Source organism: Herminiimonas contaminans (assembly GCF_015645465.1).
Lineage (GTDB): Bacteria > Pseudomonadota > Gammaproteobacteria > Burkholderiales > Burkholderiaceae_D > Oxalicibacterium > Oxalicibacterium contaminans.
The window spans coordinates 1-56,973 of record NZ_JADOEL010000006.1 but is presented as its reverse complement, the minus strand read 5'-3'; the positions used below and the strand labels follow the sequence as shown (position 1 = coordinate 56,973).

Annotated in this window: 59 protein-coding genes; 10 read left to right on the top strand and 49 right to left on the bottom strand. The window is 52.6% G+C overall.

Annotation, left to right across the window (positions count from 1 at the left end; translation table 11 throughout):
• Positions 1-106 precede the first annotated feature (106 nt).
• Together IXC47_RS09450 and IXC47_RS09445 are read right to left on the bottom strand one after the other, a co-directional pair.
• Positions 107-439: a hypothetical protein gene (locus tag IXC47_RS09450; protein ID WP_195875459.1), complete on the bottom strand. Its 333-nt coding sequence runs from the start codon at positions 437-439 to the stop codon at positions 107-109.
• Positions 440-596: 157 nt separating this feature from the next.
• The gene (locus IXC47_RS09445; RefSeq protein WP_195875458.1) at positions 597-935 is read right to left on the bottom strand and encodes a hypothetical protein; all 339 of its coding nucleotides are present in this window, start codon (positions 933-935) and stop codon (positions 597-599) included.
• Between the two features lie 196 nt (positions 936-1,131).
• On the opposite strand from IXC47_RS09445, the gene IXC47_RS09440 reads away from it, so the two are divergent.
• The gene (locus tag IXC47_RS09440) at positions 1,132-1,842 is read left to right on the top strand and encodes a hypothetical protein (protein ID WP_195875457.1); all 711 of its coding nucleotides are present in this window, start codon (positions 1,132-1,134) and stop codon (positions 1,840-1,842) included.
• Positions 1,843-1,870: 28 nt separating this feature from the next.
• Here IXC47_RS09440 and IXC47_RS09435 read toward each other — a convergent pair whose 3' ends face one another.
• The 7 genes from IXC47_RS09435 to IXC47_RS09405 form a co-directional block, all read right to left on the bottom strand.
• On the bottom strand, positions 1,871-2,077 hold the full coding sequence (locus IXC47_RS09435; protein WP_195875456.1) for a VF530 family protein: 207 nt from the start codon (positions 2,075-2,077) through the stop codon (positions 1,871-1,873).
• The gene (locus IXC47_RS09430; protein ID WP_195875455.1) at positions 2,074-2,388 is read right to left on the bottom strand and encodes a DUF2288 domain-containing protein; all 315 of its coding nucleotides are present in this window, start codon (positions 2,386-2,388) and stop codon (positions 2,074-2,076) included. The genes IXC47_RS09435 and IXC47_RS09430 overlap by 4 nt, the downstream gene beginning before the upstream one ends.
• A gap of 38 nt (positions 2,389-2,426) precedes the next feature.
• A complete protein-coding gene (locus IXC47_RS09425; protein ID WP_195875454.1) occupies positions 2,427-2,633 on the bottom strand; it encodes a SlyX family protein in 207 nt (68 codons plus the stop codon).
• A 33-nt stretch (positions 2,634-2,666) separates the two neighbouring features.
• On the bottom strand, positions 2,667-4,034 hold the full coding sequence (locus tag IXC47_RS09420; RefSeq protein WP_195875453.1) for a chloride channel protein: 1,368 nt from the start codon (positions 4,032-4,034) through the stop codon (positions 2,667-2,669).
• 87 nt (positions 4,035-4,121) lie between these two features.
• Positions 4,122-6,182, bottom strand: coding sequence for a UvrD-helicase domain-containing protein (locus IXC47_RS09415; RefSeq protein WP_195875452.1), 2,061 nt, complete (start codon positions 6,180-6,182; stop codon positions 4,122-4,124).
• Between the two features lie 97 nt (positions 6,183-6,279).
• Complete coding sequence (locus IXC47_RS09410; protein ID WP_230089481.1) at positions 6,280-7,641, bottom strand: TrkH family potassium uptake protein; 1,362 nt, start codon at positions 7,639-7,641, stop codon at positions 6,280-6,282.
• On the bottom strand, positions 7,638-8,288 hold the full coding sequence (locus IXC47_RS09405) for a potassium channel family protein (protein ID WP_195875451.1): 651 nt from the start codon (positions 8,286-8,288) through the stop codon (positions 7,638-7,640). The genes IXC47_RS09410 and IXC47_RS09405 overlap by 4 nt, the downstream gene beginning before the upstream one ends.
• A 196-nt stretch (positions 8,289-8,484) precedes the next feature.
• On the opposite strand from IXC47_RS09405, the gene IXC47_RS09400 reads away from it, so the two are divergent.
• Positions 8,485-8,958 (top strand): SRPBCC family protein, encoded by a 474-nt coding sequence (locus IXC47_RS09400; RefSeq protein ID WP_195875450.1) that lies wholly within the window; start codon positions 8,485-8,487, stop codon positions 8,956-8,958.
• A gap of 73 nt (positions 8,959-9,031) precedes the next feature.
• Here the strand turns inward: IXC47_RS09400 and IXC47_RS09395 are convergent, their stop codons facing one another.
• From IXC47_RS09395 to IXC47_RS09330, 14 genes are all read right to left on the bottom strand, one after another.
• A complete protein-coding gene (locus IXC47_RS09395) occupies positions 9,032-9,400 on the bottom strand; it encodes a BON domain-containing protein (RefSeq protein ID WP_195875449.1) in 369 nt (122 codons plus the stop codon).
• A 255-nt stretch (positions 9,401-9,655) separates the two neighbouring features.
• A complete protein-coding gene (locus tag IXC47_RS09390; protein ID WP_195875448.1) occupies positions 9,656-10,273 on the bottom strand; it encodes a MarC family protein in 618 nt (205 codons plus the stop codon).
• Positions 10,274-10,302: 29 nt separating this feature from the next.
• Complete coding sequence (gene thpD, locus IXC47_RS09385) at positions 10,303-11,223, bottom strand: ectoine hydroxylase (RefSeq protein ID WP_230089480.1); 921 nt, start codon at positions 11,221-11,223, stop codon at positions 10,303-10,305.
• A gap of 7 nt (positions 11,224-11,230) precedes the next feature.
• Positions 11,231-11,671, bottom strand: a complete 441-nt coding sequence (locus tag IXC47_RS09380; protein WP_175624491.1) for an ectoine synthase — start codon at positions 11,669-11,671, stop codon at positions 11,231-11,233.
• Positions 11,668-12,963: a diaminobutyrate--2-oxoglutarate transaminase gene (ectB, locus tag IXC47_RS09375; RefSeq protein ID WP_195875446.1), complete on the bottom strand. Its 1,296-nt coding sequence runs from the start codon at positions 12,961-12,963 to the stop codon at positions 11,668-11,670. The genes IXC47_RS09380 and ectB overlap by 4 nt, the downstream gene beginning before the upstream one ends.
• Positions 12,964-13,010: 47 nt before the next feature.
• A complete protein-coding gene (gene ectA, locus IXC47_RS09370; RefSeq protein WP_195875445.1) occupies positions 13,011-13,532 on the bottom strand; it encodes a diaminobutyrate acetyltransferase in 522 nt (173 codons plus the stop codon).
• Between the two features lie 113 nt (positions 13,533-13,645).
• Positions 13,646-14,116: a MarR family winged helix-turn-helix transcriptional regulator gene (locus tag IXC47_RS09365; protein WP_195875444.1), complete on the bottom strand. Its 471-nt coding sequence runs from the start codon at positions 14,114-14,116 to the stop codon at positions 13,646-13,648.
• Between the two features lie 170 nt (positions 14,117-14,286).
• Complete coding sequence (locus IXC47_RS09360) at positions 14,287-14,745, bottom strand: GNAT family N-acetyltransferase (protein ID WP_195875443.1); 459 nt, start codon at positions 14,743-14,745, stop codon at positions 14,287-14,289.
• Complete coding sequence (locus IXC47_RS09355; RefSeq protein ID WP_195875442.1) at positions 14,745-15,149, bottom strand: lysozyme inhibitor LprI family protein; 405 nt, start codon at positions 15,147-15,149, stop codon at positions 14,745-14,747. Before IXC47_RS09355 ends, IXC47_RS09360 begins: the two co-directional genes overlap by 1 nt.
• Positions 15,146-15,397 carry a DUF2164 domain-containing protein gene (locus IXC47_RS09350; protein ID WP_195875441.1) on the bottom strand — a complete coding sequence of 84 codons (252 nt, stop codon included), beginning with the start codon at positions 15,395-15,397 and terminating at the stop codon, positions 15,146-15,148. Before IXC47_RS09350 ends, IXC47_RS09355 begins: the two co-directional genes overlap by 4 nt.
• Positions 15,398-15,432: 35 nt before the next feature.
• Positions 15,433-17,481, bottom strand: a complete 2,049-nt coding sequence (locus tag IXC47_RS09345; protein WP_195875440.1) for a primosomal protein N' — start codon at positions 17,479-17,481, stop codon at positions 15,433-15,435.
• 783 nt (positions 17,482-18,264) lie between these two features.
• Positions 18,265-18,411: a hypothetical protein gene (locus IXC47_RS09340; RefSeq protein ID WP_195875439.1), complete on the bottom strand. Its 147-nt coding sequence runs from the start codon at positions 18,409-18,411 to the stop codon at positions 18,265-18,267.
• A 244-nt stretch (positions 18,412-18,655) separates the two neighbouring features.
• Entirely contained in the window at positions 18,656-19,738 is a 1,083-nt protein-coding gene (hemE, locus tag IXC47_RS09335; RefSeq protein WP_195875438.1) for a uroporphyrinogen decarboxylase, read from the bottom strand.
• Positions 19,739-19,838: 100 nt separating this feature from the next.
• On the bottom strand, positions 19,839-20,348 hold the full coding sequence (locus IXC47_RS09330; protein WP_195875437.1) for a hypothetical protein: 510 nt from the start codon (positions 20,346-20,348) through the stop codon (positions 19,839-19,841).
• A 104-nt stretch (positions 20,349-20,452) separates the two neighbouring features.
• On the opposite strand from IXC47_RS09330, the gene glpD reads away from it, so the two are divergent.
• The 3 genes from glpD to IXC47_RS09315 all read left to right on the top strand — a co-directional run bounded on the left by glpD (position 20,453) and on the right by IXC47_RS09315 (position 23,263).
• Entirely contained in the window at positions 20,453-21,994 is a 1,542-nt protein-coding gene (gene glpD / locus IXC47_RS09325) for a glycerol-3-phosphate dehydrogenase (RefSeq protein WP_195875436.1), read from the top strand.
• Positions 21,995-22,167: 173 nt separating this feature from the next.
• The gene (locus IXC47_RS09320; RefSeq protein WP_195875435.1) at positions 22,168-22,752 is read left to right on the top strand and encodes an HD-GYP domain-containing protein; all 585 of its coding nucleotides are present in this window, start codon (positions 22,168-22,170) and stop codon (positions 22,750-22,752) included.
• 175 nt (positions 22,753-22,927) lie between these two features.
• On the top strand, positions 22,928-23,263 hold the full coding sequence (locus IXC47_RS09315; protein ID WP_195875434.1) for a YegP family protein: 336 nt from the start codon (positions 22,928-22,930) through the stop codon (positions 23,261-23,263).
• A 91-nt stretch (positions 23,264-23,354) separates the two neighbouring features.
• On the opposite strand, the gene IXC47_RS09310 is transcribed toward IXC47_RS09315, so the two are convergent.
• Positions 23,355-23,807, bottom strand: a complete 453-nt coding sequence (locus tag IXC47_RS09310) for an Hsp20 family protein (RefSeq protein WP_195875433.1) — start codon at positions 23,805-23,807, stop codon at positions 23,355-23,357.
• Between the two features lie 317 nt (positions 23,808-24,124).
• Here IXC47_RS09310 and IXC47_RS09305 point away from each other — a divergent pair, with 317 nt between their 5' ends.
• From IXC47_RS09305 to IXC47_RS09285, 5 genes are all read left to right on the top strand, one after another.
• A complete protein-coding gene (locus IXC47_RS09305; RefSeq protein WP_195875432.1) occupies positions 24,125-24,763 on the top strand; it encodes a PepSY-associated TM helix domain-containing protein in 639 nt (212 codons plus the stop codon).
• Between the two features lie 39 nt (positions 24,764-24,802).
• Positions 24,803-25,315 carry a DUF2271 domain-containing protein gene (locus tag IXC47_RS09300; RefSeq protein ID WP_195875431.1) on the top strand — a complete coding sequence of 171 codons (513 nt, stop codon included), beginning with the start codon at positions 24,803-24,805 and terminating at the stop codon, positions 25,313-25,315.
• A gap of 17 nt (positions 25,316-25,332) precedes the next feature.
• Positions 25,333-26,184, top strand: coding sequence for a DUF4198 domain-containing protein (locus IXC47_RS09295; protein ID WP_195875430.1), 852 nt, complete (start codon positions 25,333-25,335; stop codon positions 26,182-26,184).
• A gap of 79 nt (positions 26,185-26,263) precedes the next feature.
• Positions 26,264-27,301 (top strand): FAD:protein FMN transferase, encoded by a 1,038-nt coding sequence (locus IXC47_RS09290; RefSeq protein WP_195875429.1) that lies wholly within the window; start codon positions 26,264-26,266, stop codon positions 27,299-27,301.
• Entirely contained in the window at positions 27,298-28,668 is a 1,371-nt protein-coding gene (locus IXC47_RS09285; RefSeq protein ID WP_195875428.1) for a sulfite reductase subunit alpha, read from the top strand. The genes IXC47_RS09290 and IXC47_RS09285 overlap by 4 nt, the downstream gene beginning before the upstream one ends.
• Before the next feature lie 12 nt (positions 28,669-28,680).
• On the opposite strand, the gene IXC47_RS09280 is transcribed toward IXC47_RS09285, so the two are convergent.
• The 25 genes from IXC47_RS09280 to IXC47_RS09160 all read right to left on the bottom strand — a co-directional run bounded on the left by IXC47_RS09280 (position 28,681) and on the right by IXC47_RS09160 (position 56,697).
• A complete protein-coding gene (locus tag IXC47_RS09280) occupies positions 28,681-29,361 on the bottom strand; it encodes a Fe2+-dependent dioxygenase (RefSeq protein WP_195875427.1) in 681 nt (226 codons plus the stop codon).
• Between the two features lie 78 nt (positions 29,362-29,439).
• Positions 29,440-31,698, bottom strand: coding sequence for a catecholate siderophore receptor Fiu (locus IXC47_RS09275; protein WP_195875426.1), 2,259 nt, complete (start codon positions 31,696-31,698; stop codon positions 29,440-29,442).
• Positions 31,699-31,956: 258 nt separating this feature from the next.
• Positions 31,957-32,637, bottom strand: a complete 681-nt coding sequence (locus IXC47_RS09270; protein WP_195875425.1) for a Fe2+-dependent dioxygenase — start codon at positions 32,635-32,637, stop codon at positions 31,957-31,959.
• Positions 32,638-32,718: 81 nt separating this feature from the next.
• Entirely contained in the window at positions 32,719-34,995 is a 2,277-nt protein-coding gene (locus tag IXC47_RS09265; protein WP_195875424.1) for a catecholate siderophore receptor Fiu, read from the bottom strand.
• Positions 34,996-35,219: 224 nt separating this feature from the next.
• Positions 35,220-36,302, bottom strand: a complete 1,083-nt coding sequence (locus tag IXC47_RS09260; protein ID WP_230089479.1) for a PepSY-associated TM helix domain-containing protein — start codon at positions 36,300-36,302, stop codon at positions 35,220-35,222.
• A 114-nt stretch (positions 36,303-36,416) separates the two neighbouring features.
• Entirely contained in the window at positions 36,417-38,534 is a 2,118-nt protein-coding gene (locus IXC47_RS09255) for a TonB-dependent receptor family protein (RefSeq protein ID WP_195875422.1), read from the bottom strand.
• Positions 38,535-38,746: 212 nt separating this feature from the next.
• Entirely contained in the window at positions 38,747-39,556 is an 810-nt protein-coding gene (locus IXC47_RS09250; protein WP_195875421.1) for a polyphosphate kinase 2 family protein, read from the bottom strand.
• Between the two features lie 2 nt (positions 39,557-39,558).
• A complete protein-coding gene (locus tag IXC47_RS09245) occupies positions 39,559-40,011 on the bottom strand; it encodes a CoA-binding protein (RefSeq protein WP_195875420.1) in 453 nt (150 codons plus the stop codon).
• Between the two features lie 66 nt (positions 40,012-40,077).
• A complete protein-coding gene (locus tag IXC47_RS09240) occupies positions 40,078-40,500 on the bottom strand; it encodes a F0F1 ATP synthase subunit epsilon (protein WP_012081462.1) in 423 nt (140 codons plus the stop codon).
• A gap of 97 nt (positions 40,501-40,597) precedes the next feature.
• Positions 40,598-41,998: a F0F1 ATP synthase subunit beta gene (gene atpD, locus IXC47_RS09235; RefSeq protein WP_195875419.1), complete on the bottom strand. Its 1,401-nt coding sequence runs from the start codon at positions 41,996-41,998 to the stop codon at positions 40,598-40,600.
• Positions 41,999-42,073: 75 nt separating this feature from the next.
• Positions 42,074-42,943, bottom strand: coding sequence for a F0F1 ATP synthase subunit gamma (atpG, locus tag IXC47_RS09230; protein WP_195875418.1), 870 nt, complete (start codon positions 42,941-42,943; stop codon positions 42,074-42,076).
• A 27-nt stretch (positions 42,944-42,970) separates the two neighbouring features.
• Positions 42,971-44,506, bottom strand: coding sequence for a F0F1 ATP synthase subunit alpha (gene atpA / locus IXC47_RS09225; protein ID WP_195875417.1), 1,536 nt, complete (start codon positions 44,504-44,506; stop codon positions 42,971-42,973).
• Positions 44,507-44,557: 51 nt separating this feature from the next.
• Positions 44,558-45,091, bottom strand: a complete 534-nt coding sequence (locus IXC47_RS09220; RefSeq protein WP_195875416.1) for a F0F1 ATP synthase subunit delta — start codon at positions 45,089-45,091, stop codon at positions 44,558-44,560.
• 2 nt (positions 45,092-45,093) lie between these two features.
• Positions 45,094-45,564 (bottom strand): F0F1 ATP synthase subunit B, encoded by a 471-nt coding sequence (locus IXC47_RS09215; protein WP_175624460.1) that lies wholly within the window; start codon positions 45,562-45,564, stop codon positions 45,094-45,096.
• Between the two features lie 68 nt (positions 45,565-45,632).
• Positions 45,633-45,878, bottom strand: a complete 246-nt coding sequence (atpE, locus tag IXC47_RS09210; protein ID WP_011872763.1) for a F0F1 ATP synthase subunit C — start codon at positions 45,876-45,878, stop codon at positions 45,633-45,635.
• A 74-nt stretch (positions 45,879-45,952) separates the two neighbouring features.
• Positions 45,953-46,774, bottom strand: coding sequence for a F0F1 ATP synthase subunit A (gene atpB, locus IXC47_RS09205; protein ID WP_195875415.1), 822 nt, complete (start codon positions 46,772-46,774; stop codon positions 45,953-45,955).
• Between the two features lies 1 nt (position 46,775).
• Positions 46,776-47,114 carry an ATP synthase subunit I gene (locus IXC47_RS09200; RefSeq protein WP_012081469.1) on the bottom strand — a complete coding sequence of 113 codons (339 nt, stop codon included), beginning with the start codon at positions 47,112-47,114 and terminating at the stop codon, positions 46,776-46,778.
• 348 nt (positions 47,115-47,462) lie between these two features.
• Positions 47,463-48,362: a ParB/RepB/Spo0J family partition protein gene (locus tag IXC47_RS09195; protein WP_195875414.1), complete on the bottom strand. Its 900-nt coding sequence runs from the start codon at positions 48,360-48,362 to the stop codon at positions 47,463-47,465.
• 67 nt (positions 48,363-48,429) lie between these two features.
• Positions 48,430-49,200, bottom strand: a complete 771-nt coding sequence (locus tag IXC47_RS09190; RefSeq protein ID WP_195875413.1) for a ParA family protein — start codon at positions 49,198-49,200, stop codon at positions 48,430-48,432.
• Positions 49,201-49,274: 74 nt separating this feature from the next.
• Positions 49,275-49,823 (bottom strand): lipocalin family protein, encoded by a 549-nt coding sequence (locus IXC47_RS09185; protein ID WP_195875412.1) that lies wholly within the window; start codon positions 49,821-49,823, stop codon positions 49,275-49,277.
• The gene (gene rsmG / locus IXC47_RS09180) at positions 49,820-50,482 is read right to left on the bottom strand and encodes a 16S rRNA (guanine(527)-N(7))-methyltransferase RsmG (protein WP_195875411.1); all 663 of its coding nucleotides are present in this window, start codon (positions 50,480-50,482) and stop codon (positions 49,820-49,822) included. The genes IXC47_RS09185 and rsmG overlap by 4 nt, the downstream gene beginning before the upstream one ends.
• Positions 50,479-52,416 carry a tRNA uridine-5-carboxymethylaminomethyl(34) synthesis enzyme MnmG gene (mnmG, locus tag IXC47_RS09175; protein WP_195875410.1) on the bottom strand — a complete coding sequence of 646 codons (1,938 nt, stop codon included), beginning with the start codon at positions 52,414-52,416 and terminating at the stop codon, positions 50,479-50,481. Before mnmG ends, rsmG begins: the two co-directional genes overlap by 4 nt.
• Before the next feature lie 164 nt (positions 52,417-52,580).
• Positions 52,581-53,342, bottom strand: a complete 762-nt coding sequence (locus IXC47_RS09170; RefSeq protein ID WP_195875409.1) for a sulfite exporter TauE/SafE family protein — start codon at positions 53,340-53,342, stop codon at positions 52,581-52,583.
• Between the two features lie 57 nt (positions 53,343-53,399).
• Positions 53,400-55,013, bottom strand: a complete 1,614-nt coding sequence (locus IXC47_RS09165; RefSeq protein WP_195875408.1) for a GMC family oxidoreductase — start codon at positions 55,011-55,013, stop codon at positions 53,400-53,402.
• Positions 55,014-55,179: 166 nt separating this feature from the next.
• Positions 55,180-56,697: a CoA-acylating methylmalonate-semialdehyde dehydrogenase gene (locus IXC47_RS09160; protein ID WP_195875407.1), complete on the bottom strand. Its 1,518-nt coding sequence runs from the start codon at positions 56,695-56,697 to the stop codon at positions 55,180-55,182.
• Positions 56,698-56,973: the final 276 nt, after the last annotated feature.

Below are 56,973 nucleotides of genomic sequence, written 5' to 3'. Positions count from 1 at the left end.
ATATCGTCAGTACACAGGAAGGAATGGTTGCAGCTGTAACGTTAGCTGCAGACAGGATGGCAAACCTGTGCGCCGCATACTCGCGGCGCACAGGCAAGCCCGTCTTTTATTTCATAGGTTCATTTCTGATTTCAGCTGCCCGTGTGCTATTCGCGTCCTTGACAGCTTCGCGTCGTTCAGCACGCGCCGCGCCGACTTCCTGCTTGTATTCGGTGCGCGCCTCTTTACGTTCAGCGCGATATTCTGCATTCGCCTGGCCACGTGCGATACGCGCTTTTACATACGGATCCTGCGTATAGTTCAGGCGTGACTGATCGATGTAAGCGGGATCATTCGGTGGCACTACAGCCTGTGATTGCGACATTGGAGCCTGCGCCGCTGCGATCTGGGCAAACATGGCGACGGCGGTGCCGGCGAGTATGGTGCTTAATTTTGTCATGGCAAGTCCTTTGTTCAATAATAAGAAACCAGACGATGTATCCGTCCGGCAATTCATGCTGCCTGTCCACTGACAGGCATCACACGCTTTATTACTGACCCACCATATTGTCGAAAAGTTCAGCTTTTAAATGAACATCATGCCCCGCAGTAACTTTTTAGCGGGCTCCCGACCACCACAATGCGATTGCCACAAGCGACAACAAGGTCGCAATAACCGACATTGCCGTTAGCCGCCGATAACGGCGTTCATTGGCGATGACGCCTTGTTCCAGCGTCACCACCATCTGCTTCAATTGCTCGGCCAGCTCCTTGATATGCACGGCGTTATGCGAGGCGACTTCCTGCAATTCGCTAATCTGCCTTTGCAATAATGCTTCTTGCGTGGCCGCGTTTTCATCGATCTTGCGGCTTTGAAACACCGGTAGGGCGGCAGAGATAATCGTACCCACATGTGGCAATACGGCTTTCACCGCAGGCAGTAGCCATGTATACATAATGCGTCCTTGCTTGATTGCGGAAATGAATGTCGGCCACGACCGACTGCGTGCGGCCATTTAAACAGATTCATCCGTTCCTCACAAATAAGCGCCTGGCTTACATTTCCACTTCGTACCCTTCGGGTTTTAAGTTATATTGCAACGACGCTTGCCCGCGGACAAAATGCGCGGGCAAATAACATCAATTTTAAGAATGACTGCCCCGCCCATGCTCGACCCAAATGCATTACTCAAGCCATTGAATGGCTACATCGTAGAAGACCTGACCAATGCCGATATCGCCGCCACCGGCGCGATTGCAGCATCGATCCTGGGCGACCTTGCTGCACCCGTATTGAAAATGCTGTCCGTCGCCGGTGATTCCGCCGATGACATTTCACTGGAATTTTTTCCGGACCCGGATGATGAAAGCACACCGGGCACACTGATTTTCTGGCCAGCGACCCGCACCAGCCTGAAGAGCTCGTATGACGACGCGTATCAGGCCGAGTACTCGTTGCGCCTGGCGGTGTTCCTGTCGGAGCGCGATGATTCGGATGTGATTTACCCGGCTGGCTTCAGCATGGTGCTCAAGCTCAATGAAAGCGCGTGTGAATTAGTAAAGAACCTGCCACCGGCAGTATTTGAACGTCTTGAGTTCCAGATGAAAGGCGGCCCTTTGCCGGGCGGCTTTGAATTCCTCGATGACAGCGAACATATTCCGGTCTTGCCAAATATGCGCCGCCAGTTCCTGAAAGCGATTACCCGCGCGCACTCGGTCACCGCGAAAAAGCGCAGCAAGGAATTTGAAGCAGTCATGGTGCATTACATCTGGGACAACACCGAACCGCAAGCGCACTTTGAAGCCGTGTTGTCGACACTGGCGACCTTGTTCGTCGCGGTTCACCATCAATCGAAACTGTAATCCTGCCCTACCAGCATGCCCGGCGATTTTAGTCGGGCATGTGTATAAACAACTCTTCCACCTTGCTTCTGGCCCACGGCGTTTTGCGTAGGAAAGTCAGGCTGGATTTAATGCTCGGATCGATATTGAAGCACTTGATATCGATGCGACGCCCCAGTTCTTCCCAGCCGTAGTACTCCACCAGCTTCAGCAAAATCTTTTCCAGGCTAAGGCCGTGCAAGGGATCCTTGTTCACGCCAGCTTCTTTTCTTGTACCAATACCCACGGCCGTGCCACTACCGTCCACAGCATGGCATCAGCCTCCAGCCAGATATGCGCTTGTGCATCACTGACCTTGGCCAGTTGACCGGCATTCAGCCATTGCTCGACCGCCGCCTTATCATCAACTGCAAAGCGCGCTGCCACATCGACCAGATCCAATTCGTCGGCAACCACGATGACCAGGCCACCGGCAAAATAGCGTAGCAATTCCTGCCACCCGATTTGCGAGGTTTCCATATTCAGCTTGGCGTGCAACAACTGTTGTTCTTCGTTTGGTGTACTCATGATTCGGTCTATATAAATTCGGGATAATGATTACCGCATTAGTAATGCGGCGGTCTTTCATTCGCGGCATTTTGTTCGTTACCGGCGCTGACGACATCCTTCAGGCGACGTGCCAGTGCGGCACATAACGCTTCCAGTTCATCGATTTTCTTTTGCTGCTCATAGACCAGCTGATTCAGGGAATCGAGCAAGTCTTCCTGGCGCGCAATTTTGATCTCGATATCGACGATGCGATCTTCGTTCATCTTGTGTACTTCCTGATTAAGGTCCGGCACGACTCAACTTTCGGTCGTGCGCGACATCCTGTGTTGGTGCAACGCCTCGCGCCGGAAATTCCGTGAAGCTGCATGATAAAAAGGCCGCGGACAAAATTGCCGGGACACCAGCGAGGCCGCCAGCGTCGTTGCCAGCAACAGCAATGTCACATCCTGGCTGCGCGTCATTTCCATGACGATCACACTGGCAGTAATCGGTGCTTGCGTAGCAGCAGCCAAAAAAGCCGCCATCGACAACAAGGCAATCAGCCGTCCATCCACCGCACCCGGCAACAATTGAGCGATATTGTCGCCGATACCGGCACCTATCGCCAATGAAGGCGTAAAAATCCCGCCCGGAATACCGGCGAAATAAGACAGTATGGTTGCGCCCAGCTTGGACAAGCCAAACAGCATGCTATCGACCGGATGGCCGTTCAGCAAAGCTGCGGCCTGCTCATAGCCAGTACCATAGGTTGTACCTTGCGCCAACATACCCAGCAAAGCCACCAGCAAACCGCAAACAGCTGCCAACAAAACCGGATGACGCTCACTCCAGCTGCGCTGGGTGGCAGGCAACCATGCTGCCGGCCCGGCCAGCAACATCTTGCCGAACAGACCTCCCAATACACCATTCACCAACGCACATACCAGGACGATCCACCACGCTGCATTCAGGGCGAGTATCGATTCGTTGAGATGAAAGTAAGAGTTATTGCCAAATACCGACAAGGCAATGAAACCAGAACCCAGTACCGCGGACATCACCAGCCGGTCCCAACGCACAGCTGTACCGCGACCTAACTCCTCTATCGCAAACACAACACCCGCCAACGGTGTATTAAAGGCTGCTGCCAGGCCGCCTGCTGCACCAGCTGCAATCAAGGCTTCCGGACGAAAACCGACAGCAAAGCGCGGACGCTTCTGCCACCACCGTCCCCATGCCAGCATCACAGCCGCTCCGACCTGTACCGAAGGTCCCTCACGTCCGATAGAGGCACCAACCAGCAAACCCGCCGCCGTCAACACCACTTTCCACATTGATTGAACCGGCGATACCAGGCTATTTTGCGCGGCGCCAGCCGGCAGTGACATTGCGGCAATCACTTGCGGGATGCCGCTACCGCGCGCCTGCGGCGCAAGCCGGATCGTCATCCAGCGTATGCCCGCAAAGCCCAGCGGCAACATCAGCAAGGCGCTCCACCAGTAAGCATGTGTGATCTTGCGATTCAGGCCCAGCATCTCTTCCGCCAACCATGCAAAGCCCAGCGAACATACAGCGACACAGGCTGCACCACCGAGGAAAATCGCAATGCGGAAGGAATGACGCGACACCCGTGCGGTGTGGCGTACATGTTTTTTCATCGTACGGAAAGTCGATTGATTTGCCATCGTTCAGCTCACTCAGGTCTTTGATAGTGACGGATATATCAGCATCAGAAGGCCAGCATGATCCATGCCATCCGTCGGCAGGCAGGATCAGGCTTCAGCTGACTTCGGCTTTTGCAGCAGGGCCTTCAGGTTGGCGAGTCGGTTCTGCGGCGTAATAACTTCTTCTTCGGTCGGGACGGCATCGCCTTCATCCAGTTTCATTTCCTTAATGAAGCGCGAGATATCGCAATGCACGTGCTCACGTGCACGCTTGCGCTTTTTACACCAGCTCACATGCAGCGAACGCTGCGCCCGTGTAATGCCGACATACATCAGGCGGCGCTCTTCTTCTATGCGCGCGCCCAGCGTATCAACCGGCGCATCGGGATCACCCTTGTGCGGCAGGATGCCCTCTTCCACACCGACCAGGAAAACATGCGGAAACTCCAGTCCCTTGGAAGCATGCAAAGTGGACATGCGCACCGCATCCGGTTCTTCATCCTTGCCGTCCAGCATGGTCATCAATGCCACCATCTGGGTCAGATCGAGCAGGCTTCTTTCAGGATCGTTGCCGTCCTTGCCACCGGAGCCTTTTTCTTTCAGCCACATCGTGAAATCGATCACGTTTTGCCAGCGCGACTGCGCCTGCCGGTCATCGAAGTTATCGTACAAATAGGCTTCGTAATTGATCTCTTTCATCATATCGTCAAGCAAAGACGCTGCATGACCTTCGCGATGCGCATGTCGTTCGAGATTATTGATGAAGTTGCAGAACTCGCGCAGAGGCGTCAACTGACGATCTGCCAGCTTGGATTCCAGGCCGCCCTTGAATACCGCTTCGAATAGCGAGCATTGCCATTGACCAGCGAAGGCACCCAGCGCCTCCAGCGTCGATTGCCCGACACCGCGCTTAGGCGTGGTAACTGCACGGATGAACGCGGGATCGTCGTCCTGGTTCGCAATCAGGCGCAGATAACTGATAATGTCTTTGATTTCGGCGCGGTCAAAGAAACTCTGTCCGCCGGAAATCGTATAGGGAATGCGCTCTTTGCGCAGCGCCTGCTCGATCACACGTGCCTGGTGGTTGCCGCGATACAGGATGGCGTAATCGGAAAACTTGGCACGCCGCTCGAAACGATGCGCAGACAACATGATCGCGATTTGTTCCGCTTCCTGATCGTCGTCCTGCATACCCATGACTTTGACCGGATCACCCAGGCCATGCTCGGACCACAATGATTTCTCGAACAGCTTGGGATTATTGGAAATAACAGAGTTAGCGGCCTGCAAGATGCGCGTACTGGAACGATAGTTTTGCTCCAGCTTGATGATGCGCAAATCCGGGAAGTCGACTTGCAGCTGCTTCAGGTTTTCTATAGTGGCACCACGCCACGCGTAAATCGCCTGGTCATCGTCGCCTACGGCTGTAAACATCGGCTTCTTGCCGACGCCTGTCACCAGCAATTTCACCAGTTCGTACTGACAGGTATTCGTATCCTGGTATTCATCGACCAGCAGGTAGCGCAAACGCCGCTGCCATTTGTCGCGCACCGTTTCATTATGGCGGAATAACTCCACCGGCAAGCGTATCAGGTCATCGAAATCAACTGCCTGGTAAGCGGACAGGGTCGCGACATAGTTGCGGTAGATACGCGCGGCTTGTGCCTCGTCTTCATCCTTGGCCTGGTTCAGCGCGGTGTCCGGATCGATCAGGCCGTTCTTCCATAAGGACATAGACGTTTGTATGCGTCGGATCAATTGCTTGTCGGTCGTGACCGCCAGATCCTGTACCAGCGAGAAACAGTCGTCGCTATCCATGATGGAAAAGCGATCTTTCAGGCCCAGTTCTTTCGCTTCCTGGCGCAAGATTTTGACGCCCAGCGAATGGAAGGTGCTGACGGTCAACTGCTTGGCCTGCTTCGGCTCTTTCAGCAGTTTGGCGATACGTTCCTGCATTTCCAGCGCGGCCTTGTTAGTAAAGGTCAGCGCGGCAATGTTCCTGGCTTCATAGCCGTGTTCTTCAATCAGGCTGGCGATCTTGGTCGTGATCACGCGGGTCTTGCCCGAACCCGCTCCGGCCAGCACCAGACATGGGCCGTCCATGTACTTGATGGCGTCGCGCTGCGGCGCGTTAAGACCGTGTGTGGCTGGATTCGGGGAGTTGGACATCAGGTAAACCGGGAAAGAAAGCCAGTCATTGTATCAGCCTGCGGACTGTCATCGTCGGCATTCACCGCGTTTCCGTCTGACATGCAAAATGGGCAACTTAACCAATGTTCACGCGCCCTGCCGGATAGGTGACACCAGCGCCGCGCGAATTAGCCAGCGTAAAAGCCAAGGTCAGCGGCCCTACACGTCCGACCAGCATCAGGATCATCACGACCCACTGCCCGCTAAACGATAAAGTCGATGTCACGCCACGCGACAAACCGGTGGTGGAAGCCGCCGACACAACTTCAAAAGCCAGGTCGAGGAAGCTGGCCTGCTCGGTCAGAGTCAACAGGAAAGTGCCGGTCACTACAAAGAACAGCGCGATGATGGTAATTGCCAGTGCGCGCAAGGTCAGGCTGGCGTCTATGCTGCGACCGAAGAGCACCGGATTGTGTTGCTGGCGCAGGAAAGCCCGTGTCGCGATCAGCAGGATGATAAATGTCGTGAGTTTGATACCGCCGCCGGTAGAACCGCTGCCCGCACCAATGAACATCAGCGTCATCACGAAGAAGGCACTGCCCTGCGTCAGCATGGACGTATCCATCGTCGTGAAACCAGCCGAACGCGGCGCTACTGCCTGGAACCAGCTGGCCCACAACTTGGTACCCAGTCCATGCAGGCTGCCCAGGGTATCCGGATTGCCGTATTCCAGCGCAAACAGGACCAGCATCGCCAGCAAGTTAATGAATAGCGTACCCACCAGCATCAGCTTGGTATGCAGCGCCAGTTCGCGGAAGCGCCGCTTGGCGCGCAAGTCGGCAATCACTGCAAAGCCTATGCCGCCCGAAATGAACAGGAAAGTGATAACGATATTTATCAGCGGATTGCCGACATAATTTGCCAGGCTATTTGCTTCGAGGCCAAAGCCGGCATTATTAAAAGCGGATACCGCATGGAAGAAACTGAAAAACAAGCCCTGCGACCAACCCAGTTGTGGCACCCACTGTATCGCCAGCAACAAGGTACCGGACAATTCCATCACGATGATGAAACCAAACAGCACGCGCAGCAGCGCCTGCATATCCAACCGCCCGCTTTGATTCAGCGAATCCTGTAAGGCGACACGATCACGCAGGGTCAAACGACCACTGGTCAAATGGATGATGAGTACGCCAAAGGTCAGCAAACCTATACCACCCAGCTGGATCAGACCCAGCAGCACCCACAAACCGAATTGTGTGAAGTGGCTGCCGACGTTAAGCACAGACAGGCCGGTAATTGTCGACGCCGAGACAGCTGTAAACAAAGCCTGCATCCAGGTTGTAGGACTGTTGCTCGCCATCGGCAGCTTCAGCAAGACCGTGCCGACCAGCGACAAACCGACGAAAGACAAGATCAGGGCTTGTGGCGGTGTCAGGTGTAAGACCTGGCGTCTTACCTGGCGATAGACCAGCGGCGGACGAAACCCGCGTTTCATAAGTAGGGCGAGAGATTACGCAAATTATCGAGGGTACCGACCATCACCAATTGATCGCCGACGCGGAAAACGTAGTCATTCGATGGCGGCGTCATGATTTCCCGCTGGTGTTTGACCATGAGCATCTGCACGCCGCGGCCGTCCAGACCCAGCGACGCTATGGTTTGTCCAACCAGCTTTTCTGATGCACGCACTTCTACCGTAAACAAGTCATGACCCAGGCTGATGTAGTCCAGTACCTCCGGATACATCATGGCGTGCGCCAGGCGCAGCCCCATTTCATGCTCGGGGTGCACGATGTGATCGGCGCCCAGCTTGTGCAGGATGCGGTGATGATTGTGGTTAAGCGCCTTGGCCCAGACTTCCGGCTTGGGCATATTCTTGACGGTCAGCGTAACCAGGATATTGGCCTCCAGGTCTTCACCGATGGCGACGACTACCGCATCACTGTCGTGTACGCCGAGGTCGCGCAGCGTATCTTCGTTACGCGCATCGGCCACCACTGCCTGCGTGATGTCATCGGCAATCGCGTTGACATGCCCGGGGTCGAGATCGATGCCGAGCACATCGTTGCCCAGGCGTGCCAGTTCGCGGGCCACAGTAGAGCCAAAGGCTCCCAATCCGATAACGGTGAATGTGCGTTTCATGATGGAAATTCAGCAAGAGATAATCGGCATTAGACCATAAGTACCTAGCCGCAGGCGCACTGTAAATCTTACAAGCGTACTTATCTCTGCCTATCTTCTGCTGCGCCCTCGCCACATCAAGGTTTGGCGATCGTGCGACACACAGTACAATACAAACACAGCACCATGTCTTACACACTATACGAAACCATTAGTTATGCAATTCCAGCACCTGGTAGAAATCAACGACCCACTTAACCCACTGATCGATACGCTAACGCGCGATCAACTGTGGCGCGGCCTGGTCATGCGTGCAGAATCGCCCAAGCTCTTCATCCCATGGCTGGATGAATGCAAGCTCTTGTCGCGCAGCGAAGAGGTGATCGCGCGCACGCTGCGCTACGGTGAGTTGCTGGTGCATGACCGCGTCAACCTGACGCCACTGCAACAGGTGCACTATGACGTGCCGGCACAGAAAGACATTCCGGCATCCAGCCTGCTGATTACGATAGAAGAACCGAGCCCGGGTGCCTTGTTTGTGCGCTTTGCGTACGACACCGGTACCAGCGATGATGATATGGACGCGTTCTACAATGAATTCCGTCGGTCCGCTTACCAGGAAGCCGATATCGATACGATACGCATCATCCGCCAGCTGGCAGAAGAAGGCCGGCTGAATTTGCCGGTCTGAACACCGGCAACCTTAGCGACAAACAATAAAAAACGCCGGGCATGCCCGGCGTTTTTGTTTTTATGCGTAACAATCAATCAGGTACTTTGATCGAGTTTTTAACTGATTTGACGCCGGTAGCTTTCTTCGCTGTTTCACCTGCCAGATATTGCTGCCAGTCGTTTTTCACTGTGCCGGACAGGGTAACTGCGCCGTCTGTCGTGGCAGCCACTGCAATTTTGCTGCCTTTCAGCTGAGCTTCTTTAGCCAGCGATGCTTCCACTGCTTTTTGCAACGCCGGGCTAGGGGCGGCTGCAGGTGCCGCAGCGGCTGGTGCTGCAGCTGCAGGAGCGGGTGCCGCCGCAGGTTTTGCATCTGTTTTTGTATCTGTTGCAGTAGACGCGCAACCAGCCAGGAATGCCGAAACAAATGCCAATGCGACAGCGCGTTGTACGTATTTCATAGTGTCTCCTCTATGTTTTCTTTGATTTGGTTTTTGGTGCTGCTCTATGTTGAAAGCTAAGCTGCTCTCGGCTTGAGTATAGGCACAGCCCTTGTGAAAAAGGTAAGCTGCGGCACATTTTTTTTGAGCAGAATTGACCTTGGACAGCCCGCCGCCATGCTTTATGTCGTTTGCCTGCAACAGCACGCTGACATTGCAGATCATCCGCATACCGCAGCACCAACCCAGCCGATATTGCGATGCAGCATAGTTGCGCTATTCAGCCATAAAGCCGGTGCTTTGCAGCCCTGTCAGTATCATGTCTATTGCGATGGTACCTATCAGCAGCGCTGACATACGTCCGACCAGATCAATATAACGATCCGTCATCGCCGCGTGACGCTCCTTCAGCTTGTCATGCGCAACCTTCATCGCCACCAAAATGCTGACGGTCAGAATCAGGGTACCGACGATGACGACTGCAGCGCCAGCCAGCGGCAAGCGTGTGCCGATCACGACCGCGGCACTGACGGTACCCGGACCTATCATGATAGGCATGGCAATACTGCCCGCCATCGCAGTGGGATTGTCGCGCAGGCTTTCAATCGCTGCCGCACCCGAAAACACATAACGCAAACCGATCAGCAAAAAGACGATACCGCCGAAGATCTGAAAGGAAGCGAAGCGTACTTGCAAGTAATCGCGGAAGAACGCTTCGCCGCCCCAGGCAAACAGCACAAAGACGCAGGCGCTGATCATGCTGCCGCGCACCAGCACCCGCGCAAAAGTCGGCGTCGGCAAACCCCTGATCAAGTCGAGCAAGTAAATACTCATCAGGAAGGGGTTGAACAAGGCAAAGAACAGCGCAAAAGAACGCAGGTAAGCTTCTTCCATAGGTCTTTTCGTGATGCCAGCTATGCCACTTAGGCGATCTGCAGGGCTTCTGGTTTGAGTTCAGTGATACCTTCACGCGCCGCCACAAATTCCGGGCGCGGCGTCAGGCCACCTTTCGGCTCGTCGAGCTGATTGGCGATGCTGTTATAGACGAAGAAGACATTGCTGCGCGGATAAGGTGTGATGTTGCCATTCGAACCGTGCATGGTATTGCAGTCGAAGAAGACCACCGAACCTGCCTTGCCTGCGCACGAAGTAATCCCGCCCATATCGGCCAGATAGCGCAACAAGATAGGATCAGGCACGCCGACTTCCTGCTTCTTCAGGGACTTCTTATAGTTCTCATCCGGTGTCTCGCCCATGCAGGATACATAGTGATGGTGCGAACCCGGTATCAGCATCAGCGGGCCATTGCATTCGCTGTTATCTGTCAACAGGATGGAACAACTCAGCGCACGCATCGCTGGCATGCCATCTTCGCTATGCCAGGTTTCAAAATCCGAATGCCAGTAAAACTCTTTACCGGTAAAACCCGGCTTGTAGTTGATGCGCGACTGATGGATATACACTTCGCTGCCCAGTATTTCACGCGCCACATTCAACACGCGCGGATCACGCACCAGGTTGGCGAAGATGTCATTCAGGCGATGCACGTTAAAGATGGAACGCACTTCGCCACTGCCCGGTTCTGCTATGACTTCCTTGCGTCCGGCATTGGTGAACTCTTCGCGCATGCCCTGCATCGCATCGAACAGAAAATCCACTTCGTCGGAATTGAATAATTCCGGCATCAGCAGGAAACCATTCTTTTCATACGATGCGCGCTGCGCTGCATCGAGTGCCGCCTTGCGTTTGTTTTCAACTTCGTACACCACCGGATCCTGACGCGCCAGGATGCCGGCATTGTTTTGCGTACGTGTGGGGTAAGCATCTTGCGATAGCATGATCATCTTCTCCTCAACTTTCTGCTGTGACTTTTTCAGTTTTGGCGGCAGCGATATTGCTGACCGGCTCTTCTGGGACTAATTGATAGACGCCGTTTTCATCATGCGTCTCGGTTCCCGCCAGCGGCGGATTGAAAGTACAGATCAAGTGCAGATCTGTTTCCGCACGCAGCCAGTGTTCATCATTTTTATTCAGCGCATACAAGGTGCCTGGTTCGATGCGGAAGGTTTCACCCGAAGGAATTAGTTCGACCGAGCCGACGCCTTCAACGCAGTACACGCCTTCCAGGTGATGCTGGTACCAGATATGCGTTTGCGTACCGGCATAGATGACGGTGTGATGCATGGAGAAACCCATACCATCTTCACGCAAGAGCAGTCGGCGGCTGGCCCAGGTCTTCGCTTTTACATCACGGCTGGTGTCGAGTATGTCTTTCAGTCTGCGTACGATCATGCGGTCACCTCTTTATTCGATTCGACGTTGTCTTTGACTTTTTCATCGACGGCTTCGGCCACCGCATGCTCAAGGATGTCGAGACCAGCCAGCAGGGTTTCCTGTTCGATCGTGAGCGGCATCAGCAATTTGACCACTTCATCTTCACCACCCGAAGTTTCGATAATCAAACCGTTCTGGAAGGCGATGCTGGTAATGCGATCGGCCAGCGCCGGATCGGTACAGGCAATCCCTTGCATCATGCCGCGTCCGCGACGTGTAAGTTTTGCATCCGGGTAGCTGTCGACCAGCTTGTCGAGGAAGGCTTCGATGACCAGCGCTTTCTTTTGGATCGCCATCTGGAAGCGGTTATCTCCCCAGTAGTGTTGCAAGGCTGCGGTCGCTGTCACGAAAGCCAGATTGTTGCCGCGGAAAGTGCCGTTGTGCTGACCCGGCTTCCAGACATCCAGCTGCGGTTTCATCAGTAGGACTGCCATCGGCAAGCCAAAACCGGACAAGGATTTCGACAGCGTGATGATGTCTGGTTTGATACCAGCCGGCTCAAAACTGAAGAAGGTGCCGGTACGACCACAACCAGCCTGGATATCATCGACGATGAGCAGGATTTCATGGCGCTGGCACAGTTGTTCCAGCTTCTTCAGCCAGTTCAGGCCCGCCACATTCAAACCGCCTTCGCCTTGTACACATTCAACGATGATGGCCGCAGGCAAATCGACACCGCTGCTTGGATCAACAATGAGTTTGTCCAGCATCGCAATGGTGTCGATGTTCATGCCGAAGTAGCCAGAGTATGGCGCGCGATGCACGTCATTCAGCGATACACCAGCGGCATCGCGGAATTTGCGGTTACCGGTCAGCGCGAGCGAACCCAGCGACACACCGTGGAAACCGTTAGTGAAGGAAATCACCATCTGGCGACCCGTCACATTACGCGCCAGCTTGATCGCGGCTTCTACTGCATTGGTACCGGTAGGACCGGTGAACTGCACCTTGTACTGCATCTTGCGTGGCAGCAGCACGTGGCTCTCGAAGGTTTGCAGGAAGGTTTTTTTGGCGCTGGTCGCCATGTCGAGACCGTGCACGATGCCGTCTTCTGACAGGTAATCGATGACGGCCTGCTTCATGATCGGATTGTTGTGACCATAGTTCAGCGTGCCTGCGCCCGCCAGAAAGTCGATGTAGCTACGACCACCTTCGTCGGTCAGTACTGCGTTTTGCGCTTTCGCGAAAACGGTAGGGAATGAGCGGATGTAGCCGCGAACTTCTGATTCAAGTCGATTGAATATACGCATCTAGTTTCTCCTGATGGTGGATGAGTGAAATGGTCGGCGCAACGCAGTCAAGCCGCGCGCAAACCCGGACGAAGTTGATACAGCCATTCTTCTTCGTGCTGGCCCGCGCCAAATTCGCTGGCGGCCAGATAAGGCTCTGCCTGTATGTCGACCTTGTTGCGTCGCGCATAGCTTTCGAATAATTTGCGTGAGCCGATATTGCTAGGGCTGATGGTGGTTTCTATTTTTTGAAACCGGTAGGTAGCGGCACAACGTGCTACCAGTTGATCGAGCATGCGGGAGGCAATTTGATGACCCTGCATGTCTGGTGCAACTGCGACCTGCCAAATAAACAGCGTGTCTGGCTTGGCGGGTGGAATGTAGGCGGTGATGGCACCAACCAGTTGACCTTCTGCTTCTGCCACGACGCATGTCGCGGCATGGTGTTCGCACAGCAGAAGATAGGCGTAGCGGGAGTTCAGGTCCAGAGGCGGACAACGCGCTATCAAATCATGCAGCGCTGCTCCATCCTTACGTTCGGGCGGGCGCAACACGATGTAATCTGCTGCGCTGGCTACTTGCGTGTTCATGCTTTCTCCTTTTCCGAGAAAAGCGATCCCCACAGCCGGTTAAGGCCATAGTTACACTCGTCAGTTAAGGGAGATCAGGTTTGCGCGCGGTACTCGCGGTAGCGAGTTATCCGTTACACAGGTTCGGCAGGTATTTTGGCTTCGAGCAAAGAGGCAAATTGTTCCAGCGTGACGATCAGGGCCTGACGGTCAGTTTCGGGTAATGAGCCTAACAGGCTGTCGAAACCGTTTGGCAATGCCGACGGTGCGTTGGCCAAGACCTGTTGGCCTGCCTCGGTCACGGCGACAAATACATTGCGGCGATCACGCGTATCGCGCTCTCGCAACACCAAACCCTTTTCTTCAAGTCGGTCCACGATGCCAACCACGGTACTAGGGCTGAGTTGAATGGCGCGCCCGATAGATCTGAGCGTACTCGGTCCTAGTTCTGCAATTGCAAGAAGTGCCACGAGTTGTGGCGATGTGATGTTATGAGTGACTGCCAGGCGCTTGGAATGGTGCTCCACGCACTGCGCTATGCGACGTACGCTTTGCAAGATGCGTATCGAATCATTGACGGTAACAAGTTTGGCGATGTCATTCATGACCGCGAGTGTAGCGACACTTTTTCATTCTGTCGCGCAGCATCACGATAACCTCACATTTTCCTGTTTTTGATATCCCGGTTGCTTGATTAACAAGCCGTCATCTTACCCATCAGATCGATTCATGTCAAATCATTCGTATACGAACAATATTGATAAGAATCATTATTTCATCTCAGCATTTCTATGTGCGGGATACCGTCTTCCATATAAATTCCGGAAACCGGGAGAAAACCGAAACTGCCGTAATAGGCTTGCAAGTGCTCCTGTGCCGAGATCCGGATGGCGCAATGCGGGAACAATAATTCGGCGCGGCGTATGCCTTCTGCCAATAGTAGTTTGCCGAGCCCGGCACCACGCGCCGACCGCACTGTGAGCACCCGGCCCAGCGAGGCTTCGGCATATTTCTCACCCGGCGCGAAGCAGCGCAGATACGCCAGCAACTGGCGCTGGCCCTCTACCTCGCCCCAACCCAGCAAGTGGTAGGCACGCGGGTCGGCGCCGTCGATGTCCGGATACAGGCATTGCTGCTCCAGTACGAATACGTCCTGTCGCACACGCAATACTTCATACCAGCTGGCACCGTCCAGTTGCCCGAACTCTGCCCATTGCCATTCCAGCTTCGTCATTACTTGCCGCAGCCTTCCATGCCGCAAGCCTGCAATTTCAAGTCTTCACTGCGCTGCACGGTATGACGTTCGAGGCAGGAGAAGTGCAGCAAAGGCCAGATCGAACCAGATTCTTCCCGCAGGCCGTTATTGGCCAGGCAATCCTTGTCGCGGAAGCTGATCCATGCGCGCTGCGCATCCCGCAAGCGCTGCTTGCCGGTCGCATCCTGTTGCGCCATCAGCTGCTTGTATTGCTGGTTGAGTTTCTGGTCGGCAGTGGCATAGCGATGGCTGGCGCACATATTCATGGTCAGCTGGTTTTTGTCGCAATCTTTCAGGGCTTCCTGCAGCAGCGCCTGATCCTGCGCCCATGCCGCACCACCGACGAGCAACAACAAACCCGCGAGTAAATGATGTGTTTTCATTTCTTGCTCCAGTATCCGAATTCAGCCTCGTAACAAGTCACGTCCAGTTCCGCCACTTTATCCTGCATCGCCGACTGCGCGTCAACGATCGCCTGATTGTAGATGCAAGGGCCGAGTTCGCGTACGCAGTAATCGAGCAGCAACTTGGCTTTAAGGTCGCCTATGCTTTCATCCATATTGACGTCGAAGTAGCGACGTATGGAAGCAATCAGGCGTTCTTCGGTTTCTGCACTGAGTTTGATCGTCATGCTGGCCTTTGCTTCAGGATAGGAGTACTGCGTAATTAGATATCGACCGGATCGACTTCCAGTGACCAGCGCACGCGTGTTTTCATCTGGCGCAAGGTAGCGATCCAGACTTTGAGGAAGGCTTGCAAAGCCGGACGCGATGTACATTCGACCAGTAATTGCGCCCTATCGACATTGGCGACACGTGTCATCGTCATTGGTATTGGATCATTCATGGTGATACCGGGATAATCGACACAGGCAATCGCCTCATGCAGGAAATCCAGCGCAATCTTGATTTCCTTCGCTTCGGCACGCAGCAAGGCCTGGTAGATGAAAGGCGGGAAGTTCGCCTGCTGGCGCTCTTCCAGCAACTCGGTCGCGAAGGTATCGTAATCGTGACTCCGCACTGCGGCATACAAAGGATGCTGTGGGTAACGTGTCTGTATCAGGACTTCACTCGCACTACCGCCCTCCTTCTGCGCGGCACGACCAGCGCGACCGGCGACCTGCATCAATTGCGCAAACAAACGCTCACTAGCGCGGTAATCATGTGAAAACAGCGCCGTGTCCGGATTCAGCACGCCGACCAACGTCAGGTTCTGGAAGTCATGGCCCTTGGCCACCATCTGCGTACCGATCAGGATATCGACTTCACCCCGGTGCACGGTATCAAATGCTTCCTGCGCACTCCCCTTGCGTCGCGTTGAATCCGCATCTATGCGCATGATGCGGGCTTCCGGGAATATTTGTTGCAGGCTTTCTTCCACTCGCTGGGTGCCACGTCCCAATGGTTGCAGATCGACGTTGCCGCAAGTCGGACAGGATTTGGGGATGCGTTGTTCAAAGCCGCAATGATGGCAGCGCAAGCGCTTATCCAATTTATGCAGCACCAGGAATGCGCTGCAACGCGTACAGTTGCTAATCCAGCCGCAGGAATCACAGGCGATCACCGGCGCGTAACCACGCCGGTTCAGGAACAGCAGTGATTGCTCACCACGCTCCATCCGCAACTTCAGCGCTGCGATCAGCGTCGCGCTGACACCTTCTATCATTTGCTCACGCGGCGCTTTCCGTTCCAGGTCGATCAGCCCGACCTTGGGCAAGACCGCGTCCTTAACTGCGCGCTCACGCAACTCCAGTTTGCGATAACGGCCGGATTGCGCGTGATGCCAGGTTTCCAATGATGGCGTGGCAGAACCCAGCACGATGGGAATACTCAACTGATGCGCGCGCCAGACTGCCAAGTCGCGTGCCGAATAGCGCAAACCTTCCTGCTGCTTATAAGAAGGATCATGTTCTTCATCGACGATGATCAATTTCAGATGCGGCAGCGAAGACAAAATGGCGAGGCGGGTGCCTAATATAATGCGCGCCTGGCCCAAGTGCGCGGCCAGCCAGTGCGTCATGCGCTCGCCTTCCGCCAGCCCGCTATGCAAGGTCGCGATCATAACGCCGGGGAAACGTGCCCGTACATTGGCTTCGAGTTGCGGCGTTAAATTGATTTCAGGTACCAGGATCAAGATTTGTGCGGGATTGTCATCTTCCTTGCTATGCGCCAGGATTTGCGCCGCTGCCTGTAAATAGACTTCGGTCTTGCCGCTGCCAGTCACGCCATACAACAATGTCGGCGCGAAGCCGCTGGCGGTCGCAATGGTATCTGCTGCCGCCTGCTGTGCCTGGTTGAGCTGCGGCATCGCAAACGGCGTGGCGTCATGAATCGCATCGACCTTGGCCAGCTTCTTGATCGCTTTGTCCAGCGAGGTGGTTTTAAGCAAACGCAGGTTTTTCGGCAAGCCCGGAATCGCAACCTCGCCCAGAGGCCGTTGATAGTAATCCGCGGCAAACTCGCATAATGCGATCCACTCTGCCGAAAGAGGCGCCAATTGCGCGCGCACGGCAATTGCCGACTTGAGCTTATCCAGCGGCACATCGGTCTCGTCATGCACCGCCACGATCAAACCCATGACTTCGCGACGGCCAAAAGGTACCAGCACCAACTGCCCTCGCAGCGGTCGCGGCGCACCTGGCTCCAGGCTCCACAGATAGTCGAAGCAAAAATCGAGGGGCGTGTCGAGGGCGACTTTAAGGATGCAGTGTTCCACGGAGTTAATGTGTTACCTGAGAAAATGACCTAACTACCGGTTTCATAAGCGCTTTTTTAACTATCCACAGCTGCTGTGGATAACTTTGTGGATAAGGACCTCTTGACAGGCGGGGAGGCCAGCACTGATGCGGCTTCCAATAGATTGCCCAAAACCGAAGCACAAATAAAGTCAAATAAAATCAACGACTTACAAATAGATGTTTTTTGCTATGAATAAAACTTCTAAATAAATGTTATTGCTATGCACAAGTATATTTTTGTGTATAAGTTTGCTTCGGCCATACCTCAACACCCTTTTTCCTGTCAATTTTTTCGTGCTGCGTACCAATTATGTACGCCTTGGATATTAGCGCCGAGGCATAAGCAACGGGTTGGCAAAAAGCGGCATTTAAGATGTCGGATTTTATTGCATCTGCACAGGAAGCTCACACTCAACTTGAGATTATTCTGTAACTCGCGGTTTCATAAACGATTTTCCAAAGTATCCACAAGCCTGTGGATAACTTTGTGAATAAATCACCCTCGCCACATCCGGCTTGCTCAACTTACCTGGCTGCCCGTCATCAAGCCTGGTTTTGCCAAGAAACTAATTCCTTTTAAATCAACAACATACAAAAATCTTGCCCCGGGAGCGGAAAAAGCCAAATAGCAGCTATTCTCGATACCGAATTGCACCATTTTGTGAATAAGCTAGGAAACTTCTTGCTGGCAAATCACAAGAAACAACCATACGCAGTTGCTTTGCACTGCCTGGAGGCAATATTTGCCATCATGCAATTTTTTACTGGTGAAGTCCAAGTCGCCATCCAACTTCATGTGAAATATCAACAAGTGCGCTAAGCCCCCGTTTCTTAAGCTCTTTTTTATCTATCCACAAATCCTGTGGATAACTTTGTGGATAAGCGGCTTGGATGGCGGGAAACGCCATGTTTCATGCGGGTTTCAATAAAATGCTAAAACAAAAAGCAAAATATTTATTCAATAAAATCAAACACTTATAGAAATCGATTTGTTACGAAATGTTAATGAGGAGTCAAATCGACAAAATAGCGGTCAATCGCACATTCTGTGCATAAGCTGAATTGATTCGCGCCAAAACCGGGCATTTTTAGCGTCAGTTTCGGTGCTATAGCCGTTAATTAGCGCTGCGACCTGCCGACATGCCCCACGGCTTACTTATGCAAGGGCCGACTAAACTCATGGACGGCCTCGACCAGTACTGAAACCGCTTCTGGCGGTGTGAACTGCGAAATACCATGGCCGAGGTTAAACACGTGACCGGAACCGGCGCTGTGTTTGCCGAACGATTCCAATACCTTGGCCACTTCGCTGCGTATCTGATCCGGCTGCGCAAACAGGATGCTCGGATCCAGATTGCCTTGCAGGGCCACACGATCACCGACCTTGGCACGTGCCGCGCCAAGATTGACGGTCCAGTCGAGACCGACTGCATCGGCACCTACCGCGGCGATTTCTTTGAGCCACAGGCCACCGCCCTTGGTAAAGACGATGCTCGGGATACGCACACCGTCTTTTTCTGTTTTGACATGCTTCATTACTTCACGCATGTAATGCAGCGAGAATTGCTGGTAGGCGCCATCAGCCAGCGCACCGCCCCAGGTATCAAACATCATCACCGCCTGTGCACCAGCGTCGATCTGGGCATTCAGGTAAGCCGCCACCGTCAGCGCATTGGTTTGCAGGATGTGGTGCATCAGGTCCGGACGGTTGTACAGCATCGCCTTGACGGTCCGGAAGTCGTCCGAGCCACCACCCTCAACCATATAGCAGGCCAGCGTCCACGGGCTGCCGGTAAAGCCGATCAGCGGCACGCGTCCTTTCAATTCCGTACGGATCTGCGTAACCGCGTCAAATACGTATTGCAAGGAGCTCAGCTCCGGCACTTTGAGCGCTTGCACCGCCTTTTCATCGCGCAAAGGACGCTCGAACTTCGGCCCCTCGCCTTCGATGAAGTACAAACCCAGACCCATCGCGTCCGGCACTGTCAGAATGTCCGAAAACAGGATGGCCGCATCCAGGTCGTAGCGATCCAGCGGCTGCAGCGTCACTTCTGTCGCGAAATCCGGATTCTTCGCCAATCCAAGGAAAGATCCGGCGCGTGCACGGGTAGCACGATACTCAGGCAAGTAACGACCAGCCTGGCGCATCAGCCACAAAGGTGTGTATTCGGTGGGTTGGCGCAACAATGCGCGCAGGAAGGTGTCGTTCTGGAGCGGAGCAAATTGTGTAGGCATCAGACTTGTCATCACGGCATTAATTGAGCCGCTATTATCCCCTAAAGAATGCATGGTCGGACCTTCGATGCCACTCGGGCAGCAAATTCAAAGCCCGGTTCTATTTCTTGTGCCCTATATGCACCACCTTATCCGCGCGCTCCTGTTCTGCAAGCGCACGTATATAGTCAGCGAAATCCTCATCCTCACCACGCAGCAACTGCGGCAAGAGATAGTAAAAATCCTCGCGGCGGCACCATTCACGCATGTAATCATCCCACGAATGCCAGCGCCGCAAGGCAACGCCACGCATATTCGGCACATACGAAACGATATATGCCCGCTCAAATAGTGCGATCAGCATTTCATAGATGATGAGCGTACGTTCCTTTTGGTCAGCGCTCAGGTCGCTGCGTGAGGTCGCACTACGCAAGCGCAGATCCGGATTATCCAGCACGATCTTGAGGAAGTCGTTATAGGCATCCTGCAGCAACTGATATGCCTCCTCGTCCTCAGCGTCACGTTCCTTGCGCTGCTCGAACAGGAAAATAAAAATCGCAAACGGCAGCGCCAGCGTCGTCACTACATAGCTAGCGACTTCCCAAAATCCAAGATCGAGTAGAAAACTCATAGCGTTACAGGAGAGAACATAGTGAATGCAGTGTACCGCGAGTGCGATACAACGCGACGATCAGCGCTTACAATAGTTACACGGCATATTCAGGCGGAGCATTGATGCAGCAACCTCTACATTGCGACATCCTCATCGTGGGCGGCGGCATCAATGGCGCAGGCATTGCCCGTGATGCAGCCGGGCGCGGACTCTCCGTCGTATTGTGCGAGAAGGACGATCTGGCCTCCCATACTTCTTCCGCCTCCACCAAACTAATACACGGCGGCCTGCGTTACCTCGAGAATTATGAATTCAGCCTGGTACGCAAAGCGCTGATAGAACGCGAGATCCTGCTGCGCTCCGCACCGCACATCATGCATCCTTTACGCTTCGTCATGCCGCACGATAAGGGACAGCGCCCGGCCTGGATGATACGTGCCGGCTTATTCCTGTATGACCATTTGGCCAAACGCGAGCTACTACCCGGTTCGCGCGGCATCAATTTGCGTACGCATACCGCCGGCAGTCCGTTAAAGGAGGAGTTCAGCAAGGGCTTCGTCTATTCGGATGGCTGGGTGAACGATGCACGCCTGGTCATATTGAATGCAATCGCGGCCGCAGAACAAGGCGCGCGCATACTGACACGTACCGCTTGCGTCGCCGTCACGCGGCATGCAGACAAATGGCAAGCGACCTTGCGTAACAGGGATAACGAAGAAATCCAGGTGGAGGCAAAGCTGCTGATCAATGCCGCCGGTCCCTGGGCCGCCAGCTTCCTGCATGACACCGTACATGGCCGCAGTGGCAAAAAGCTACGCCTGATCAAAGGCAGCCACATCGTCGTCAGGAAATTATTCGACCATCCCTATGCCTACATCTTCCAGCATCCGGATGGCCGTATCGTGTTTGCGATTCCATATGAACAAGATTTTACGTTGATAGGCACTACCGATATCGACTATCACGGCGACACCGATCGCGTCAGCATAGACGCCAGCGAGATCAGCTATCTGTGCGAACTGTCCAATCACTACTTCAGGCAAGCCATCAGTCCGTCCGATGTCGTATGGTCGTACTCCGGCGTGCGTCCGCTGGTGGAAGACGTCGGCGATGACGACAATGAAAAAGCATCAGCGGTGACACGTGATTACAAACTCGCGCTCGATACCGATGCTGCGCCCGTGCTCACCATCTTCGGCGGCAAGATCACCACCTTTCGCAAACTGGCGGAAGAAGCGGTCGACCTCATCGCTCCCATGTTCGACAACCGGCATGGCGCATGGACTGCAAAGGCCATCCTGCCGGGTGGCAACATCTACGGTGCGCGGACAAACAACAAGGCGGTACTGGAATTCGACGAGTATGTACACGAACTACAGCAAGAGTATGCGTGGCTGCCAGCCGCACTGGTTGAGCGCTACGCCCGCGCTTACGGTACGCGTATAAAACTATTGCTGGAAAACAGGGCCAACATTGCAGACATGGGAGAAGAAATCGCCTCGGGTTTGTATGCTGCCGAGGTCGAATACCTGAAGCAATACGAATGGGCGACCAGCACCGAAGACATACTCTGGCGTCGTACCAAACTGGGATTACACCTGGCCCACGGCAGCGAATCACGCCGCAAGCTGCATCATTGGTTAGATGAACTGACTAAACAATAAAGTCCGTTAGCAAAATTATATCGAGCTTGGGCAAATGGCTCATTTTTAGACATGTTGCCGTATGGCAGTTAAAATCTCAGCCTGCCGATACTCCACAAGATGATTGCGCCTGTCGTACACCATGCCAATAAGGTATGCGTGTGTATTTAAATACTGCCAGAAAGAGCCTGCATATGAGCACCACGTCCCCTGAACTACAGTTAGAGAAGATTTCCAGGTTCATAGGAGGAATCATGCGTGGCCGCGATCCTGACCTCGCGGATCACCTGCAAAGGCTGGATGCGCAAGCTGCACAGTTTGGCCGCCAGATCGGCCTGTCCGAGCAAGAGGCGACGCTACTAGGCATAGGTGCCGGCATCCACGACATCGGCAAACTGTGTATCAATGAGCATGTACTGAATAAGCCATCACGCCTGACCTCTGCCGAGTTCTTTTTTATCAAGCAACATCCGATGGCGGGTTATCAGCTGTTAGCACCGCTGGAATTGGATAAACGCATCACAGACTGCGTCTTGCATCATCACGAAAACTTCGACGGCAGCGGTTATCCGCATGGCCTCGCCGGCGAAAATATTCCTCTGTTTGCACGTGTCGTCAGGATTTGGGACTCCTACGACGCCATCACGATGAACCGACCGTATCACAAGGGGCGCTCGTCATCGGAAGCCCTGGCCATGTTACAAAAGGACAAGGCGTTTTACGATCCGGCGCTGCTCGGCTCTTTTAGCGAGATGATGCGCACGGCGCCGTCCATGTAATTCACTCCCTGCGCGTTGCAGCCATCCGTGCTGCACCGTGTCATGTCATTTTTTCTTTGCTGCTTATAATGAAGTCGGGTTTTCCAGTATTTTCCCGGCAGCACTGAACTGCCACTTTATTTCTGAAACTCATTGCGCAAAAGTATCTGCGGAGTGCCTTCTGAAGGAGTGAAAAATGACAGGATGGTTTGAACTCGATTACAGCAGCAATGGCCGGTATCGTTTTACCCTCAAGGCCAGCAATGCAGAGACCATTTTAAGCAGCGAGACTTACACCAGCAAAGATGCGGCAGAGCACGGCATTGCATCCGTACAAAAAAATGCGCCCTTGAACGAGCGCTATGAGAAGGAAACCTCGATGAATGGCCGGCCCTACTTCAACCTGAAGGCAGGCAATCATCAGATCATAGGGACCAGCCAGATGTACGCCAGTGAGCAAGCGCGGGATGCCGGCATCGCCTCGGTCCAGGCTCATGGCGCTTCCGGCACTATCAAAGACCGAACCGCCTGAATATACAAAAAGCGGCGGAGTTTGCATTACGCACTCCGCCGCTCCCAGCGCTTCAGCCGTCACCTAGTCCATGACGACCTCGGCGTCATGCTTACGCTGCTTTCAACGTTTGCACATTGTCTGCTGCTGCGTCGATAGCAATCTTGCGCGGCTTCAGGGCTTCCGGTATTTCACGCGCCAGCTCGATATTCAACAGCCCGTTGTCCAGCTTGGCACCGACCACGTACACATGGTCAGCTAGCTGGAAGCTATGCTCGAAGTTGCGCGAGGCGATGCCACGGTGCAGGAAATTGCGCGTACCTTCTTCACGCGCTTTGCGACCAGTAATTTTGAGCGTATCGCGCTCGCTTTCAATTTCTATCTCGGAGCGATCAAAACCGGCTACTGCCATCGTGATGCGGTATTTGTTTTCGCTTACCAACTCTATGTTGTATGGCGGATAGCTTGGTTGTGCTTCACCACGCTGTGCTTCGTCAAATAGCTGGGCCAGACGATCAAAGCCGATAGCGGAGCGATAAAGTGGGGAAAAGTCGTATGGACGCATGGTTATATCCTTTTAAAGTTAAGCGATATGGTTAATGCGGACCTCAATTGAGCATCCGCTGAGTCGGATATAAGTGCGACAAAACGAGTTTCAAGATCTTGAAAAATACCTGTTGTGCCCCTATGGCAACGCAGATTTTTATTCATTTTTATCCGCTCTCGCCTAGCCGCGGCCAGACAAGTTCTGAAAAGCTGCAACTTCAAACTTCTTTACATGAAAAACCTTGCATTTGGGTACCGGATCGACGAAAATCCAAATGAGAATAATTGCTATTTACATGCAATCGCATCACCCAATGATATGAAAATGAATATGTAATGGAAGCACGACCGAATAATCCGCAACGTGCTTACTGGCTAAAGACCCTGCATCAATGGCACTGGATCAGTTCGGCACTGTGTTTATTAGGCATGCTGCTATTCAGCGTGACCGGCATTACGCTCAACCATTCATCGCAAATCGAAGCAAAACCACAAGTCTCTACCCAGGAATTGCAACTGCCCGCAGCACTGCAGGCGCAGTTGGTCAAATCCGAGGCAAGCGCGTCAGACAAGCAAGGCAGCGCGCTATCGCCGGAGTTGCAGGGCTGGATGAAAGAACGTTTATCGGTAGATGTCAGCGGACGTGACATCGAATGGTCGCCGGAAGAGGTGTATATCGCGCTGCCGCGTCCGGGCGGCGATGCCTGGGTAAGGATAGATCGCAGCAGCGGCACGGTTGAATATGAGGCGACCAATCGCGGCTGGATTTCTTATCTGAATGATTTGCACAAGGGTCGCAATACCGGTGTGGCCTGGAGTTGGTTCATCGACATTTTCGCGGCGGCCTGCCTGATTTTTTCGATTACCGGTTTATTCATCCTCAAGATGCACGCGACCAATCGCCCGAGCACCTGGCCTATTGTCGGCCTCGGCGTATTGATTCCGTTCTTGCTGGCGATTTTGTTTATTCATTAATCCACTCACCGCTACCACTAGCGATAACTACGGGGTTTTATGCGCATTTCTTATTCCTTCATGTTGGGTGCTGCACTCACCACTCCGGCCTTTGCTGCCGACCTGAACGTCAAAGTCGAGATCCCTCGCCTGACCGTTGCCGAATACCACAAGCCTTACGTCGCCTTCTGGATCGAAGGTGCAGATCAGGCGTTCGTACGCAACCTGGCCGTCTGGTATGACCTGAAAATGAAAAATAACGAAGGCACCAAATGGCTGAAAGACATGCGCCAATGGTGGCGCAAGAGCGGCCGTGATTTGCAAATGCCGGTAGATGGCCTGAGCGGCGCGACGCGCGCACCTGGTGAGCAAACCCTGAGCTTCAATGGCGCCAAGTCCGGCCTGGACAAACTGCCTGCAGGTGAATACTCACTCGTTGTAGAAGCAGCGCGCGAAGTCGGTGGCCGTGAATTAATCCGCGTGCCGTTCCAGTGGCCGCCTAAATCCCTGCAAACCGCGCAAGCCAAAGGCGAGCATGAACTCGGTGCCGTTTCCATCGAATTAAAACCATAAGACCCAAGGACATTCCCATGAAAAAAACTTCGTTGTGGCGCGTTGCAGCGCTGGCCGTTTCCCTCTCCGTCGCCCTGCCTATGGCAGCAAATGCGCATCGTGCCTGGATGTTGCCATCAGCCACGGTATTGTCCGGTAACGAACCTTGGGTCACCGTGGACGCGGCCGTGTCGAATGACTTGTTCTACTTTGAACATAACCCACTGCGTCTGGATGGCCTGGCGGTCATCGCCCCTGACGGCAGCGCTGCCGCGGTAGAAAACAAAAGCACAGGCAAGTATCGCAGCACCTTCGACGTCAAGCTGGCACAAAAAGGCACCTACAAGCTGACCATGGTCAATGACGGTTTGAGCGCCAGCTACAAGGTCGGGACAGAAAACAAACGTTGGCGTGGTAGCGCTGAGACCTTCGCCAAAGAAGTCCCAGCCGATGCCAAAGACCTCAACGTAAGCCGTAACCAAAGCCGCATGGAAGTATTCGTCAGCTCCGGCAAACCATCGGATACCGTACTGAAACCAACTGGCGCCGGCCTGGAACTGGTTCCTATCACGCATCCTAACGATCTGTTCGCTGGTGACACCAGCAACTTCCGCTTCCTGCTCGACGGTAAACCAGCTGCAGACATTGAAGTCACTGTCATTCCTGGCGGCATACGCTATCGCGATCAACTCGGTGAGATCAAAGTCAAAACCGACAAGGACGGCAAATTCAGCGTCAAGTGGCCAAGCGCAGGCATGTACTGGATGAGCGCCAACAACGGTAGCCCGCAAATGGGCACTGGCAGCAACGCGCAAAAAGCTGTGGGCACGCTGGCCAAACCGATTCGTCGCGTCAGCTACACCGCAACACTGGAAGTATTGCAGCCGTAATTACCTGCCTTGCTATGCGCCCGTTGCCTGTAACAGGTAACGGGCGTTTTAGTTTAATGGCTACACATCGCCAACACCCATGCGACGCACACTAGTCCCGCTGATAGAAAATCCTCCAGAATCACCTGCTCTCGGCAGCGTCGTGCACACCCTGCACGGCCAGACGATGGGGACCAGCTGGTCCGTCAAACTGGTGGCAGCAGTCACCCGCCGCTTGTCGCCACTACGCGCAGCGATACAAACCCAACTCGATACCGTCGTAGCCCAGATGAGCACCTGGGAGCCGGCATCGAACCTAAGTATCTACAATCAATCCGCAGCAGGCTCATGGCATACGCTGCCCGAAGAATTTTTCACGGTATTGCAATATGCATTGCAAGTAGCCAGTGCCAGCAATGGTGCTTATGATCCGACCACAGGTGCCCTGGTCAATGCCTGGGGCTTTGGTCCCGACAAACGCTACAACGAAGCTGGCTTCATCCCCCCCACTGCGCAAACACTCACCAACGCGCGCGCGCAATGCGGGTGGCAACGTATCGCCATCGACCCTGCTACCAGGCGTGTGCAACAACCCGGCGGTATCTATATAGACCTATCCGCCATTGCCAAGGGTTATGGCGTGGATCAGGTCGCGCGCGAACTGCTGCGCCTGGGCATAGACAGTTTCCTGGTCGAAGTCGGTGGTGAGCTGCGTGGTGCAGGCGTCAAGCCAGACGGACAACCATGGTGGGTTGCTCTCGAACATCCATTACCGGATGCACTGGCATCTGCGGCATCCAATACAGTCGTCGGTATAGAAACCATAGCAGCCCTGTATGACTGGTCGGCCGCGACTTCTGGCGACTATCGACGCTATTTCGAAGATGATGCGACACGCTATTCACACACCATCGATCCTCGCAACGGCGAGCCGATCCGACATGGACTGGCATCCGTTACCGTACTACACGCCGACTGCATGGCAGCTGATGCATGGTCGACCGCACTCAACGTCATGGGCGCAGAACAGGGGCTGGCTTACGCCAACAAGCATGATCTCGCCGCTCTGTTTATCAATCGCAGCAAAGATGGATTTGAAGAACATCTAAGCGCATCACTACTGGCTTTACTCCAATGAACTGGAGCGACACTACCCGCCTAATCGTCGCGACAATACTGGTGGTCGCCTACCTTGCACTATGCGGTGGCATTTATCTTTCCGAACGGCGCAAACGACGACAAGCCCTGCGCGACGCTGCTGCTCTACGCCCTGCTGCTGACGGTGCGCAACCCTGGTTAATCGGCTATGCCAGCCAGACAGGCTCTGCTGAGCAACTCGCATGGCAAACCGCGCGCATGTTGCATACCGCAGGTGTGCCAACACGCGTTACAGCGCTCTCAGACATCAGCATCGACGATTTAATGCAAAGCGAACGTGCATTGTTTGTCGTCAGTACTTATGGTGAAGGCGATCCGCCGGACAATGCTTCTTTGTTTGCCACCAAATTGATGAACGCCAAACAAGCGCTGTCGCACCTGCATTTCGGTGTACTCATGCTGGGAGATAGTCACTACGCACATTTCTGCGGCTTCGGACACACCTTAACCAGTTGGTTACGCAAGAGCGGCGCGCAAGCATTGTTCGAGAGTATCGCCGCAGACAATGGCAATACCAAAGCGCTACACACCTGGCAGCATCATCTGAGCCATCTGGCCGGCACCGCCGATACTCCGGACTGGCAAGCACCTTCATACCAGCAATGGCGACTGGCAGCTCGCCAATGCCTCAATCCCGACAGCGCGGGTGCTCCTACCTTCCATCTGGAACTGGAAGCCATCACCGATGAAGCAATATGGGAAGCTGGTGACCTGGTACAAGTGCTGGCACCTGCTGATCAGGAACGACCACGCGAATACTCGGTTGCATCTATACCTGCCGATGGCCGAGTACATCTGCTGGTACGACAAGAACGTCGCGAAGACGGGACGCTGGGCATCGCATCCGGCTGGCTCACCGAACAGGCATTGGTCGGAGCAACGATAGATCTACGCCTGCGCCCGCACAGCAACTTCCGCCTCGGTGACAACCAGCATAGACCGCTCATCCTCATCGGTAACGGTACCGGTCTCGCCGGTTTGCGTAGCCATCTGAAAGCACGCGCTGCAAATGGCATGCAAAGAAATTGGCTGGTCTTTGGTGAGCGCAATGCGGCGAACGACTTTTACTATCGTGATGAAATCATGGCCTGGCAAAATCAGGGCGTGCTGGAACGTGCTGATATCGTTTTTTCTCGTGACCAGGAACAACGCATATATGTACAAGACAAGCTGCGTGAGCAAGCGGAACAAGTACGCAGCTGGTTAGCTGCGGATGCCGCAATCTATGTATGCGGCAGCCTGGAAGGCATGGCGGGCGGAGTGGAAGCAGCCCTGACCGACATCATCGGCAGTACAGGTGTCGAACAACTGATAGAGCAAGGTCGTTATCGGCGTGATGTGTATTAAGCGCTGCTGCATTTATACCTGCGCCCAAAGTCGCAATAGATTGTGATAATGCCCGGTCAGGCTTATGGTTTCTTCGCAGTCGCCTAGCCTGGCCCTTAGTTTCTGAATGTTTTGATCCAGTTCAAATAGCAAGCGACGCTTGCCGTCATCCGCCACCATGCTTTGCACCCAGAAGAAAGAACTGATGCGTGCACCGCGCGTCACTGGCTCAACTTTGTGCACACTACTGGCCGGATAAAGAATCAGGTCTCCTGCTGGCAGTTTTACTTCATGCTCGCCGTAGGTATCGGCAACGATCAGCTCACCGCCTTCATACTCCTCAGGTTCGGTCAGGAACAAAGTACACGATAGATCCGTCCGTAAGCTGAGATTGGAACCAGGAATAGCACGGACCGAACCATCGATATGAAAGCCATAGTGTTCACCACCTTCATAGCGGTTGAAAAGTGGTGGCATGTAGCGCATCGGCAATGCTGCGGATATGAAAAGAGGATTTTTCAGCAAAGCCTGAAGGATGCTTTTACCAAGCACCATGCCGACCGGGGATAGTTCTGGTAGCTGACGATTCTTCTTCACTCGCGCACCTTGCGCGCCCACCGTCGCCTTGCCATCTACCCAATCAGCGGCAGTTAGTTTTGCTCTGATATCTGCAAGCTGCACAGGTGTCAGCACCTCTGGGATATGCAACATCATAACGAATACTCCAATGAAAAGAGCCCCTCTGTATCAGAGGGGCCCGGTACACCAGTTTAAAATTTCAATTCCGATTCATCAGAATTTCAGGTTAGCCGTCAGCAAAGCATTGCGCTCCACTCCCGGTTGGTAACGCGAACCACCGTTGTTGATACGCGCAATATATTTTTTGTTGAACACATTGTTGATATTGAGCTGCAACGATAGATTCTTGTTGACCTCGTATGAAGCCATTGCGTCTGCCACCCAGTAATCGGGCATCGTCCACAAATTGGTTGTGAGCGGTTGTGTGACGTTACTACTACGAGCAGCAGTATCTACATAACGCGCACCGCCACCTATCGTGACGCCGCCAGGCAATTTATATGTAAGCCAGGAGGAGAACGTCAGCTTCGGAGAGAAAACGATGACACCACCCTGGTTCGTTGGCGCCCCGCGCACAATCTTGGAATCCATATAGGACAGCCCGGTGCTGACATTCAGTTGCGGCGTAATCATGCCAACCAGGCCTAACTCGATACCATCGACACGACGTTTACCGATCTGGCTATATGTAGGCGGCGTAGCACCGTCTGAAATGAGTTCCTTCTTGTTTTGACTGCGATAAATCGCAGCGGTCGCTGCAACGCGATTTTCGAAGAGATCCCACTTCGTACCAATTTCTATATTGCTGCCCTCTTGCGGATCCAGACTGGCATTTGACTGATTATTTGTATTGGCAGACAAAGAGAAGTTGGAACCACCGGGTGGTTGGAAGGAAGTAGACCAACCAGCATAAATGCTGCCGTTGCTCGCCGGTTTAAACACTGCACCCAGCTTCCAGCTCAACAAGGTGTCAGACAATTTTTGATTTGGGTTATTAACAAGCGTTGTGCTTCCCCGGGGAATACTCGCAGATTCCGTTGTGGTTTTGAATTTCTCCCAACGCAAGCCACCATTCAGCATCCAGCGATCGGATAGTTTTAGCGTGTCGAATACGTATAAAGCAGTAGTGAATGTATCTCCGTCGGTGTACGCACCATTTTGCTGAGGCATATTCGCCGGCATATATCTATCCGGCGCATACAGATTCGCCACAGGCACACCTACTGCGCTGGTAGCGGATTGAGTCTTTTGTCTTTCGTAGATAAACTCCAGGCCTGCTGACAATGTATGTTTGCCGATACCTGAATCGAACTCGGTGGTGATATTCGTTTGATTGGTCGCGATGTCGTTGGTCTGCACCCTGCCAGCACGTGACCGGGTCACTGTAAATGTAGCGGGATTTGCACCCAATGCTGCGCTCACCCCAGTGACGCCGGTAACAACCAGGTCCTGCTTGGATCGACCAACACGAGTCGTATTTCGAATGGTGGTTCCTGGTGCGATATCGTGCTCAATCTTGGCTGTCACCATATCGACATCGACGTCATTCCGGTTACCGTTTAAACCATAGTAATTTTTTGATCGCGCAGCCGCGCCAGGTTGGAGCGCATTACCGCCATAGCCGTAACCAGGCATGCCATACGTTGGTACACCACCGTCAGGGATATTTTTCTGTTCAATATGCATGGAGCTCAAGGTAGTGCGTGTAGACGTACCTATGCCAAATGCCAGCGATGGCGCAATACCGAGACGTTTGCTATTGATCACATCGCGGCCGGGGACATCGTAGTCTTGCGCAAGAAAATTCAGTCGGAAGGCAGATCCTGGAATACCGACATCCAGCTTGCGGTTAAGATCAACCGTTGCGCGTTGCCTGTCGTCGGTTCCTACTATCAGACTTCCTGATGTGATGTTTTGCAATTGCGGGGTTTTCGACACGAGGTTGATGTAGCCTGAGGAAGTACCCCGACCGTTATCAGAGCCAGATGGCCCCTTGATGACCTCTATCTGCTCCAGATTGAACGTGTCGCGCGATATCGCACCAAGATCACGTATCCCGTCTATATATATGCTTCCGGATGTATCAAAACCGCGCATGAAGACAGTGTCACCGGTAGAAGTATTACCACCCTCACCTAATTGCAATGTAATCCCGGGTACATTTGTTAGCGCTTCTTCCAGAGTGGTTGCAGCTTGCTGCTGCAGCAACTCTTTCTTGATAACGGAAATGGTTTGCGGCGTGTCTACCAGAGGCTGGGTAAACTTAGGCGATGCAACAGTGTCGGCTTTATAGTTCTCTGACGCACCACCCTTCACCGTAATTTGCGGCAGGTTTTCTGTTCGTTTTGCGTTCGCCTCACCCGTCTGTTGCGCGTGTATCGCGCCGGGTAATGCAATGAATGCCAATGCGACTGCTGCAGAACAGTTTAAGCGACGCGCAGCAGGATGCTTGCGACTTTTTATGTGAGCCATTTATGATTCTCCCGATTAGTTGGACAACGCATGCTGGCTGTCTCTACTGTCGGCATCAGGAGATCTGAAGCACGAAGAAATGGCTGGCGGTCAGTTATCGTATGTCAGATACGAACGAGAAAAATCTGTTTCTCATGAGCGCAGGGAACCAAGCACAAACGATTTTATGGATGGCCGATCTGCTTCCATCGTTTGCCAAACAGACCGGATCAAGTATCGACAAACAATCATTACAACTAAGTACGGGAGATACTCGATTTATACGGAGGCCCACTGACGCAACAGATTGTGATAATGCCCGGTGAGTCCGACTACCTCTTCACAGTCGCCTAACTTTGCGCGCAGTTTTTGTATGTTCTGATCCAGTTCAAACAACAAGCTACGCTTGCCGTCATCAGCAACCATACTTTGCAGCCAGAAAAAAGAGCAAACACGCACACCACGTGTAACCGGCTCTACTTTGTGCAAGCTACTAGATGGATACAGGATCATGTCACCTGCTGGCAACTTCACTTCATGCTCACCATAGGTATCAGCAACGATCAATTCACCACCGTCGTAATCTTCCGGTTCACATAGGAATAAGGTGCATGACAGATCGGTACGCAAGCTCAAATTAGAGTTAGGAATATTACGTACCGAGCCATCGATATGAAAACCGTAGTGCTCGCCACCTTCGTACCGATTGAATAGCGGCGGCATGTAGCGCATGGGCAAAGCTGCGGCAAAGAACAAAGGATTGTTCACCAAGGCTTTCAAGATGATTTGGCCGAGCTCCATCCCGACCGGTGACAGTTCCGGCAACTGGCGGTTCTTCTTGACCTGCGCTCCTTGTGCGCCGACGGTCGCCTTGCCATCTACCCAATCGGCAGCATCCAGCCGTTGCCGGATTTCGCTTACCTGGGCAGGCGTCAGTACTTCGGGTATATGCAGCATCATGGTGGTTACCTCAATGAAAAAAGCCTCTCCCTAAGGAGAGGCTTATCAGTATAACTTCAGCTCCGGGCTACTTTTATAAACTTAGAAGCGGATATTTGCGGTCAGACGTGCCGAGCGCTCAATACCTGGCGTGTAGCGATAACCACTCTTGTTGATCGACGCTACGTATTCTTTATCGGTCAGGTTGTAGAGGTTAAGCTGCAGGTCGAAGTTTTTCGTAACTGCGTATGTCGCCATTGCATCGTAGACCCAGTAGGACTCGGTGTGTGTCGGGGTACCAACTGCACCATCCGAAGGCTTACGCAAACTATCAACAAAGCGTGCACCGCCACCTATCGTGAAGCCGCCTGGCAGCTTGTAGGTAGTCCATGCTGTAAACGCCTGTTTTGGTGTGTAGCTCAAGCCGCGGGTACCGTCTGCAGCAACTACTGCGCCACTGGTGACCTTCGTGTTCATCACGGTATAGCCTGCGCTCACTGCCCATGCTGCGGTGATGTCACCGACCACGCCCAGCTCAATACCTTGTACGCGCTTCTTACCGGTCTGGAAGTAGCCGTCGGTAGCATTGCCTTCAACTTCGTTGGTAATTTCCGTGCGATACACTGCTGCAGTCAACGCCAAACGTTTGTCCAACGCATCCCATTTGCCGCCGATTTCAGCGGTCTTGGTTCCTTGCGGATCATAGTTAACGTTGGCCGCGCTGTTGCTTGCTGCGCTCAGTGCAAAGTTTGCACCGCCAGGTGGTTGCTTGGAAGTCGCATACGACGCATACAGGCTGCTGTCTTCGGTAGGCTTGTACAAGGCACCGAGTTTCCAGTTAACCAAGGTACCTGATGTGCTCAAAGGAGCATTTTGTACAACCAGACCCTTCGTAATGCCGTTACAACGAGCAGTACAATCAACACCGAGCACACCATTTCCCAGTGTCGCATTTTGGTAGTCTGTGTCATAGCGATCAACCCGCACACCGCCATTGATCTGCCACTTAGGACTCAGTTCCAGCGTATCAAACAGATATACAGATGCGGTGTTGGTCGACCCTACCGCATTGTTGCCATTAGTAACCGGATTGAAGCCTACGCGCTGAATTGCCGGGTTCGGGAAGTACAGGCTCGAATTGGCCAAAGTGCCCAGGCTGTTTGGATCATAGCCTACGTTCCATTGCTTCTCGTGCGAGAGTTCAAGACCTGTCACGACCGAGTGCTTGATTCCACCGGTATCAAATTTGGCAGTCAGATTAGTTTGGTTTGCAATGATCTCGTTTTTCTGATCAACGATTTGCGAACTGCGCGCCAGATTCCAGCTAGCAGGGTTAGCCGTTGGTGCAGCCAGCGTCATAAAGCCGGTCAGCAGGTAATCCTGCTTGGTGCGACCAAAACGCGTAGTATTTTGCAGCTTCACATTCGGCGAGAAGTCGTGCTCGATGCGCGCCGTTACCATATCCGCGGTGACTTCCTCGTAGTCGCCAGTAGTACCGTAGAAATTCTTTGGATTTACCTTCACGCCGCTATTGAGGAAAGCGTTGGTGTTGCTGTAACCAGGCAAACCGATGGTAGGAACACCGCCGTTCGGAATATTGTTCTGATCAATATGCAGGTAGTTCAAATATGTTCTGGTATTGGTATTGAGGCCAAAGGCGAGTGCAGCAGCGATACCTTGACGATCACTTTTCACCACATCACGACCTGCGATACCAGAATCGTCTTTCAAGAGATTGACGCGAAATGCTGCGCCACCTTCGAGATTTAAAGGCTTGTTCAGATCTGCTGTAACACGCTGGAAGTTACCGCTGCCAAGACCGATAGAGGCGGAATAAGCTTCTTTCATCGTTGGTTGCTTAGTCGACAAATTGATCGAACCAGTTGGTGATCCACGACCGGTATCTGCACCTGCAGGACCTTTGGTGACTTCGATTTGTTCGATGTTGAACATATCGCGCGACACCGCGCCCAGGTCACGTACACCATCCACAAAAATGGAACTCGAGGTATCAAAGCCACGCATATAAATCGCGTCGCCTGTCGTGGTATTGCCGTTTTCACCCAAGGAGAACGTGCCTACGCCTGGTGTGTTGCGCAGCGCTTCTGTCAGAGTTGTGCCACCTTGTTGCTGCACGATTTCTTTCTTGATGACGGTGATTGTCTGAGTGGTATTCAGCAATGGCTGCGTAAATTTTGGCGAAGAAACGGTATCTGCTTTGTAGCTGTCAGTGGCGCCATGCACTTCGATTTCGGGCAATACATCCGCTTTTTGCTGCGCAGAAACTGCACCTGGTAGCGCAATAAATGCCATTGCAACCGCTGCCGAGCAGCCTGAGCGACGCACAACAGCGTGCTTGCGGCTTTTGATATGAGCCATCTTTATTCCTCTGGATATGGGGTAAGTATTTAGGCTGGCTAGTCTGTAACCGGCGCGGCAGCAATTTGTCGGCGGTATGTATCAGATGGCTGGCAACCGATGAGCATCGGCCAGAGTTGAATGATAATAATTCGTATTACGAAGAGCAACGAAATCCAGCGGATTCTTCTGGATTTATTATTTTTTGTTGCAAATGACGGTTAAGAAACCGTTAAGAATGTTGCTTACGGGCGTCGACGCCACCACAACCAGATTCCAGTAATACCAAGCATGCCCAAAGCCAGCCCGCTCAGAAAGGTCAGCGCCTCCAAAGCGATGCCACCCAGTTCACCGGTATGCAATGGATACACAAAAGAGAACGCCCGCGCGCCGGGATCAAGTTGATCCCAGCGATACGCGGCCAGCACTTCCCCGGTTTTGGGATGCAGGTAAACAGATGTCAAACCATTGGGATGCGGATCGTCTGCCAGGAGCAAGCGCAGGCGCACCGGCTGATTAGGTTTGGCCGATAGCTGTACGTAAGTAATCGGATCCGTCGGAAACACTGCATGTCCGCGAGCGACTAACTGATCCAGCGTGACTATCGCCGGTTTCGCTGCCTCTTCTTTCGACAGCACAGGTGGCTTGATCGCATCACTACCGCTCAGCGTAGTAACAAACTGTCCCAACGGACGCCACGCCATATACGCACCAGTAGCAACCGAGACGGCTATCAATAAACCAAGTACGGCACCACCTATGCGATGCATATCGAACAAGCCGCGCAACAAGCCTTTGCCCAGTTCGATTTTCAATGACGGCGGCCATCGCTTCGGCCACCACAATATCAAACCGCTGATTAAGAGGATCAGGTACGCGAGTGAAATCCAGGCCAGGATCGCTTTACCCGTATCCTTTAACAGCAAAGCGCTATGCAGCTTGAAAGTGAAGTTTACAAATCCATCGTACTCACCACGCCTGCCTTGTTCACGGCCAGTTGTGGGATTCAGATACACGGTCCCGCTCCAAGGCTCACCACGCACGATTACCCAGTAAGTATCGCCGGCTACGCGCGGTGGACGCAGGGTGAAATTACTCTTGTTGCCGAACTCGCTGATCAATTGCTTGCGTATTTCTTCCAGAGTCACCGGCACGGTATTCGCTGCCGCGGCACTGGTCGCAACCTCGGCTTTAAAGAGTTCTGGATGCATCCACTTGTCGAGCGGCTGCGCGAGTATAAGTATCGCACCCAGCAAACCTACCAACGACAATATCCAACCGACACTAAGCGCTACCCAGCGATGGGTTTTTACCCATATGCGACGCATGTTAACAACGCGGGTGGTAGTTGGCTGTGAAGGAAAAGAAGTGAGCATATAAATGACAAGGCCGGTCAGTGAGACCGGCCGTTTGTTAAAGGGCTTGCGATAAAAGAGCATTCATCAAAATGCCAAACGCGCTTGTAAGTAGATCATGCGTGGTGCGCCAACCAACTTCCCTCTATTGCCGTCGGTAGTACGGGTAAAGTAACGTTCGTCTGTCAGATTGTTAACCCCGCCAAGAATTTCCAATCCTTTTTGATTCGGTACTTTCCAGTTGACCTGTGCATTCCACAAGCGGAACCCTGGAATGACGCCATTGCTACCATCAATACTTTCAGCAACAGTATTTTTTTCATCGGCAAATTGCTTACCTTGGTGTGTACTTGAAAGGTTCAGGCCCCAATTCCCAACGTTATAGCGTACGCCAACTGTATCGGTATTACGTGCATAGAATGGCACATCATTACCTGCGGTTATACCCGACTCTAACGTAGCGCGAGTATATGTATAGTTAAAGTAGGCGTTCAGTCCTGCAAAAGGCCCTGCTTTATCAAAGGTGTAGTCAAACGCAGTTTCGATGCCATTGTGCGTAGTTTTTCCTAAGTTGTAGTAGGACAATGACGTGCCACTCCCAACGGACTGAATTTGATTGTCAAAGCGAATATTAAATGCCGTCAGCTCAGCCGAAAAACTTTTGTTTTGCCACCGCATACCCGCTTCTGTTGTCCTGGCCAATTCTGGCTTCAACGGCGTTGTCGGTGCCACAGGTGCCGCCAACTGGAAATTCTGAATAGTTCCAAATGAAGTTCCATAGTTAGCGAACAAGGTTATATCTTGGGTTAGAAGATAAGCAATGTTCAACGATGGTAACGGCTCGTTGTTTTTGATTTCTGGGCTCTTGCCTGTCGTACGATCGCTACTCACCGATTTAATCCGCTCAAAACGAATCCCTGGTGTAATCCGCCAGGCACCGAAAGCGATCTTGTCATCTATATATATCGCGTGTGCATCTGTCGAGTTATCGACTGTTGTCTGCGCAGTCGCAATACCTGTCGCAATTTTTTCACTAAACTTGTTGTCATCACCACGCTCACGTATGTAGCGATAACCGACAGTCATATCATTTGTAGTGTTACCGATAGTAAAACGCTGCGTATAACGCGGTTCTATACCCAATGTTTGATAGCTACGCGGCTGATGATCGATATCCGTTTTGTTCGTATTGTTGAATAGCGTGCTCTGGCGATTGCTTTCATTGTAGTAAGTTCGAATCTCAAATTCCTGGGTGTCGGAAATAGTATTGATATAGCCAATATCGAAAGCGGTACGATCTCCACTCCAGAAATCCGTAGGGCGCGTATTCTGGAATGGATTCGCGTTGTACTGAGCAGTCGTCAAACCACCCGGCGTTCTGGAAGTAACGTCGTAATAGGAAAATTTACCGTAGATTTCTGAGGTAGGGCTCAGTTCATAACGGAACTTCAAGGCGATATCATTGACCTTTTCATCGCTACCCACACGCCAATCGCTTCCACTCATGCCCGAGTACAACACCGCAAAGCCCAAACCATTTTCCAGTTGCTTGCCCGCAAATGCACTGTACTGAGTATTGCTTCCGCCCTTGCTATAGTCATTCTGACGTACAGATACATCTCCAACAGCTTCGCTCCCCGTCGGGATTGAACGAGTTTTGAAATTGATGATGCCACCGACGTTTTGCGGCCCGTAACGTACGGCACCGCCACCACGCACAACATCTATCGATTCAATATTGTTCAAACTCACTGGTGCAAACGACAACTGCGGTTGGCCATAAGGTGCAACCGCCATAGGAATACCATCAAGCAAGACCGTAGAACGCGGTGAGTACCGACCAGCCAGACCACGCACGCCAATATTAAGAGAAACCGCACTACCCGCACTGCCGGAGTTATCGGTACTTTGGACACCAGGTATGCGGCGCATCACGTCACTAATGCTGGCAGCCCCAGAATTTTCTATCTCTTCCTTTTTAACTACCGTGCGCGCACCTGCGTAGCGTTTTACGCTGTTTTGCAAACCTGTCCCGAGCAAATCACCACTTACCTGGATCGCTTCCAGCGTGGTTGGCTCGTCTGCCTGATTCGCCGCTTGTTGTGCATGAGACAAAAGCGGGAACGCCATCATGGCGACAGAAACTGCAGCGGAACATTTCAGCTTGCATAGCGATATTGAATTGCGGCTTTGAACATTCGCCATGGGACTTTCTCCGTTTTGATTAGTGCGCACTGGCTGATCTTCTGACAGCGCGACGTAGTCGGCGTGGAGAGAATGGCTGGCGGGGACAGGGACAAATCAGACCGATTTGTCTGGTCAGATAATGATAATGATTCGCGTTTTAAGGGTCAACGCATATATGCCGCATTGTTGCTTTTTTGGTGGCGCAAAGCGACTACTTTGCGCCACCCGCTTCAAATTACTTTCAACTTTGAAAACGCAGGATTCCCCGGCGGAAATTCCGGTTTCAATTTATTCAGTTTCTCCAGCACGATGCTGCTGATGACCAGATTACGATGTGTCTTGGAATCTGCCGGCACCACATACCAGGGTGCATGATCCGCATCAGTTTCGCGTATGACTTCTTCGTACTGGTTCTGATATGCGTCCCAACTTTTACGCTCTTCCAGATCGGCAGGATCAAACTTCCAGTGCTTGTTTGGATCAGCTATACGTTCTTCCAGCCGCTGCTTTTGCTCTTCCTTGGAAATATGCAGGAAGAATTTCAGCACCAGCGTGCCGGTCTCTGCCAGCATACGTTCAAAGTCGCGGATGTGTTGATAACGTCGCTTGCATTCCTTGTCATCTATCCAGTCGTGTACACGTGTAATCAATACGTCTTCGTAGTGGCTGCGATTGAAGATGGTAAATTCACCGAAAGCCGGCACCTGTTTGTGGATACGCCATAGGAAGTCGTGTGCTTTTTCTTCCGTGCTCGGTGCCTTGAAAGCGATACTCGCCACGCCTAAGGGATCGATCTTGCCGAACACACCTCGTACCGTACCGTCCTTGCCCGAAGTATCCATGCCTTGCAGCACGATGAGTATCTTGTGTTTGCGTTCCGCATATAAGACTTCCTGCAGCTCTGCGATCTGCAAGGCCTGCTGTTCGACCAGTAGCTTGTCCTTTTCCTTATCGCCACTGGAGAGCGGCTTCTCACCGGCTTTTGCTTCTGTCAGCTTGAGTTTTTTATCCGCCCGGAATGTTTGCTCTGTACTCGCCATGCTCAGCCCCTGTTGGCCTGTTCGGCACGCCATCTGGCGTGATCAACTTTGGTACAGCGGTCTGCTACCACGTCCAGCCCGGCTGCGCGCGCTTTGTCGGTCGCCGCTTCATTAATGATGCCCATCTGCAGCCAGAACGCCCTGGCTTTGATTGCAATAGCCTCATCTGCAATGGGCTCCACCAATTCAGACTTGCGGAACACATCTACCAGGTCAATACGGATCTGCTGCTCAGCCAATGCTGCAGCTGCCTGCGTCAGTGTCGCATAGCAGTGTTCACCGAGGATATGTGTGCCTGCACTGACCGGATTGACCGGAATGATGCGGTAACCATGTTTCTGTAAATATTCTGCAACGTAATGGCTAGGGCGATCCGGCTTCGGTGAGATACCTACCACTGCGATGACGCGTGATTCGGCGAGAATTTTGTCCGCTATCTGGAGATCATTATTCATAGATTCTTTTTCCAAAAACAAAAAGGGCAGCCTGAGCTGCCCTTTATTGTATGCGGGATTTGCCGATTAGCGTTTTTGACGCAATCTTTGAATAGCCGCCAACTGTGCAATTGCGCTGGCCAATTCGGCCTGTGCTTGTGCGTAGTCGATTTTCGATTCTTTATTGACCAGTGCTTCTTCGGCCAATTGTTTAGCTTCCGCTGCCTTCGCTTCATCCAGGTCGCCACCACGGATCGCGGTGTCAGCCAAAACCGTAACTACATGCGGTTGTACTTCCAGGATACCGCCTGCAACGAAGACAAATTCATCTTCAGCCTGGCCTGTAACCTTGATGCGTACCGCACCTGGTCGGATGCGTGTAATCAAAGGCGTATGTCCCGGCAAAATCCCGAGCTCGCCCGATTCACCCGGCAGCGCGACAAATTCTGCCTCGCCGGAGAAGATTTCTTCTTCGGCTGAGACCACGTCTACGCGCATTGTATGTGCCATGTTAGAACCTTATTCATTCGTTCAAAGATCGATACAGGATCGATACGAACTTGCAGCTAACACACCGCTGTTACGCGGCGTGTCAGCTGCTCAACGATTAGTTGAGTTTTTTCGCTTTTTCGATTGCTTCTTCGATGGTACCTACCATGTAGAACGCTTGTTCTGGCAGGTGATCGAGTTCGCCCGATGCGATCATTTTGAAGCCCTTGATCGTATCTTTCAGCGAAACGTATTTACCAGGCGCGCCGGTAAAGACTTCAGCAACGTGGAATGGCTGCGACAGGAAACGTTGCATCTTACGAGCACGTGCGACCAGCAGTTTGTCTTCTGGTGCCAGTTCGTCCATACCCAGAATCGCGATAATGTCGCGCAATTCTTTGTAGCGTTGCAGAGTACCTTGAACAGCGCGTGCTGTTTCGTAGTGATCTTGACCAACGACCAGTGGATCCAATTGACGCGATGTCGAATCGAGTGGATCAACCGCTGGGTAGATACCGAGCGAAGCGATGTCACGCGACAGAACGACGGTGGAATCCAAGTGAGCAAAGGTGGTTGCAGGCGATGGATCGGTCAAGTCATCCGCTGGAACGTAGACGGCCTGGATCGATGTGATCGAACCAACTTTGGTCGATGTAATACGCTCTTGCAGACGGCCCATTTCTTCAGCCAGTGTAGGTTGATAACCCACAGCGGAAGGCATACGACCCAGCAACGCGGAAACTTCGGTACCAGCCAGTGTGAAACGATAGATGTTATCGACGAAGAACAACACGTCTTTACCTTCGTCACGGAATGCTTCAGCCATGGTCAAACCGGTCAACGCAACGCGCAGACGGTTACCTGGTGGTTCATTCATCTGACCGTAGACCATCGCTACTTTCGAGTTGGCTGGGTTTTCCAGGTCAACTACTTTCGCGTCAGCCATCTCGTGGTAGAAGTCATTACCTTCACGAGTACGTTCACCAACACCAGCAAACACGGACAAGCCGCTGTGTGCTTTAGCGATGTTGTTAATCAGTTCCATCATGTTCACGGTTTTACCAACACCCGCACCACCGAACAGACCGACTTTACCGCCTTTTGCGAACGGGCAAACCAAGTCAATAACCTTGATACCTGTTTCGAGCAAATCTTGCGATGGCGACAGTTCGTCGTACGCAGGCGCTTTACGGTGAATCGATGCTGTGCGCTCATGGCTCACAGGACCGCATTCGTCGATAGGGTTACCCAACACGTCCATAATACGACCCAGTGTGGCCGTACCGACTGGTACTGTGATTGGATTGCCGGTGTTTTGGATGATCATGCCGCGACGCAAACCGTCGGATGTACCGAGCGCAATGGTACGAACAATACCGTCACCCAACTGTTGCTGAACTTCCAGCGTCAGTTCGGAACCTGCCATCTTCAAGGCATCGTAAATCTTAGGCATCGCATTGCGGGGAAATTCAACGTCCACCACCGCGCCGATACACTGAACGATTTTGCCATCAGCCATTTTCGTTCCTTCAATATAAAAATTTAAAATCTGGTTGTTGAGGACAGCGCATTACTACGCTGTCCAGCAATCGAATTAAACCGCAGCCGCACCGGCGACGATCTCGGAAAGTTCTTTCGTAATCGCTGCTTGACGCGTCTTGTTATAGACCAGCTTCAATTCGCTAATCACGCTACCGGCGTTGTCGCTTGCCGATTTCATCGCGACCATACGTGCCGATTGCTCGGACGCGAGGTTTTCTGCAACAGCCTGGAAAATCAGCGCTTCAACGTAACGCACCAATAATTCATCGATCACGGTTTGTGCATCAGGTTCGTAGATGTAATCCCATGCCAGCGAATCTTCATCTGCCTTCAGCTTTTCAGTCGCCAATGGCAGCAATTGCTCCATCATTGGCTCTTGTTTCATCGTGTTGATAAATTTGGTGTAGACGATATAAACAGCGTCCAGCTTGCCGTCCTGATATGCATCCAGCATCACCTTGACCGGACCAATCAACTTGTCCAGATGCGGGGTGTCACCGATTTGCACCGCATGCGACACGACACGCGCGCCGATACGATTCAGGAAGCCCAAACCTTTGTTACCGATTGCAACTGCTTCGACTTTCTTGCCTTCTGCTTCCAATTCGCGCAGCTTGGTCGTCACAACACGCAAGGAGTTTGTGTTCATACCGCCGCACAAACCCTTGTCAGTCGTTACGATGATGAAACCGACCGTCTTCGACGCATCCGACTTCACCAGAAACGGATGCGTATATTCCGGATTGGCTTGCGACAGATTCGCAGCGATATTGCGAATCTTGTCGCTGTAAGGACGTGCCGCGTGCATCCGGTCTTGCGCTTTACGCATTTTGGATGCAGCGACCATTTCCATCGCCTTGGTGATCTTCTTCGTATTTTCTACGCTCTTGATCTTGCCACGTATCTCTTTGCCTGAAGCCATGAGTTGTTACTCCTTATAGCCCCAGAATCAGAACGATTTTTTGAAATCAGCAATCGCAGCAGCCAAAGCAGCTTCGTCGTCTTTCTCGAGCTTTTTGGTGTCTTCGATTTTTTGCAGCAATGCTGCGTGGCTGGACTTCATGAAACCGTGCAGACCCGATTCAAACGCCAATACACGTTTAACTTCGAGGTCATCGAAGTAGCCTTTGTTGACCGCGAACAGCGAAACCGCCATCAACGAGATCGACAATGGAGCGTACTGAGCTTGTTTCAACAATTCTGTAACGCGTGCACCGCGGTCCAGTTGTTTACGTGTCGAAGCATCGAGGTCGGAAGCAAACTGTGCAAACGCTGCCAATTCACGGTATTGCGCCAAGTCGGTACGGATACCGCCGGACAAGCCCTTGATGACTTTAGTTTGAGCTGCACCACCAACGCGGGAGACCGAGATACCAGCGTTAATCGCTGGACGTACGCCCGAGTTGAACAACGATGTTTCCAGGAAGATCTGACCGTCAGTAATCGAAATTACGTTGGTTGGAACGAATGCGGAAACGTCGCCTGCTTGTGTTTCGATGATAGGCAATGCTGTCAACGAACCGGTTTTACCTTTAACTTCACCTTTGGTGAACGCTTCAACGTAGTCAGCGTTAACACGTGCTGCACGTTCCAGCAAACGGCTGTGGAGATAGAACACGTCGCCAGGGAACGCTTCGCGGCCTGGTGGACGGCGCAACAGCAGGGAAACCTGACGGTACGCAACAGCTTGTTTCGACAAATCGTCATACACGATCAGCGCATCTTCACCGCGGTCGCGGAAGTATTCGCCCATTGCGCAGCCGGAGTATGCCGATACGAATTGCATTGCAGAGGATTCAGATGCGGTTGCAGCAACCACGATCGTGTATTCCATTGCGCCGTGCTGTTCGAGCGAACGCACGATGTTTTTGATCGAAGAAGCTTTTTGACCGATCGCAACATAGATACATGTTACGTTCTGACCTTTTTGATTGATGATGGCATCGATCGCAACAGCTGTTTTACCAGTTTGACGATCGCCAATGATCAATTCACGTTGGCCGCGGCCGATAGGCACCATCGCGTCAATAGCCTTGATACCGGTTTGCATCGGTTGATCAACGGATTGACGTGCGATAACGCCTGGAGCGATTTTTTCGATAGGGGTGGTCAGCTTGGTAGTGATCGGACCTTTACCGTCGATCGGTTGACCCAAAGCGTTGACCACACGGCCACGCAGTTCAGGACCAATCGGTACTTCCAGAATGCGACCGGTACATTTAACTGTATCGCCTTCGGAAATGTGTTCGTATTCACCCAAGATAACGGCACCGACGGAGTCACGCTCCAAGTTCAGCGCGAGGCCGAACGTGTTGCCTGGGAACTCCAGCATCTCGCCTTGCATAACGTCGGACAGACCGTGGATGCGGCAGATACCGTCGGACACGGAAATGACCGTGCCTTGATTGCGAATCTCAGCGCTGTCGCTAAGCCCTTGAATCCGGCTCTTGATCAGTTCGCTGATTTCAGACGGGTTGAGTTGCATATAAACTCCTAAAATTTTTCTCTGTAGCTTAGGCTAGGGGCCCGGCGACGATTACGCAGTCAACGCAACTTGCATCTGTTGCAGTTTCGCGCGCACCGAGGTGTCGAGCACTTCATCACCGACAACGACGCGCACACCACCGATCAATGCGCCATCAACGGCGACTGTCGGGTTGAGCTTGCGGCCGAATTTCTTTTCCAGCGTTGCGACCAATTCGGTCAACTGCGCGGACGACAGTTCAAACGCGCTGACGATTTCTGCGTCAGCTGCGCCTTCTTGCGCATTTTTCAATGCGTGGAACTGAGTCGCGATTTCCGGCAACAGCGTCAAGCGGTCGTTTTGCACCAGCATGTTGATGAAGTTTTTCGCTTCAGCGCCAACCGGCGATTTGAGCGCCGAAATGAATGCACTAGCGATCAGTTCATCCGTTGCCTTTGGGTTGTGCGCCAATGCATAGACATCGGGATTCGCAGCAACCTGGGACATTTCGGAGACCAGATCAGACCAGCCGTTCAGATCGGCAGCTTTCGCCACACGGAACAGAGCTTCGGCGTAAGGACGGGCAATCGTTGCGAGTTCGGCCATGATTACAGCTCGGCTTTCAGTTGGTTCAACAGATCGGCGTGAACAGCAGCATTGACTTCGCGCTTCAGGATTTGCTCAGCGCCCTTAACTGCCAGGGTAGCGACCTGGTCACGCAATGCTTCACGTACCTGGGTTGCTTGCTGATCTGCATCTGCTTTAGCTGCGGCCAGGATGCGTGCGGCTTCTTCAGCTGCAGTTTTCTTGGCTTCTTCAATAATGCTCAGTCCGCGCTTCTCAGCATCGCTGATACGCTTTTGACCTGCTTCTTGCGCGGAAGCGAGTTCTGCCTGGGCGCGCTTTTCAGCGACAGCCAAATCAGACTTGCCACGTTCGGCTGCTGCCAAACCATCCGCGATCTTCTTGGCGCGCTCATCGAGCGCATTCATCAGTGGCGGCCACACGAATTTCATCGTGAAGCCTGCCAGGATGAAGAAGACCACGAACTGCGCAATCAAAGTTGCATTTAAGTTCATGGTAATTCCTTCTCTAAGTATCGTGTGCCGAAAATATCTTCAGCGTGAGAACCGGTAAAACTACCGAATTACTTAGCGATGAACGGGTTTGCGAATGCGAACAACATAGCGATACCAACACCAATCAGGAACGCAGCATCGATCAGACCAGCCAACAGGAACATTTTGGTTTGCAATGTGTTCATCAATTCTGGTTGACGAGCAGATGCCTCAAGGTATTTGCCACCCATGATAGCGATACCGATACAAGCGCCGATCGCGCCCAGACCAATAATCAAACCACAAGCCAGTGCAACAAATGAGAGGTCAGTCATAACAATTCCTTCAAAGTTAAAGTTAAATCAAAAAGTTAAATCAAAAAACCAAAAAGCTTATTTCTTCAATTCAGTTAATGCGCTTCATGAGCCTGGCCGATGTACACCAGTGTCAGCATCATGAAAATGAACGCCTGCAAGAAGACGATCAGGATGTGGAAGATTGCCCACAAACTACCTGCTACCACATGACCCAAGAAACCGAACGCGGTAGCGGTCGAACCCAGCAATGCAATCAACAGGAATAACAGTTCGCCGGCGTACATATTGCCGAACAACCGCATCGCCAGGGAGACGGTTTTTGCTGCGAATTCAATGATGTTCAACAAGAGGTTGAACGGCGCGAGCCAGATACCAAACGGTGCGGCGAAGAGTTCGTGGATGAAGCCACCGAAGCCTTTGATTTTGAAGCTGTAGTAGATCATCAAAGCGAAGACGCCGAGTGCGATACCCATGGTGCCGTTCAGGTCAGCAGTAGGAACTGCGCGATGATGTGTGATCAGACCGTCGAGACCGACAGCGTGGAAGAATGCGGAGAACATGTCGACTGGCAGGAAATCCAGCGAGTTCATCAGCGCGACCCAGACAAATACGGTCAGTGCCAATGGAGCGATGAAAGTACGGTCGCCGTGAACGATTGATTTGGCCTGGTTGTCGACCATTTCAACGATCATTTCAACTGCAGCCTGGAAACGACCTGGTACGCCGGAAGTTGCTTTGCGAGCTGCCAGGTACATAAATAAACAACCAAGTACACCTGCAAGTACGGACCAGAAAACCGTGTCCATATTGATGATCGAAAAATCGACAATCTTGTCTTGGTGCTTGGTAGAAAAATGTCCGAGATGGTGGACGATATACTCGGAAGCCGTCGGTGCTGCGTGATCAGTCGCCATGTTAATGCCTAAATAATAAGATTATGTAACTCTTCAGTGCCACGACGAACGCGGCGACTAGCGCCAGCAAATTCAAATCGCGGTACAACCAGACAACCGCACCCAACAAAGCGATCGTCAATGCAATCTTGATAAATTCTCCGATGAAAAAAGTCATCGGATTAACGGATTCGGATTTTTGCGCAGCGGAAAATAGACGTAGCGCAAACAAACCATTCGGCACCACGCAACACAACCCTCCCAACAACGCCGAGTACAGCGCAGGCATTCCGGCAATCAAACCGGCAATAATGCTGGCTATTACCGTTGTCGCGAGTTGCAGGAGGACGACGGGCAGCATACTGGTCCAAATGATGCAGTCCTTTGGCGACCCTCACGATCGAGCTACTCGGACTGGAGTGAATACAAACTAAGTCGTGCGTTCCATGAAGCCACGGGATTATAAGGGCTTTCCTTCGCCACCGTCAAACGTTTGCTATGTGAAAAACACGTAGCTCCGTTGCAAATCAAGCCTTGTGGATGGAATTGTTTGAGTTCCGTCAGCCTTCTATCTATACGGCAACAGAAATTAGATGTTTAACAAACATTTAACGCGATGTTGCAACGGAACAACGTATACGCAGGCCGATGGAAACACAGATTAGGCCACCGTTTTGCTGGCAATGGACAGCAAAACGGTCATGCGGGATCAGGCAGTAACGCGCAACTTGGCAATAATGCCGTCCAACGCATCCAGGTCAGCAAAATCGACGGTTAATTGACCTTTGTTTTTTGCACCCAGCTTGATCTCAACCTTGCTGGCGAGCAAATCTGACAACTCTTCTTCCAGGCGCGTGATGTCACGGGATTTTTCCTTGCCGTTGCTGCGCGGTTTGTTGGCGCCGTTCTGTTCCAGCGTCGAGCGCACCACCAGTTTTTCCGCCTCGCGGACCGACATGCGCTTGGCAACCACCTGATTGGCGAGTGTAATCTGCGACGCGGCATCTACTGCCAACAAGGCGCGTGCGTGACCCATATCGATATCACCTGCCATCAACATGGTTTGCACCGGCTTGGCCAAGTTCAGCAAACGCAACAGGTTGGATACCGCACTACGCGACCGGCCAACCGAATTAGCCGCCTGTTCGTGTGTGAAATTGAAATCGGCGATCAGGCGATGTATGCCTTGCGCTTCTTCAAGTGGATTCAAATCTTCGCGCTGGATGTTTTCAATCAGCGCCATCGCGGCCGTCGCTTCGTCGTCAACTTCCTTGACCAGGACAGGCACTTCCGTCAGGCCGGCCAGTTGCGCAGCGCGGAAGCGGCGTTCACCGGCGATGATTTCATAACGTTGACGACCATTACCCGAAGCAATCGGACGCACCAGGATCGCCTGCAACAAACCCTGCGCCTTGATCGATGCCGCCAGTTCATTCAGCGCACCCTCATCCATGCGGGTACGTGGCTGGTACTTACCGGCCTGCATATCGGTGACTTGCAAGACCGAAGGCGCGCCAGGCAGCGCCGCAATCGCTTCATTAAAATCGGAAGCACCGCCCAGCAATGCCTCGAGACCGCGACCCAAACCTTTTTGTTTTTTGGTGACCATAATTCCTGACTCACATTCTTTGATTGTTTGCGGATAGTCGTCAGTTGCGCCCTCACCCGCATCCTATTTAAATCGTTTTAATCCGCTCAACCATTTCCGCACCGAAGGCCAGGTAGGCTTGCGCACCCTTGGAAGACGGATCGAAGTTAATCCCCGGCATGCCATACGATGGCGCTTCTGCCAGACGCACGTTGCGCGGGATGATGGTCTTGAATACCTTGTCGCCGAAATGCTGTTCCAGTTGCGACGATACTTGCTGCGATAAAGTCATGCGCGGATCAAACATCACACGCAGCAGACCGATGATTTTCAAATCGGTGTTGAGCTTCGCATGTACTTTCTTGATAGTGTTGACCAGGTCAGACAAACCTTCGAGTGCATAGTATTCACACTGCATTGGAATGATGACGCCATGTGCTGCGCACAAACCATTAAGTGTCAGCATCGACAAAGCCGGCGGGCAATCGATCAGCATGAAGTCGTATTCAGCATCAACTACGCCCAGCGCATCCTTCAGGCGCTTTTCGCGATTGTCGAGCTCGACCATTTCCACTTCCGCACCTGCGAGTTCGCGATTGGCTGGCAATACATCGAACTTGCCGGTTTCAGATCTCACGCGCGCGGTCGCAACATCTGCCATACCGAGCAATACTTCGTAGATAGACGATTGCAACTCTGCCTTGTTGATCCCTGCACCCATCGTGGCATTACCTTGCGGATCAAGATCCACCAGCAATACGCGCTGATTCAATTGCGCCAACCCTGCTGCCAGATTCACTGCTGTGGTGGTCTTACCGACCCCGCCCTTTTGATTCGCAACGCAAAATATTTTTGCCATATTCTCGTTCTAGTTAGTGGTCAAACATTCCTGGATCAATCAAGTACTTTATTCAAGTACTGCTGCAATCTACTTTACTTGCCTGCACTGTCCTGCCGGGTTTTAACCAGCTTGGATGTATCAAATCCTTGTGCTGTTACGCGATTCACCAATGCTTCATATGCAGCTTCCGGCACCGTCGGTGTCCGTGACAGTACCCACAGGTAATCACGGCTGGGGCCACCCACCGCTGCCAGCGTATAGTCCGCATCCAGATCGATGATCCAGTAGTCAGCCCAGACATACGGAATCCAGCTCAGCCAGTCAGGAGCAAAGCGCACCTTCAGTTTGGCATTAGTGCCGGTATCATCCACACGTGCACGTCCGACAGCTTCATCTATCTTGCCGCCAGCCTGCAGGCAACGATTGGTGACATCGATATCACCGTCTGTGCGCTTGTCGTATTGCGCGCTTACATTCGCGATGCAGTCATCCTGAAAGCGATTCGGAAAGCGTGCGATCTCGTACCACTTGCCGGTGTAGCGCGCCAGGTCAACACTGACGACGGTACTCACCTGCTGCGCCCATGATGGTGCTGTCAGGCATGTAGCCAATAATGCGGTAGTGATCAGCAGCTTTTTCATGACCCTGTCCTTTTGATAAAAACCAAATGACGTTCCGCCTGCAAAGTCGGTACTTGCAAGGCACGCACTTCGCTGACTTGCCAGCCTGACGGCAAACCCGCGACTTCACCATCCGGTGCAACGCCTTTAAGTGCGATGTACTGTCCGCCATCTGCCAACAGATGTTCCGACCAATTGACGAAATCGGATAAGTCAGCAAACGCACGTGAAGTGATCACATCAAATTTCTGCGGTGCCTGCCATTGTTCCACGCGTGCCGTGTGCACGCTGACATTACTTAGGTTGAGCTCTGCTTTTACTTGCGTGAGGAAGGCGGTTTTTTTATGCACGGTATCTATCATCGAGATACGCATATCAGGCTGTGCTTCCGCCGCCCATATTGCCAACACGATGCCAGGCAAACCACCGCCCGCACCGACATCCAGAACATTCTTCGCACCAGTGAAAGCAGAGACCGCCGCCAATGAGTCCAGCAAATGCTGGGTCACCATTTGCACCGGATCACGCACCGCGGTCAGGTTGTAGACCGAATTCCATTTCGCCATCAAGGCCAGGTAATCGATCAGCTTGGTGATTTGCGCTTCACTCAGGTTCAGCGATAAATCGCGCGCGCCCTGGATCAGCAATACGGTTAATGCGGGACGATCAAATGCCTTCATGCAGCAGCTTCAGAAGTAGGTGGTAATGCAGCGAATTCCTTGAAACCGCCTTTTTTCAGATGGACCAAAAGCAGGGAAATCGCAGCCGGTGTCACACCGGAGATACGCGAAGCCTGACCCAAGGTTTCCGGTTTGTGCTTGCACAGCTTCTGGCGCACCTCAAAGGACAGGCCTTTGACTTCCATGTAATCGAACTCTTGCGGCAGCTTCAGATTCTCGTAGTAATCATGACGCTCGACCTCTTTAGCCTGGCGATCGATGTAACCGGAATACTTCAGCTGGATCTCGACCTGCTCACGTACAGCATCTTCGCTCACGCCGGGACCTGCTAAGTCCTGCCCTTCCACGCCCTTCAGGCTCATCAGGGTTTCATAGCTAACATTTGGACGACGGAGCAGGTCAGCGAGCGCATACTCACGCTCTATCCCTTTACCCAACACACGTTCAGCTTCAGCAGCAGCCAAAACGCGGGGGTTGACCCAGGTCGAACGCAGGCGCTCCAACTCCCGTGCCACCGCTTCGCGCTTGGTTTCAAACACCGCCCATTGCGCATCGCCAACGCAGCCAAGCTTGCGGCCGATCTCGGTCAGGCGCATATCGGCATTGTCTTCGCGCAAGCTGAGGCGATACTCAGCACGGCTGGTAAACATACGGTAAGGCTCCAGTACACCCTTGGTAATCAGATCATCGACCAGTACGCCAAGGTAAGCTTCGTCGCGACGTGGTGTCCAGGCATCACGCTCCTGCGTTTGCAGGGCGGCATTGATACCCGCCAACATACCTTGTGCCGCAGCCTCTTCGTAGCCGGTAGTACCATTGATTTGTCCGGCAAAGAACAAGCCCTGGATCACTTTGGTTTCCAGCGTCGATTTCAGTCCGCGCGGATCAAAGTAGTCATACTCAATTGCATACCCCGGGCGCAGGATGTGCGCATGCTCAAGGCCGCGCATCGATTGCACCAGTGCCAGCTGGATATCAAACGGCAAGCTGGTCGATATGCCGTTTGGATAGAATTCATTGGTCGTCAGGCCTTCCGGTTCGAGGAAGATCTGATGCGACTCCTTGCCGGCGAAGCGATGTATCTTGTCTTCGATAGATGGACAGTAACGTGGCCCCACCCCTTCGATCACGCCGGTGTACATAGGACTACGATCCAGTCCGCTACGGATCAGGTCATGGGTTTTTTCATTGGTATGCGTAATCCAGCAAGGCATTTGCTTGGGATGCATGGCAACCGAACCCATCGCCGAAAATACCGGGATAGGATCCAGATCGCCCGGTTGTTCCAGCATCACGGAGAAGTCGATAGATCGGCCATCGATCCGTGGTGGGGTACCGGTTTTCAAGCGACCTTGCGGCAGCTTCAATTCCTTCAGACGTGCAGATAGGGAGATCGCTGGCGGATCACCGGCACGGCCAGCGGCATAATTATTCAGGCCTACGTGTATCTTGCCGTCGAGGAAGGTGCCGGCAGTCAGTACCACTGCCCTGGCTTCGAACTTGATGCCGACCTGGGTTACCGCACCAACCACGCGATCACCTTCCACCAGCAAATCATCGACCGCTTGCTGGAACAGCCACAGGTTAGGCTGGTTTTCCAGGCGTGAACGTATCGCCTGCTTGTACAGGATCCGGTCGGCTTGCGCACGGGTAGCGCGGACAGCTGGCCCTTTGGACGAATTCAGGATGCGAAACTGGATACCCGCTTCATCAGTAGCAATTGCCATCGCACCACCCATCGCATCGACTTCCTTGACCAGATGGCCTTTGCCGATACCACCGATGGATGGATTGCAGGACATTTGCCCCAGGGTTTCTATGTTGTGCGTGAGCAAAAGCGTTGTTTGCCCCATGCGTGCAGAAGCCAGTGCGGCCTCCGTTCCGGCATGGCCGCCGCCAACTACGATGACATCAAATTTGGTAGGAAAGATCATGGTGCGCCTCGATGAGACCTTATGTAAGACCTTAGGTATTACATTAAGCAGAGGCGAGATTATAAAGTCTTTTTGCTTTAATTTCCCCGCAAGCCGAATTTAGCAGCAAATTAAGCCACGTTTTGTTTCACGTGAAACATAAATTTGCCCTGGTGCACACTGCCCTAACGAAGGAAGGCATCGTAAATACTTTTCAAAATCAGCGCGGAAACCACGATCAGGAATATCTTGCGTACGAAACCACTGCCATGTCGTATCGCCAGACGTATCCCCAACAAGGATCCCAGCACATTACATATCGCCATCACTGCTGCCAGCTTCCACAATAATTCCGAGCTATAACCAAACCAGAGGATGGCGGCAATATTGCAGGCGACATTGACCACCTTGGCCACCGCCGATGCACCCAGGAAGTCAAAGCCAAAGAAACGGACAAACAGGAAAACCAGGAAGCTACCCGTACCTGGGCCGAAGAATCCATCATAAAAGCCAATCCCGGCACCCACCAGGATAGCGATCCCCTTCTCTTTTCCACCTATATGCATAGGGGCATGGACGCTGCCGAAATCTTTCTTTCTATAGGTATAGATGGCAACTGCAACCAGGATGAAAGGCAGCAATTTACGCATGAACTCAGAAGGAATCTGCGTCACAGTAAAAGCACCGATGAAAGCAAAGGCAAAAGCAGCCATCGCGGCAGGTGCTGCCGTACTCCATTGCAGCTTCACTTTACGGGCAAATCCGACCGCCGCAGCACTGGTACCGCAGACACTGGCCAGCTTATTGGTACCCAACAAGGTACCCATGGAAGCATTGGGAAAAGCAGAAAATAAGGCTGGAATCTGGATCAAGCCACCACCACCGACGACCGCATCTATCATTCCGGCTACAAATGCGGCCGCAGCCAGAAACACATAATCAGTCATGCTTGATCCAAAGATTCATAAACTGTCGACCGAGTGGCGACAGCACCCACCATATATTTATGCGCCAGTTTTCCCTGTAGCGCGCATCAATTGCGCAGCTTTTTCCGCAATCATGATGGTAGTCGCACTGGTATCGCCGGCAATAATCACCGGCATGATGGAAGCATCCGCAACCCGCAATCCGGCCACTCCCCTCACCTTTAACTCACTATCCACCACTGCCCGATGATCACCAGTAGCTCCCATTTTGCAGCTGCCAACAGGGTTGCTGCCAGCAATGGCAAGCTGATGTAAGTCTGTTTCCTGATGGGATATCGGCTTGATTTCCTGCGGTGCATAAGGTTGCAAGGCTGGCGCAGCCACAATTTTACGCGTCAATTGAATGGCTGCAGCAGCTATATTGCGGTCTTCGTCTGTACTCAGGTAATTCATCCTTATCGCCGGAGCAGCAGAGATATCTGCACCCAGTATCCTCACCTGGCCGCGGGAAGTTGGCTTCAGGTTGCTGACATTGGCAGTAAAGGCAGGGAAAGCATCTGTCTCCGGCCCGACTTCTGCCTGCGACCAGGGCTGGACCTGATAGGACAAGTTTGGTCTGGCTTGCCCTGGATCTGAACGCACCATGGCACCCAGGGGTGAAGGTACTGTTGATACCAGGCCATTTTTCTTGAAGATATATTCGAGCCCCATCGCCGCCATACCCAGATAACCCCGACCCGAAGTATTCAATGATTTGGCGCCCGAGATTTTGTAGCGCATGCGTAAAGGCATATGATCCTGCACATTTTCACCGACGCCTGGCAAATCCTGCAGAACCCGGATTCCATGTTCCTGCAGCAAGTCCGCCGGACCTATACCCGAACGTTGCAATATTTGCGGACTACCGAATGTACCCGCGGTCAGGATTGTTTCACGTGAAACATCAGCGGTCCACTCCTTGCCACCACCAACAAACTCCACTCCGGTACATACCTTACCCTGATCGGTTTCTTCTATGATCAGGCGACGCACTTGTGATCCGGTCATGATTTCCAGATTGCCGCGCCGGGTGATTGTCCGGAGGAATGCTTTTGCTGTATTCCAGCGCAAACCATTCTTTTGATTGACGTCGAAATAGGCGCATCCTTCGCCACGATGGAAATCATCTATCTTTGGTATCCCGTTCTGGGCGGCTGCCTCGCGGAAAGCATCGAGTATCTTCCAGTGGGTCTTTTGCTTTTCGATATGCCAATCGCCCCCTACTCCATGCCAATTATCTGCCCCCTGTTCGTAATCTTCCGTAGCGCGGAATAGCGGCAATACCTGTTCCCAGCGCCAGCTCATATCACCGGTCAGGTCGGCCCAGTTATCGTAGTCTTGCGACTGCCCGCGCTGGTAAATCATGGAGTTAATACAGGAAGAACCGCCGAGGATTTTCCCCGTGGAATAAAGCAGGCTACGTCCGTTCAGGCCTGCTTCCGGCTGTGTGCGGTAACACCAGTCGGTGCGCGGGTTGCCTATCATCTGGCGAAAACCAACGGGTATGTGTACCCAGATATAGTCGTCCTTCGCCCCTGCTTCTATCAGTAATACCGACACGCCCTTATCCTGTGTCAGTCGGTTGGCCAATACGCAGCCGGCCGTGCCAGCTCCTACGATGATGTAATCGTACTTCCCTGCGGATTCTGCCATGGTCTCTATCGGTAAGGTTGATGTTGCGTTGGACTAACACCATCATCACCGACTGCACTTACAGTCGTCTGACAATGGATGATTCAGCTTGCTTAATTATTATTCATCATCAAACTCATCGTCCTACTGTCTCCTGGGGTGACACTTACTCATCAAGACTTCATTTTTATTTAGTGGTGGGCATCGCGAACTCTGCTCCCTTGACTATCGATTCTGGCCAGCGCTGCATGATGGATTTATAGCGGGTATAAAACTTCAGGCCTTCTTCGCCATAAGCATGGGTATCGCCAAACATCGATCGCTTCCAGCCACCGAATGAGTGCCAGGCCATAGGTACCGGAATAGGTACATTGATACCGACCATACCCACTTCGACCCGCCGGGAAAATTCACGTGCAGTATTCCCATCTGAGGTGAATAGCGACACACCATTGCCAAACTCATGCCGATTAATCAAATCCAGAGCAGCCGCAAAGTTAGGTACACGCACCACACAAAGTACCGGGCCAAATATCTCTTCTTGATAAATTGTCATCTCCGGTGTGACGTGATCAAACAGACAACCTCCCAGGAAGAATCCCTGTTCATGTCCAGCCACTTTCAAACCGCGACCATCTACCAGTAATTTGGCACCCGCTTTTACGCCTGCATCGATATAGCCTTCTATCTTCGCCTTATGCGCCGCACTGACAACTGGCCCCATTTCGGCATCGGCTTCCATGCCATTCTTTACCTTCAGGGATTTAACGCGAGGGATTAATGCAGCCACCAGTTTGTCCGCCACATCGCCGACTGTCACGGCAACCGAGATCGCCATACAGCGCTCGCCTGCCGAACCATAAGCCGCACCTATCAAAGCATCGACCGCTTGTTCGAGGTTGGCATCTGGCATTACGACCAAATGATTTTTAGCGCCGCCCAAGGCTTGTACACGCAGTGGATAACTACCACCTTTACGAGCAGCTCCGGACGCGTAGATATATTCGGCGATAGGTGTAGAACCAACAAAAGACACTGCCTTCACATCCGGGTGTTGCAACAAGCCATCTACCGCCAGCTTATCGCCCTGCAAGACGTTAAAAACGCCGTCAGGCAGGCCCGCTTGCTGTAGCAGCTCCGCTACCATCAATGAAGGTGAAGGATCGCGCTCAGACGGTTTAAGGATGAATGTATTACCTGTCGCCAGGGCAACCGGCGCCATCCACATCGGCACCATGAAAGGAAAGTTAAACGGTGTAATACCAGCAGTTACACCCAGAGGCTGGCGCAGATTCCAGTTATCTATGCCGCCACCGATATTGTCAGTGAACTGGGTTTTCAATAACTGCGGTACGCCACAGGCAAACTCGACAACTTCCAGACCACGCGTCACCTCACCCTTTGCGTCTGAAAACACCTTGCCATGTTCACGAGTGATAGCAGCAGCCAGGTCATCATGGTGCTTCTCGATCAAATCCTTGAACTTGAACAGTATGCGTGCACGTTTCAGCGGCGCGGTATCAGCCCATGCAGGTGCCGCTGCTTTTGCTGCTGCCACGACTGACTGCACGTCAGCATCACTAGCCAAAATCACTTGTGCACTGACTTTGCCAGTAGCCGGGTTGAAGACATCCTGTTGTCTGCCACCCTCGGTATCAACCAAGCGACCATGGATGTAATGCTTAATTTTGGCAGTCGTCGTCATCTGCTTTCCTCGAGAAGGTTTTATGAGCCTGCTTGTAATCTGTTCAAGATTAACATGGCAATAAGGGAAAAATGCTGTGCATAAAGCTCTGAAGAAACGGTGGATAGCTTGTGGATAATCCTGTGGAAAAAGAGGACGGCGTTTTTATCCCCGAACTATCCTAAGCGAGTACACCGTTTATGCAGGCTTTATCCAGATTCCAAGTCTTTGATTTTTATAAGGCTTTAGTGCTTATCCACAGAAAAGCACCTGTGTTAACTATTACTACTAAACATA

What these genes read in the sequence shown, in the direction of transcription:
- IXC47_RS09270 (WP_195875425.1), bottom strand. Translation starts at nt 32,637, where the DNA reads ATGATGCTGCATATACCCGAAGTACTGACGCCTGCCCAGGTAAGCGAA.
- IXC47_RS09390 (WP_195875448.1), bottom strand. Translation starts at nt 10,273, where the DNA reads ATGGAAGAAGCTTACCTGCGTTCTTTTGCGCTGTTCTTTGCCTTGTTC.
- IXC47_RS09185 (WP_195875412.1), bottom strand. Translation starts at nt 49,823, where the DNA reads ATGAAAAAGCTGCTGATCACTACCGCATTATTGGCTACATGCCTGACA.
- IXC47_RS09255 (WP_195875422.1), bottom strand. Translation starts at nt 38,534, where the DNA reads ATGGCGAATGTTCAAAGCCGCAATTCAATATCGCTATGCAAGCTGAAA.
- IXC47_RS09445 (WP_195875458.1), bottom strand. Translation starts at nt 935, where the DNA reads ATGTATACATGGCTACTGCCTGCGGTGAAAGCCGTATTGCCACATGTG.
- IXC47_RS09250 (WP_195875421.1), bottom strand. Translation starts at nt 39,556, where the DNA reads ATGGCGAGTACAGAGCAAACATTCCGGGCGGATAAAAAACTCAAGCTG.
- IXC47_RS09215 (WP_175624460.1), bottom strand. Translation starts at nt 45,564, where the DNA reads ATGAACTTAAATGCAACTTTGATTGCGCAGTTCGTGGTCTTCTTCATC.
- ectA (WP_195875445.1), bottom strand. Translation starts at nt 13,532, where the DNA reads ATGAACACGCAAGTAGCCAGCGCAGCAGATTACATCGTGTTGCGCCCG.
- IXC47_RS09330 (WP_195875437.1), bottom strand. Translation starts at nt 20,348, where the DNA reads ATGAGTTTTCTACTCGATCTTGGATTTTGGGAAGTCGCTAGCTATGTA.
- IXC47_RS09365 (WP_195875444.1), bottom strand. Translation starts at nt 14,116, where the DNA reads ATGAATGACATCGCCAAACTTGTTACCGTCAATGATTCGATACGCATC.
- IXC47_RS09280 (WP_195875427.1), bottom strand. Translation starts at nt 29,361, where the DNA reads ATGATGTTGCATATCCCAGAGGTGCTGACACCTGTGCAGCTTGCAGAT.
- IXC47_RS09360 (WP_195875443.1), bottom strand. Translation starts at nt 14,745, where the DNA reads ATGACGAAGCTGGAATGGCAATGGGCAGAGTTCGGGCAACTGGACGGT.
- IXC47_RS09245 (WP_195875420.1), bottom strand. Translation starts at nt 40,011, where the DNA reads ATGAATAATGATCTCCAGATAGCGGACAAAATTCTCGCCGAATCACGC.
- atpA (WP_195875417.1), bottom strand. Translation starts at nt 44,506, where the DNA reads ATGCAACTCAACCCGTCTGAAATCAGCGAACTGATCAAGAGCCGGATT.
- IXC47_RS09320 (WP_195875435.1), top strand. Translation starts at nt 22,168, where the DNA reads ATGAGCACCACGTCCCCTGAACTACAGTTAGAGAAGATTTCCAGGTTC.
- IXC47_RS09350 (WP_195875441.1), bottom strand. Translation starts at nt 15,397, where the DNA reads ATGACGATCAAACTCAGTGCAGAAACCGAAGAACGCCTGATTGCTTCC.
- IXC47_RS09240 (WP_012081462.1), bottom strand. Translation starts at nt 40,500, where the DNA reads ATGGCACATACAATGCGCGTAGACGTGGTCTCAGCCGAAGAAGAAATC.
- IXC47_RS09295 (WP_195875430.1), top strand. Translation starts at nt 25,333, where the DNA reads ATGAAAAAAACTTCGTTGTGGCGCGTTGCAGCGCTGGCCGTTTCCCTC.
- IXC47_RS09430 (WP_195875455.1), bottom strand. Translation starts at nt 2,388, where the DNA reads ATGAGTACACCAAACGAAGAACAACAGTTGTTGCACGCCAAGCTGAAT.
- IXC47_RS09405 (WP_195875451.1), bottom strand. Translation starts at nt 8,288, where the DNA reads ATGAAACGCACATTCACCGTTATCGGATTGGGAGCCTTTGGCTCTACT.
- IXC47_RS09355 (WP_195875442.1), bottom strand. Translation starts at nt 15,149, where the DNA reads ATGAAAACACATCATTTACTCGCGGGTTTGTTGTTGCTCGTCGGTGGT.
- atpB (WP_195875415.1), bottom strand. Translation starts at nt 46,774, where the DNA reads ATGGCGACTGATCACGCAGCACCGACGGCTTCCGAGTATATCGTCCAC.
- IXC47_RS09420 (WP_195875453.1), bottom strand. Translation starts at nt 4,034, where the DNA reads ATGGCAAATCAATCGACTTTCCGTACGATGAAAAAACATGTACGCCAC.
- IXC47_RS09425 (WP_195875454.1), bottom strand. Translation starts at nt 2,633, where the DNA reads ATGAACGAAGATCGCATCGTCGATATCGAGATCAAAATTGCGCGCCAG.
- IXC47_RS09305 (WP_195875432.1), top strand. Translation starts at nt 24,125, where the DNA reads ATGGAAGCACGACCGAATAATCCGCAACGTGCTTACTGGCTAAAGACC.
- IXC47_RS09200 (WP_012081469.1), bottom strand. Translation starts at nt 47,114, where the DNA reads ATGCTGCCCGTCGTCCTCCTGCAACTCGCGACAACGGTAATAGCCAGC.
- IXC47_RS09260 (WP_230089479.1), bottom strand. Translation starts at nt 36,302, where the DNA reads ATGCGTCGCATATGGGTAAAAACCCATCGCTGGGTAGCGCTTAGTGTC.
- IXC47_RS09290 (WP_195875429.1), top strand. Translation starts at nt 26,264, where the DNA reads ATGCGACGCACACTAGTCCCGCTGATAGAAAATCCTCCAGAATCACCT.
- hemE (WP_195875438.1), bottom strand. Translation starts at nt 19,738, where the DNA reads ATGCCTACACAATTTGCTCCGCTCCAGAACGACACCTTCCTGCGCGCA.
- IXC47_RS09195 (WP_195875414.1), bottom strand. Translation starts at nt 48,362, where the DNA reads ATGGTCACCAAAAAACAAAAAGGTTTGGGTCGCGGTCTCGAGGCATTG.
- ectB (WP_195875446.1), bottom strand. Translation starts at nt 12,963, where the DNA reads ATGCGTATATTCAATCGACTTGAATCAGAAGTTCGCGGCTACATCCGC.
- mnmG (WP_195875410.1), bottom strand. Translation starts at nt 52,416, where the DNA reads ATGATCTTTCCTACCAAATTTGATGTCATCGTAGTTGGCGGCGGCCAT.
- atpD (WP_195875419.1), bottom strand. Translation starts at nt 41,998, where the DNA reads ATGGCTGATGGCAAAATCGTTCAGTGTATCGGCGCGGTGGTGGACGTT.
- IXC47_RS09190 (WP_195875413.1), bottom strand. Translation starts at nt 49,200, where the DNA reads ATGGCAAAAATATTTTGCGTTGCGAATCAAAAGGGCGGGGTCGGTAAG.
- IXC47_RS09160 (WP_195875407.1), bottom strand. Translation starts at nt 56,697, where the DNA reads ATGACGACGACTGCCAAAATTAAGCATTACATCCATGGTCGCTTGGTT.
- rsmG (WP_195875411.1), bottom strand. Translation starts at nt 50,482, where the DNA reads ATGAAGGCATTTGATCGTCCCGCATTAACCGTATTGCTGATCCAGGGC.
- IXC47_RS09275 (WP_195875426.1), bottom strand. Translation starts at nt 31,698, where the DNA reads ATGGCTCACATAAAAAGTCGCAAGCATCCTGCTGCGCGTCGCTTAAAC.
- IXC47_RS09340 (WP_195875439.1), bottom strand. Translation starts at nt 18,411, where the DNA reads ATGGCGTTTCCCGCCATCCAAGCCGCTTATCCACAAAGTTATCCACAG.
- atpE (WP_011872763.1), bottom strand. Translation starts at nt 45,878, where the DNA reads ATGACTGACCTCTCATTTGTTGCACTGGCTTGTGGTTTGATTATTGGT.
- IXC47_RS09380 (WP_175624491.1), bottom strand. Translation starts at nt 11,671, where the DNA reads ATGATCGTACGCAGACTGAAAGACATACTCGACACCAGCCGTGATGTA.
- IXC47_RS09400 (WP_195875450.1), top strand. Translation starts at nt 8,485, where the DNA reads ATGCAATTCCAGCACCTGGTAGAAATCAACGACCCACTTAACCCACTG.
- IXC47_RS09395 (WP_195875449.1), bottom strand. Translation starts at nt 9,400, where the DNA reads ATGAAATACGTACAACGCGCTGTCGCATTGGCATTTGTTTCGGCATTC.
- IXC47_RS09220 (WP_195875416.1), bottom strand. Translation starts at nt 45,091, where the DNA reads ATGGCCGAACTCGCAACGATTGCCCGTCCTTACGCCGAAGCTCTGTTC.
- IXC47_RS09415 (WP_195875452.1), bottom strand. Translation starts at nt 6,182, where the DNA reads ATGTCCAACTCCCCGAATCCAGCCACACACGGTCTTAACGCGCCGCAG.
- IXC47_RS09285 (WP_195875428.1), top strand. Translation starts at nt 27,298, where the DNA reads ATGAACTGGAGCGACACTACCCGCCTAATCGTCGCGACAATACTGGTG.
- IXC47_RS09410 (WP_230089481.1), bottom strand. Translation starts at nt 7,641, where the DNA reads ATGAAACGCGGGTTTCGTCCGCCGCTGGTCTATCGCCAGGTAAGACGC.
- IXC47_RS09315 (WP_195875434.1), top strand. Translation starts at nt 22,928, where the DNA reads ATGACAGGATGGTTTGAACTCGATTACAGCAGCAATGGCCGGTATCGT.
- IXC47_RS09310 (WP_195875433.1), bottom strand. Translation starts at nt 23,807, where the DNA reads ATGCGTCCATACGACTTTTCCCCACTTTATCGCTCCGCTATCGGCTTT.
- IXC47_RS09300 (WP_195875431.1), top strand. Translation starts at nt 24,803, where the DNA reads ATGCGCATTTCTTATTCCTTCATGTTGGGTGCTGCACTCACCACTCCG.
- glpD (WP_195875436.1), top strand. Translation starts at nt 20,453, where the DNA reads ATGCAGCAACCTCTACATTGCGACATCCTCATCGTGGGCGGCGGCATC.
- IXC47_RS09165 (WP_195875408.1), bottom strand. Translation starts at nt 55,013, where the DNA reads ATGGCAGAATCCGCAGGGAAGTACGATTACATCATCGTAGGAGCTGGC.
- IXC47_RS09450 (WP_195875459.1), bottom strand. Translation starts at nt 439, where the DNA reads ATGACAAAATTAAGCACCATACTCGCCGGCACCGCCGTCGCCATGTTT.
- IXC47_RS09170 (WP_195875409.1), bottom strand. Translation starts at nt 53,342, where the DNA reads ATGACTGATTATGTGTTTCTGGCTGCGGCCGCATTTGTAGCCGGAATG.
- IXC47_RS09265 (WP_195875424.1), bottom strand. Translation starts at nt 34,995, where the DNA reads ATGGCTCATATCAAAAGCCGCAAGCACGCTGTTGTGCGTCGCTCAGGC.
- thpD (WP_230089480.1), bottom strand. Translation starts at nt 11,223, where the DNA reads ATGATCATGCTATCGCAAGATGCTTACCCCACACGTACGCAAAACAAT.
- atpG (WP_195875418.1), bottom strand. Translation starts at nt 42,943, where the DNA reads ATGGCTTCAGGCAAAGAGATACGTGGCAAGATCAAGAGCGTAGAAAAT.
- IXC47_RS09440 (WP_195875457.1), top strand. Translation starts at nt 1,132, where the DNA reads ATGACTGCCCCGCCCATGCTCGACCCAAATGCATTACTCAAGCCATTG.